Source organism: Novosphingobium arvoryzae (genome assembly GCF_014652615.1).
GTDB classification, from domain to species: domain Bacteria; phylum Pseudomonadota; class Alphaproteobacteria; order Sphingomonadales; family Sphingomonadaceae; genus Novosphingobium; species Novosphingobium arvoryzae.
In genome coordinates, this window is the sequence record NZ_BMZD01000002.1 from 391,252 (window position 1) to 447,135 (window position 55,884).

Below are 55,884 nucleotides of genomic sequence, written 5' to 3' on the forward strand. Positions count from 1 at the left end.
GTCGCAACTTCACCACTCGGACCGGTGCGGAAGGCATCGAAGCGCACCACCACCGCCATTTCGCGCGCGTCATACCCCATGTCGAGCAACCGGCCCGACAGCCGCGTGCCAATCAGCGGCGCGGCCTGATCGTCTTCCAGCACCAGCCGCCCGCCACCACCCGGCAGCGGCTGGGCGCGCAGGGTTTCGGCCAGCAGCCCCCGGAACAACCGTGCCGGGCGTTCCACCCACAGGGCGTCTTTCAGATAGGCGATGCTGGACGCGCTGACCTGCACCGGAACCCGCTGAACCGCCAGTCGCTTGTCGGTATCGGGCTCCATCACCATGATCGCAGTCGCACCGGTGCCGGATGCCACCGCCCCGGCGGGAGCGGACTTTGCCGGAGTGAGGCTCAGCAGCGACGGCGGCGCCTTGCCACCGCCCAGCCCCAGACAGCCCGACAGCACCAGCGCGGCGGCGGTCACCGTGGCAAAGCGCAGCGATTTCACGGTCTGGATCATGGCTTGTATTCCGGCAGCTTGTCTCCGCCCAGCAGCGCGGCGGCGCCCTGATCGTTGACCTTTTCAGTCAGGTCGCGCAGCGCGCGGGTGGTGGCGCGCAGGTCGCGGATCGCCGCTTCGGCCTGCGGCAGGGTGGTTTCGTTCAACTGGCGCGCGGCGGGCCGGGCATCGGCCAGCGTGGCATTCAGCGTATCCGACGTCTTCTCGATCGATTTCAGCGAAGTGCGGAACTGTTGCAGCATCTGCTTGCCCTCGCCATTCAGCGTGGCGTCGGTATTCGCGGCGATCTGTTCAAAGCTCTTGAGCGCAACCTGGGCTTCCAGCAGGGTCTTCTGCAGTTCCACCATCGTGCGCTGCACTTCGGGCGAGGAGTTGGCGAGCTGTCCGGTCAGCCGGTCGGTGTTGGTCAGGATATTCTCGATCGACTGCTGGTTCTTGTCGGAAAAGACCGTGGTCATCCGCTCGGTCAACGTGGCCAGCCGTTCGAGCAGAACCGGCGCGGTATTGAGCAGTTCGCCCAGACCGCCACGTTTGGTGGGGATCACCGGCACGCCCTCCGGCCCGGCTTCGGTCAGCGGCGGCGCACCGCGCACGGCCCCTTCCAGCTGGATGTTCGACACGCCCGTGAACCCGCTCTGGATCGTGGCGGTCGTGCCAAGCAGCACCGGCACATCATCGTTCAGCGAAATCCGCACCCGCACGAAACTGGGGTCCTTCTTCCACAATTCGATGGTCTTGACCTGCCCCACGGGCACGCCCGAAAAGCTCACCGCCGACCCTTTGGACAGGCCATCAACCGACTGCTTGAAGAACACGTCGTATTCCTGCTGGTTCGTCTGCCCCAGCCGGGCGATCCAGATGATGAACGCCGCCAGCACGGCCAGCAGCGCCAGCGTGACAGTGCCCACCCAGATGTGATTGGCCCGTGTTTCCATCGCCCTGCCTTATGCCCCCTGCCCGTTCGACTTGTCGATGGCTTTCGCCCGGTGCTGCGCTTCCGTCGCCGCCCGGCCGCGTGGGCCGTTGAAGTATTCCTGGATCCACGGATGGTCGAGCGCCAGCAATTCCGGGATCGTCCCCACCGCGATCACCTGCTTGTCGGCGATCACCGCCACCCGATCACAGATTTCGTGCAGCGTATCGAGATCGTGGGTGATCAGGAACACCGTCAGCCCCAGCGTATCCTGCAGCTCCTTGGTCAGCGCGTCGAACGCCGCGGCGCCGATCGGGTCGAGCCCGGCGGTCGGCTCATCCAGGAACAGCAGTTCCGGATCGAGCGCCAGCGCCCGCGCGAGGCCCGCGCGCTTGCGCATCCCGCCGGACAATTCCGAGGGATACTTCGCCGCCGCATCGGCCGGCAGGCCCGACAGCATGACCTTGAACCGCGCGATTTCGTGGCGCAATTCGTCACTGATCTCAGGATAGAATTCGCGCAGCGGCACTTCAACGTTTTCCGCCACGGTCAGCGTCGAGAACAGCGCGCCGCCCTGAAACAGCACACCCCAGCGGCTACGGATGTCGATCTCTCCCCCACCATAGGAACCGGCGTGCATGGTCTGGCCCAGCACCTCGATCCGGCCCGCGACTGGCGCCTGCAGGCCGATGATGGAGCGCATCAGCACCGACTTGCCGGTGCCCGATCCGCCCACCACGCCAATGATCTCGCCGCGCCGCACGGTCAGATTCAACCCTTCATGAATCACATGGTCGCCAAAGGCATTGCTCAGCCCTTCAACCACGATCGGGCAATCGCCGGTGTAGTGGAGTTCGCTCATCCCCAGCCAATCTCGGTGAAGAACACCGCGAAGAACGCGTCGAGCACGATCACCGCAAAGATCGCCTGGACCACGGCAACCGTGGTGCGGTGACCCACTTCCTCGGAATTGCCCTTGACCTGCATGCCCTGATAACAGCCGGTCAGCGCAATGATTAGGCCGAATACCGGCCCCTTGATCAGCCCGACCCACAGGTCATGCGTGGGCACCACTTCCTGCACGCGGGTGATGAAGGTCCAGAATGGAATGTCGAGCGTGAGCGTCGAAATCGCCGCGCCGCCGATGATCGACAGCAGCGCGGAATAGAACCCCAGCAACGGCATGACGAGGATGGCTGCCAGCACGCGCGGGATCACCAGCGCTTCCATCGGCGATACGCCGATGGTCCGCATCGCGTCGATTTCCTCGGTCAGCTTCATCGTGCCGATCTGCGCGGCAAAGGACGAACCCGACCGGCCCGCCACCATGATCGCGGTCATCAGGATGCCCAGTTCGCGCAGGGATATCCGCCCGACCAAATTGACGGTCATTTCGCCAAAGCCAAGATCCTGCAACTGCACCGCGCCCTGCTGCGCGATCACGATCCCGACCAGAAAGCTCATCAACCCGACGATCGGCAGCGCGGTGACCCCGACCAGTTCGACCTGCCGGACCACCGCGTTGACGCGCAGGCGCGAGCGGCCAAAGGTGATCGCCCAGGCCGCCACCAGCATGCCGCCCATGAATTCCAGAATGCCCAGCGTGCCCCGGCCCAGCGCGATCATGTAGTTGCCGACAAACGCCGGAACGCGCGTCAGCAGCGGCAATTCCTCAGGCACGATCGCGCCCTCGCCGCGCAGCGGCCGCAGCGCCGCGATCAGCCGCTCGGCCTCTTCGCTGGCGCCGGTGATCTGTGCGGCATTGTCGCGGGCCAGCCGCCAGACGGTCCACGCGCCGGTCGTGTCGATCTCGCGCACGCCGGACAGATCGATCTGCCGGACCGGCCCTTCCAGCTGGCGCAAGCGGGGATCGAGGGTGCCGACCGAGGACACCACCAGCGGCCCGGTCAGCGCGATGGTGAGCGCGCCATCGTCATCCGCTTGGACAGTAAAGTCGGCCTGGTCACGCATCTTATGCGCGGTCATGCGGGAAAATCCGCGCGCCGACAAGCTTGCCCGTGGCGCGGGGCGCACTTGCCACCCGCGCGGGGCGCTGGCAAAGGCCCGGAACGATGACTGACACTGCGCTCGACAAGACTTTCGACCCCGCCGCGATTGAGGCGAAGTGGTATGCCCATTGGGAGCAAGGCGGCCTGTTCCGCCCCGCGCGCCCGGATGCGACGCCCTATACCATCGTCAACCCGCCGCCGAACGTAACCGGCAGCCTGCATATCGGCCACGCGCTGGACAACACGTTGCAGGACGTGATGATCCGGTATGAACGCCTGCGCGGCAAGGATGCGCTGTGGGTGGTCGGCACCGACCATGCGGGCATCGCCACGCAGATGGTGGTCGAACGCCAGCTGGAAGCGAAGCAGGACAAGCGCACCAACTATTCGCGCGAGGATTTCATCGCCAAGGTCTGGGAATGGAAGGCCGAAAGCGGCGGCACGATCACGCGCCAGCTGCGGCGCCTCGGCTGCTCGATGGACTGGAGCCGCGAGCAGTTCACCATGGACCCGCACTTCACCCGCGCCGTGGTGAAGGTGTTCGTGGACCTCTACAACCGGGGCCTGATCTACCGCGACAAGCGGCTGGTGAATTGGGACCCCAAGCTGAAAACCGCGATTTCCGACCTTGAGGTGGAAACCCGCGAGGTCAAGGGCGGCTTCTGGCACTTCAAGTATCCGCTGGCCGATGGCGTCACGCGCGACGACGGGCTGGACTACATCGAGGTGGCGACCACCCGCCCCGAAACGATGCTGGCCGACATGTGCGTGGCCGTTCACCCGGATGATGCGCGCTATCAGTCGGTGATCGGCAAGGACATCGTCCAGCCGCTGACCGGTCGCCGGTTCAAGGTGGTGGCGGATGAGCACGCCGATCCGGAACTGGGCAGCGGCGCGGTGAAGATCACGCCGGGGCATGACTTCAACGACTTCGAAGTGGGCAAGCGCGCCGGGATCAAACCCGCCGACATGCTCAACATGTTCGATGCCGAAGCCAAGGTCGTGCAGACCGCCGACGGGCTGGTCCCCGCCGAATTCGTCGGCCTGGACCGGTTCGACGCGCGCGCGCTGGTGGTCCAGCGGATGAAGGAAGCGGGCTTCCTGATCCCGCACGTCACCAAGGACAAGGACGGCGCCGAAACCGAGCATGACGCCGAACCGCGCACGATCCAGACGCCGTTTGGCGACCGCGGCGGCGTGGTGATCGAACCCTGGCTGACCGACCAGTGGTATGTGAACGCGGCGGAACTTGCCAAGGCCCCGCTCGAAGCCGTGCGCAGCGGCGCGATCGAGATCGTTCCCAAGACCTGGGAAAAGACCTTCTTCAACTGGATGGAAAACATCCAGCCGTGGTGCGTCTCGCGCCAGCTGTGGTGGGGGCATCGGATTCCGGCGTGGTATGGCTCGGACGGTGCAATCCATGTCGCCGAAACCGAGGAAGAAGCACAGGCCAAGGCCGGTCCGGGCGTCACTCTGGAACGCGACAACGACGTGCTCGACACCTGGTTCTCCTCGGCGCTGTGGCCCTTCGCCACGCTGGGCTGGCCGGACGAGAGCGCGCTCGCGGCGCGCCACTATCCCAACGACCTTCTGGTTTCCGGCTTTGACATTCTGTTCTTCTGGGATGCGCGGATGATGATGATGGGGCAGGCGATGACGGGCAAGAACCCGTGGCCGCGCCTCTACCTGCACGGCCTCGTCCGCGCGGCCGATGGGCAGAAGATGTCCAAGTCCAAGGGCAACGTGGTCGATCCGCTGGGCCTGATCGACCAGTACGGCGCGGATGCGCTACGGTTCTTCATGGCGGCGATGGAAAGCCAGGGTCGCGACGTGAAGATGGATGAGAAGCGCGTCGAGGGCTATCGCAACTTCGCGACCAAGCTGTGGAACGCGGCCCGCTTCTGCCAGTCGAACGGGATCGGCGCGAGTGCTTCGATCACCGCCCCGGCGGCGACCAGCGCGGTCAACAAGTGGATCATCGGCGAAGTCGTCGAAACCGTCGCCGCGCTGGATCAGGCGCTGGCGGACCTGCGTTTCGATGCCGCCGCCAACGCGATCTACCACTTCGTCTGGGACCAGTTCTGCGACTGGTACATCGAGCTGATCAAGGGCAACTTCGACGCCGAAACCAAGGCGGTCGCCGGCTGGGTGCTCGACCAGATCCTGGTCATGCTTCACCCGTTCATGCCCTTCGTGACCGAGGAACTGTGGAGCAAGCTGGGCGACCGGGCCGACTATCCGCTGATTACCGCGCAGTGGCCGCAGCCGGGCGCGGCGGTCGATGCGGCGGCAAAGGCCGAAGTCGACTGGCTGATCGCGCTGATCGGCAACCTGCGCACCGCCAAGAACGAACTGGGCATTGCGCCTGGCGCCAAGCTGGACGCGTTCCTGCCCGATCCGTCGGACGCCACGCGCGGCATCATCGCCCGTAATCCGGCCGCAATCGAGCGGCTGGCGCGCCTCAACGGCATCCGGTTCGAAGCGGCCCCTGCCGGGGCAGCGATGCAGGTGGGCGCTGGCGACGCCAACATCATCGTGCCGCTGGAAGGCGTGATCGACATCGCGGCGGAAAAGACCCGCCTCGAAAAGGCGCTGACCGTCGCGCAGAAGGAAGCCAAGAGCCTGGAAGGGCGGCTGTCCAACCCGGCCTTCGTTGAAAAGGCGAAGCCCGAAGCCGTCGAAAAGGCCCGCGCCGACCATGCGATGCATACGGCGGAAGCCGAGCGACTGGCGGCAGCGCTGGCGCGACTGGGGTGAGCCTTACCCTCGCCACGGTCAATCCGGGCGAGCCGGAGATCTTCGCCTCCTTGCAAGGTGAAGGGCCGTCCGCCGGGCGGCCCTGCACGTTCGTGCGCCTGTCGCGTTGCAACCTGTCCTGCACCTGGTGCGACACGGCCTACACCTGGCGGTTCGAGGGCGACAACCGGCCGCACCGCGATGACCTGGCGTTCGAACGCAAGGCCAATCAGGTAGTGCTGGATGAGGCGGACGTTGCCGCACGGATCATGGCGCTGGGGCAGGACCGGCTGGTCATCACCGGCGGCGAACCGCTGCTCCAAGGCGCGGCGTTGGCGCGAATGGTGGCGCTGCTGGAAGGCCACCGAGTGGAAATCGAAACCAACGGCACGGTCGCTCCGCACCCCGCGCTCGATCCGTTGGTGGCGCAATACAATGTGAGTCCGAAACTGAAGCATTCGGGCAATCCCACTGAAATCGCACTGATTCCCGAACGGCTGGCCGCGTGGGCCGCCGATCCGCGCGCGACCTTCAAGTTCGTGATTGCCGATCCGGCGGACCTGGACGAGGTGCTGGCACTGCAAGCCGCCCATGCCATCCCGTCCGAGCGCGTGATGCTGATGCCCGAAGGGACGAGCAGCACGTTCATCCGTGACCGCTCACGCTGGCTGGCGCCGTTGGCGCTGGCGCACGGCATGCGCCTTTCGGACCGGTTGCACATCCATCTTTATGGTGACACGCGCGGTACATGAGCGAACCCGCCGCCCCCTCCGCCCCGTTGCGCGGCGACCTGACGCAGGGGCCGCTGCTGCGCACGTTGATGCTGTTCGCGCTGCCGCAACTGGTCGGCAACGTGCTGCAATCGCTAAACGGATCGATCAACGCGATCTGGGTGGGGCAACTGCTGGGCGACGGCGCGCTGGCGGCCACGGCCAATGCCAACATCATCATGTTCCTGCTGTTCGCGCTGGTGTTCGGGTTCGGCATGGCCGCGACAGTGAAGATCGGGCAGGCCTGGGGGCGCAAGGACATTCCCGGCGCCCGCCGCGCGCTGGGCACCGCGCTGGGACTGACCGGGGGCATAGCGCTGGTTACGACCGTGGGAGGCATGGTCTTTGCGCCGCAATTGCTGGATGTGCTCGCCACACCGGGCGATGCGCGGGGAGAGGCGCTGGCATACTTGCGCGTGGTGTTCATCGCCAACCCGATGGCAACCGTTACCACGATGATCGCGATGGGCCTGCGCGGGGCTGGCGATGCCGCCACGCCGCTGCGCTTCCTGATCCTGACCGTGGTACTGGACGTGATCCTGAACCCGCTGCTGATCCTGGGGTTCGGCCCGATCCCAGCGCTGGGGATCGCCGGGTCCGCCTGGGCAACGGTAATCGCCACGACCATCGGTCTGATCGGCCTGCTGGGGTGGATCTATGCCAAGGACCTGCCACTGCGGCTGCGCGGGACCGAGCTGCGCTGGTTGAAACCGCACCATGCCGAACTGCGTTTCATCCTGGCCAAGGGCCTGCCGATGGGGGCGCAGATGCTGATCATTTCCGGCGCGGGGGTGATCATGATCGGCCTCGTCAACCGCGAAGGGATCGTGATGGCGGCAGCCTATGGCGCGCTGTTGCAGGTGTGGAACTACATCGGGATGCCTGCAATGGCGATCGGCGGGGCGGTCAGCGCGATGGTCGCCCAGCACATCGGCGCGGCGCGGGAAGAACGGGTGGACGCGATCGGCTGGGCCGGCTCGCTGGCCAATCTGGCCATGACCGGCGCGCTGATCGCGGTGCTGGTGCCGTTTGACCGCCCGGTGCTGGAACTGTTCCTCGGCAGCGCCAGCGCGGCCGTGCCGGCGGCGCTGCATATCCAGGACCTGGCGATCTGGACCTACCTGCCCTTTGGCATCACCATCGTGCTGTTCGGCACCCTGCGCGCTTACGGCGTGATCTATGCCCAGCTCGCCGTGCTGCTGGTGTCGATGTATGCCGCGCGGCTGGGGGCCTATTGGCTGCTCTATCCGGTGCTTGGACCGGATGCGCTGTGGTATTCGTTCCTGATCAGCTCGGTCCTGTCGATGCTGCTGACGGTTGCGATCTATTTCTACGCCCCCTGGCGCAAGCGGATGCTGGCGCGGATCGCGAAGTAAATCTTACCGGCCCTGTGCGCGCCAGCGCTGGACCGTGCGCAGGACCATTTCCTCCTCGCCGCCGCTGCTGGACCACAGCTGGCTGATCGACGGGTCCGCGCTGGCTGGACGCTTGGTTTCTTCCAGATCATCAAAGCTGACGCGGATCGGGATCGACACGCCCTCGCCGCAGATGATGCATTCGCGGTTGCGCAGCGCGGGAATGGAATCGAGGAACCCGCGCGCGCCTTCCGGCATGGCTGCTTTCACGAAAGCCTGGTCGCGGTCGTTGTTGAGGCGCATCGAAATGATCGTGCCGCACTGTGACAGCACCCCTTCGGCCAGGTCTGACGGACGCTGGGTAATCAGCCCCAGGCTGACGCCGTACTTGCGGCCCTCCTTGGCGATCCGCCCGAGGATGCGGCCAACCGACGAGCCATCGGCGTTCTTTTCGCTGGGTACATAGCGGTGCGCCTCTTCGCAGACCAGCAGCACCGGCCGGGTCTTTTCATCGCGCGCCCAGATCGCGAAGTCGAACACCATGCGGCTGAGCACGGCCACCACCGTGGACGTGATGTCCGACGGCACGCCCGACACGTCGATGATCGAGATCGGCTTGCCCCGGCTGGGCATGCGGAAAATCTTGGCGATGAAATCCGCCATCGTGTCGCCCACCAGCATGCCGGAAAACATGAACTGATAGCGCGGATCGGCCTTGATCTCGTCGATCTTGTTCTTGATCCGCATGAACGGGGCCGACGACGTCGCCTTGTCCAGCTTGCCCATTTCGGTCTGGATCAGGTTGGTCAGGTCCGACAGCAGATAGGGGATCGGCGAATCGACCGTGATCTTGCCCATGCTTTCCGCCAGCCGGTTCTTTGACCGCGCGGCCAGCAGGCACTTGGCGAGAATGTCGGCGTCTTCCTGCCGCTCGTTGCCGCTGCTGGTCAGGAACACTTCGCAGTGTTCCTCGAAGTTCATGATCCAATAGGGCATCTGCAGGTTCGACACGTCGAAGATCATGCCGGTCTGCTTGAACGCCGCGCCGTATTCGCCGTGCGGGTCGATCATCACGATGTGACCTTCCGGCGCGTGTTCGCAGATCCGGTGCAGGATCAGCGCGGCGCTGGTCGATTTGCCGGTGCCGGTGGAGCCGAGCAGCGCGAAGTGCTTGCCCAGCATGGAGTCGATATACAGCCCGGCGCGAATGTCGCGTGTGGGGAACACGGTGCCAACCTGGATGCTGGTGCGCCCGTCGCTGGCATAGATCTGCTTCAGGTCGCTGCTGGTGGCCGGATAGATCAGGGCGCCGGGAATGGGATAGCGCGTCACACCGCGGCGGAAGCTGTGGATGCGGCCGGTCAGGCGTTCTTCGTCGCCTTCACCCAGAAAATCGATGTTGGCCATGATACCGCCAGGGGTCTTGGAATCCTGACGCTGGGTGCGAACGCTGGCGAGCAACCAGCTCTTGCCGACGCGAATCTTGACCTGGCTGCCGACCTGGCCCGCCAGCGCCACCGAAGGATCGCTGTCGGCCGAGCATTCCTGCAGGCGTTGCAAGTCGAGCGCAATGGCCGAGCCGGAGCCAGCGATTTCCAGAACGATGCCAATGGGTTCGCGGGCATTGTCGAAATCCTGCCCGGCGATGGCGTCTGCCGGGATATCGCCGGCCTGCGCCGGCTGTGCCGCGCCAAATCCACGCTGGCTCATGTCGTTCATACGTCCGTCCATTATCTTTTCCGGCAAGCCGACCCGCTTGCCTGTCAGGACATAGGTTTGGAACGTTAATTTTGGGCTAAATTCGCCCGTAGAACGTTATCAGACCAGCGCGAATAGGCGCCCGGCAAGGAAGCCCATGCCAATCGAGATCGCCACGGCCAGCAATCCGTACAGGAACCCGTAGTTCTCCGCGAACAGTGCTGTCGCCCGTTCGAAGCCCAGCTTCTTGACCTCGACTCGGCTGATCGCGGAGGCGACTACTCGCCCTTTGGAAATGGCAAATGTTTCAGCGGTATAGCCGCCGGTCTGGACACTGGATGGCAAGGCGATCCGCGCCTGATAGAGCACCTGCTCGCTCACCCGCACCCCGCGCGAATCCTCCTTGTAGAGCCCTTCGCGCTGCATCAGATCGACGAGGCCGGCGGAGAACCGCGCCTGCTCGGCCGGGTCATAGGCACCGATCGGGGACAGCTGCAGCCAGGGCAACCCCAGTTCGTAAATCGCCGCCGTCTTGTCATCGACGATTTGCTTGATCGGGCGGGACGAGGCGACGGCGAAGAACGTTGGGGCCGAGCGGAATTCGGTGCTGTCGGCGTTGACCCAGATGCCCGCAATGCGCTGTTTTTCGCGCAGGATGATCGATCGGGTCGGCCCTTTAAGCACGACCACAATATCGTAATCCTGCCCGGCACGGGTGCCATCCGGGGTCAGAATGGCGCCAAACAGCAGCAACTCGGTGCCAGTGAAGCCCTGACGCACCTGGATTTCGTGCTGGGAGACTTCCGGCACCAGGATCGGATCGCGTGCGCCGGTCAGCGCGAAGAATGCCAAGAGGGCGATCAGCACCCTCACAGCGCTTCCACCGTGTAGATTTCATCCGGACGCCAGCCGAGGCCCAGCGCCATCGACAAGGCGATCGCGAGCACCAGTGATGCCAGCACGAACCGCAGCCGTGCGGCGGGCAGCCGCTCGGCCAGCTGCGCGCCGATCTGCGCCCCTGAAACCGACCCGATCAGCAACAGCACCGCCAGCACGATGTCCACCGCCTTTGTCGTCAGCGCGTGCATCATCGTGGTCGCCATCGTCACGAACAGGATCTGGAACAGCGATGTGCCGACCACCACGTTCGCGCTCATCCCGAGGATATAGAGCATCGCCGGAACCAGTACGAACCCGCCGCCGATCCCCATCAGCATCGTCAGCACGCCCGTGAACATCCCCAGCAGCAACGGTGCGAGCGGGGAAATGTAGAGGCCCGAGCGATAGAACCGCCAGCGCAGCGGCAGGCTGGCGACCATCGGGTGGTGCCGCCGCTTGCGCGCGGGCAGCGGCACGCCGGTCTTTTGCGCGCGCAGCGTCTGCCAGCTTTCGCGCGCCATGATCGAACCGATGCCGCCCAGCAGGAGGACATACAGCAGATTGATCACCACATCGATCTGGCCCAGCCGTTGCAGCAGGCTGAACAAACCCGCCCCGATGAGTGTGCCGATGAAGCCGCCCGCAACCAGCACGCCGCCCATCTGGTAATCGACCCCGGCCCGGCGGGAATGCGCGAACACGCCCGAAACGCTGGCTCCGGTGACCTGGCTGGCCGCAGAAGCCGCGGCGACTGTTGGAGGGATGCCGTAAAAGATCATCAGCGGCGTCGTCAGGAACCCGCCGCCGACGCCGAACATGCCGGAAAGGATCCCCGTCAGCGCACCCAGCGCGACGATCACCAGGCCGTTCACCGACAGGTTGGCGATGGGAAGATAGACGTCCATTGTACCGCCTTGGCCTATCCCTTTCCGTGGCCGGAAGGAAGGCCGGGCTTGCCATAAAACTGCGAAAAAGCCCCGCGCGGTCGGATTATTCCGCAACCTCTGTCACAGCGGGAATGGAAACGGATTGCCCAGCCGGCTCCGCCCCGGGCGCGACCGCGCTCAGCCACAGCAATTGATGCTCTTCGGCCTGCCGCAGCCGCTCGAAATCGGGTGCGGCCTGCGGCGCCGTCACGAACGGACGGGGCGCTGCCGGCCGGACCCGGACCACAGAAGTCTCGGCTACGGAGGCAGGCGGAGCGGTTGCGGCCATTGCCGGCGGAGCGACTGGCTCCGGCCCGGCCCGGACGACTGACGACGGTTCGGGCGCTGGCCCGGAGAAGCTATCCTGCAGGACCGCCCGCGCACCGACCCAGGCCGAGAGCAACAGCGCCAGCGCGATCAGGGGTTGCCCCCGGCGCAGGCGATTGGAACGACGCGGCCGGGTCATGCCCGCACCTTGCCCAGTCGCGCCGTGGCCGGGTGGGCCGCGTGGTCGGTCTTGTCCCAAACCACATCACCGCCGCCCAGCGAGCGCAGATAGGCGGCCACCGCGCGCCGCGCCGCCATGATCGCGATCACATTGCCGACCGGCACCCGCACAACAGCGCGCAGCCCCTCGGCCAGGCCGTATTCGCGGGCGGTAAACACCAGCCGCGCCAAAAGCCGCCAGCCCAGACCGGCCAGGCTCAGCACCACCATGACCCGGGCGGGCGCGGACAGGGGCACAAACAAGGCCTGACCGGTCCACGCCTCTCCCAGCAACAGGATGGCATCGATCAGCAGCAGCAGATAAGCCGCCACCAGCACGAGCGCCGTCAACGGACCGCGCCGGTCCCGCAGGGCCATCCACAATTCGACCGGCTTGGTCGACCAGCCCAGCCGCTCCCACCCTTGCAGGGCAATGCCGTGAATCCACCGGGTCTTCTGGCGCACCGCCTGATCGAGCCGGGCGGGAAAATAGCTGGACGTGGCGACCAGATTGCCGTCGGCATCACGCAGTCGCAGGAATGCGCTGCCGCGCCCTTCCGCAGACAAGGTCAGGCCCAGTTCGTAATCCTCGGTCAGGCATTCGGGCGCAAATGGTCCGGCATCGGCTTCACCCGCATCGCGTCGCCGCTCTGCCAACCGTTCCAGCGCCACGCGGGCAAACCCGCAGCCCACCCCCGCCGCCGGCAACGAAGCCCCCAGCGCACTGCGCACAACCAGCGCCTTGGCATGGCTTTCCGTGAACTCGTCGGCATAGTGCCCGGCGACCCAGCGCGATTGCGGCAACAGTCCGGGGCGCACGGGCAGCTGGACGAAATCGACTGCGCTCACTGCGGCATCGATGGCCTGCAGGGCGGCCGGATGGACCATGTCTTCCGCATCGTGCAGCACCACCGCGCGAAACCAGCGCTGTCGGCGCTGTTCATCGTCGCACAGCGCCCGGTATAGCCGGTTCAGGCAGTCAGCCTTGGTGGTGGGGCCTTCGGCGCCGTGCACGACCAGCCGCACGCGCGGATCCCGCGCCGCCGCCGCCATGGCGGCGGCCAGAGTGGCAGGATCGTTGCGATAGCAGCCAACGTAGAGCTGCAGTTCCTGCTGCGGCCACGCCTTGAGCGCGTGGGCAATCGTGGTGCCGATGACGGCCGCTTCGCGAAATGCCGGGATCATGACCGCCACCGGGCCCATCAGCCGATCCACGCCATAACCGGGCGCCAGCCGCACGGTCCGCGTGCGCCGGGTCAGCCGCAGCCACAGGTAGGCCAGGTCCAGACCCAGTTCGTCGAAAAGTCCGATGGTGAACCAGAATGCCGCGAAAACCAGCAACTCGTGCTCGGCCAGCGCCAGCACCTGCAGTGCGCCCAGCAGCCAGCCATCCGCCCCCGTCATTCCCGCGTGCATCCCCGCCAGCCTCGTGCCCGAGCGCCAGCCTAGAACTTATCCACAATGGTTGCAACGCGTTGCGGGCGCGCTGACGCGGGCCCGCCGTTCAGTCCCCGCCCGGATTCGCGCCAGACCGCAAGCGGGACTGCTCGATCAGATGGGCCAACTGGGCCGGAGTGGGTCGCACCGGATTGACTGGCCGCCCTGCCGCGCCGGGCTGCATTGCCCCCTCGGGCAAGGGCGACGGCGGGGCCGCCCCCTCGGCCGGGACCGCCTCGGCCGCTGGTTCGGCAGACTCACCGTCGTCGACCGGGGCGGCCGGCTCGGGCTGGCTGGCGGGCGTCTCCGGGGCCGCTGCCATCACCCGCCGGTCAGTTTGTGCGGCCGGGACATCGGCCGGGTCGGCGCTGCCGAACAAGGCCATGAGCATAGCCAGCCCAACCGCCAGTATCGCGACATTGCGATACAGCGTTCCCGATACGACTGGAGTTTTCGGTGCCCGGCGCATCCGGCCGGATTAGCGCGCAAACGTTAATGGAGCCTCACTGGCCGATCCGGCGGAAGATCATGGGCGGATTGGGATATTCCGGGCAATTGCACAGATCGTGGCTAACGGCTGTAAACCATCTCCGTTCACGGGAATTAATCGCGCGCCGGGCTATCACGGGCTTCGAACCGCACCCCACAGGACCTGTAACCGCGTGACCCTTGCCCCGACGATCATGGCCAAACGGCTGCCCGGCGCCTTGCGCCGGCTGGCTGGCGACCGTGCGGGCAATACGCTGGGGATGATCGCGGCGGGGATGTTTCCGCTGCTGGCACTGGTCGGCGGCGCGATCGACATGGGGCGCGGCTATCTGGCGGAGACCCGGTTGCAGCAGGCCTGCGACGCAGGCGTGCTGGCCGCGCGCAAGAAGCTGGGCAGCGGCGCCGTGGGCTTTGGCGTCGACAACTCCGGGGTGGAGGATGTCGGCCACCGCTTCTTCAACCTCAATTTCCGCGACGGCGCCTATGGCACCGAAAACCGCGATTTCGATGTGACGATCAATCCGGACACCACCATCGACGGCACGGCCACCGTCGAGGTGCCCACCACGATCATGAACCTGTTCGGGTACAGCCGGCTGGACTTGCAGGTATCCTGCGGCGCAAAGCTCGATTCGACCGATACGGACGTCATGCTGGTGCTGGACGTGACCGGATCGATGAACGAGACCAATCCCGGCGATACCAAGCCGCGGATCGAGATCCTGCGCGACGTGATCCTGGACTTCCACACCGAACTGGAAAACAACAAGCAGGAAAATGCCCGCATCCGCTATGGCTTCCTGCCCTATTCCACCAACGTCAACGTCGGCCATCTGCTGAAGGACGAATGGGTCGTCAGCGAATGGACCTACCAGTCGCGGCGGATGCTGGGATCGGGTAATACGTCCGGTTACTATACCTCGTGGACCGCGTCCTCGCCGATTTCGGGGACAGTGAACCGCACCGTGCATGCCACCTATGCCGCCACGCTGTCTGGCGGGGTCTATACCTGCCCGACCGTTCCGGCAAACACGCTCACGTCCAACACCGTGCTGGTTTCCAACACCAGCGCAGCATACGCTGGCCCGCCGGCCGGTACGCAGTACATTTCCACCTACCAGCGTACCCGCAACGGCAACGTCTATTCGGTGTCGCTCTCGGGCACGACCTGCACGGTCAACAAGGAAGCCTATACCAGCTATATCGACACGTATAAGTACTTCCAGACGCCCGCCCTGCAGATCGGCACCAACTGGCAATATGGGCCGGAAAAAGTGAACGTCAGCGGCTGGCGCACGGGGTCGAACGGCTGCATCGAGGAACGCGACACCTATATCATCGACGACTACAGCGCCGTGGACCTGAGCCGCGCGCTCGATCTGAACATCGACCTTGTCCCGACGGCCGGGGACAGCAAGACGCAGTGGCGCCCGCAATACCCCAAGCTGATTTTCGGGCGGGCCAAGAAGTGGGACAACAGCGGCAATTTCGATCTTGCCAGTGCCGCGACCACGGCGGAATACATCGCCCCCTGGGTCGCCAACACGGCCGCCTGCCCCAGCCCGGCACGCGCCCTGGCGGAGATGGATAGCCAGGCCGTGACCGATTACGTCGCCACGCTGAAGGCGGGCGGCAGCACCTATCACGACATCGGCATGATCTGGGGCGCGCGGTTGCTGTCTCCCACCGGTCCGTTCGCGGCGGAAAACGCGAACCCGGCCGATGGCCGCCCGACCAGCCGCAACATCGTGTTTCTGACCGACGGGCAGACCTCGGCACTGGACATCAGCTATTCCAGCTATGGCTTCGAACCGCTCGACCGGCGACGCTGGGCGCCGGGCTCGGCCCTGTCGCTGACCCAGACGATCGAGCAGCGCTTCAGCTTTGCATGTCAGGAAGCCAAGAAGAAGAACATCACTGTCTGGATCGTGGCCTTCGGGACTTCGCTGAACCCGATCATGGAAGAGTGCGCAGGCCCCGGCAAAGCCTTTCAAGCCAACGACAGCGACGAGCTGAACGAGATTTTCAAGAAGATCGCGACCTCCATGAGCGACCTTCGCCTGACGCTGTAGTCGTCCCGTCCGGTTTTGGTTGCAACGCCGCGTCAGTTGGGCGAATCCAGCGGATATGACTGCCCGCCGCCATCCGTTTTCGCCTCTCGCCACCCTTGCCACCCGCCTGTTCGGCGGTGAGGCAGGCGCCGGCATCCTGCTGATTGTTGTCGCGATTGCCGCAATGATCGCGGCCAATTCGCCGCTGGCGCACGGCTATCACGCGCTGTTCCACGCCACCTTGCCGTGGACACCGGTGCCCAAGCTGAACACGCTGCATCTGTGGATCAACGATGCCCTGATGGCGATGTTCTTCTTTGTCGTCGGGCTGGAAATCAAGCGCGAGGTGATCGACGGCGAATTGTCCTCGCCCGCGCGCCGCCGGCTGCCGGTGCTGGCCGCTGCCGCCGGCATGGCCGTGCCCGCGCTGGTCTATCTGTTGGTGGCCGGGGGCGAACCCGGCCTGGCCAACGGCTGGGCGATCCCGGCGGCGACCGACATCGCTTTTGCACTGGGCGTGCTGGGCCTGCTGGGCAAGCGCGCGCCTGCCTCGCTGCGCCTCTTTCTGCTGACGGTCGCCATTGTCGACGACCTCGGCGCGGTGGCGATCATCGCGTTCTTCTATACCGCCGGGCTGAAGCTGGTCTGGCTGGGCTGGGCGGCAGCCGCGCTGGCGGCGCTGGTGGTGCTCAATCGTGCGGGCGTGACGCGGGGCTGGCCCTATATGCTGGTGGGCGGTCTGCTGTGGTACGCAGTGCTGCATTCCGGCGTCCACGCCACGGTCGCGGGCGTGCTGGCGGCGCTCTGCGTGCCGATGAAGCTGGATGCACACGGAGACAGCCTGCTGCTGCGCATGGAGCATGCACTGGCCCCGATCAGCGCCTATTTCATCGTGCCCCTGTTCGGCTTTGCCAACGCGGGCGTCGCGCTGGCGGGACTGGGCATCGAGGACATGCTGGCCCCGCTGCCCATCGGCGTTGCGCTGGGGCTGTTCGTGGGCAAGCAGGTCGGCATCCTTGGCGCGATCGTGCTGGCCGACCGCCTGGGCCTCGCCCATCGCCCCGAAGGCGCAAGCTGGCGCCAGCTGTGGGGCATGGCCCTGCTTTGCGGGATCGGCTTCACCATGAGCCTGTTCATCGGCCAGCTGGCTTTCCCCGCCAGCCCGCTGCTGGTGGAGGAAGCCAAGCTGGGCGTGCTGGCCGGGTCGTTGCTGTCCGCGCTGCTGGGTTTTCTGGTGCTGCGCACCGCACCCCAGCCCTTGGACCGGCCCCCCGGCCAGCGCGACGGGTAAGCGCGGCTTACCAGGTGCCGGTATTGGGCATGCTGGCCCACGGCTCCTGCGGCGGCAGATGGCCGTCCTGCAGCAGTTCGACCGAGATCCCGTCCGGCGATTTGACGAACGCCATATGCCCGTCGCGCGGCGGGCGGTGGATGATATGCCCGGCCGCCGCCAGCGCCGCGCAGGTTTCGTAGATGTTGTCCACCCGGTAGGCCAGGTGGCCGAAGTTGCGTCCGCCCGTATAGGTTTCGGCCGAACCATCCTCGGCCGGCCAGTTATAGGTCAGCTCCACCTCGGCCAGCCCTTCCTGCCCCGGCGCTGCCAGGAAAATCAGGGTAAAGCGGCCCTGCTCGCTGGAAAAGCGGCGGACTTCCTCCAGCCCGATCAGGTTGAAGAAGGCGATGGTCGCGTCCGGATCGGTGACGCGGATCATCGTGTGGAGAAATTTGGTCATCGGTTCACCCAACGGTTTGTCGACAGAAAAGAACGGTTCATCGTCCAGCAAGCTGGCAAGGCGCAAATCTGCGCTGCCAACAGGGAGAATCCCCATGCCCGACTCTAGCCTCGATACCCCCGCCCCCGCCACCGCATTCTGGCAGGACGGACAGACCCGCCGCTATCTCGCCACCGCCGGGGTGCTGGCCGTGGGCCTGATCGCGGGCGGATACCTGCTGGGCAACGGGCTGGTCCGGGCCAAGGATGCCGACCGCGCCGTCACCGTGCGCGGTCTGGCAGAGCGGGACGTTACCGCCGACCTTGCTACCTGGACCCTGTCGTTCAGTTCCACCGCGACCGACCTTGCCACCGCGCAGGCCAGCGCCGACCGCGATGGCGCGGCGATCCGCGCGTTCTTCAAGCAGGCCGGCTTTCCCGCCGCGGACCTGCAACCGACCGGGGTGAACGTATCGCAATACACCGATAACGGCGTGCCGCGCTTTACCGTGCGCCAGCGCTTTGCCCTGCGCACCACCGACATCCAGCGCGCGCAGGCCGCCGCCAAGCGCCAGTTCGATCTGGTCCGCCAGGGCGTGGTGCTGGAGGATGGATCGGGCATCAATTACAGCTTCACCCGCCTCAACGCGATCAAGCCGGAAATGATCGCGGCGGCCACCAAGGACGCGCGCGCTTCGGCCGAGCAGTTTGCCAAGGACAGCGGTACCAGCGTCGGCAGCATCCGCAGCGCGACCCAGGGTTACTTCTCGGTCATGGACCGCGACGCAACCAGCGGGGACGATAGCGGCGGCGGCAGCTGGGGCATGGCCGACACTCCGTTCAAGAAGGTCCGCGTAGTCACCACCGTCCAGTTCTCATTGGATTGATGGCCCCCGCCAGAACGAGCACGGCCCCAACGAGCACGGCCCGCCCCGGAACACCGGGACGGGCCGCAGTCTTGCGCAATCTTTCGCGGCAGCGGCTTAGAACGAAGCCTTCAGCGTCGCCACGACCGCGTCGTTGGAGAAGCCGTCGATCGACGCGCCTTCAACGCCAACATAGCTCACGCCCAGCGAGAGCGCCGGGGTGATCTGGTAAGCCGCGCCGACCGAGTAGTCGAGCCCGCCGGAAGTGCTGACGCCGGTCAGCAGCTTGGGCGACAGCGCGCCATCGGTGTAGCCCAGGTGCGCCGAAACCGACAGCGGGGTTTCGGGAACGGCCAGGCTCCAGTCGGTGTAGAGATACAGGTTGTCGTCACCGCCCAGCGAATCCTGCTTCCAGGCATAGGCCACGCCGACCTTCGCAGTCGCCGGACCCAGCGAGCCGCTGATCGAGGCATAGGGTTCGAACACGTTGGCATCGCCGACGTTTCCGTTCGGGTAGACGTAGTACAGCAGGCCGACATCGGCGGTCACGCCCGACGCGATCTCGCCGGTCCAGCCAGCATAGACGTCCAGTTCGGCGTTGCCGTAAACGGGGGAATCTTCAAGGCTCGAAGCCCAGGCACCGGCGTAGAAACCGCTGGAGTGGTTGACGTTGACCGAACCCTGCACCGCGAAATCGCCGCCGCTGAGCGACAGGCCGCGGAAACGGTAGTCCGTGACAAGGGCAACGCTGCCGGTCACCGTCACATCGCTGGGCGGATCGGTTTCGTCGGCCAGAGCGGGAGTGGCGGCCAATGCGCAGCCGGCGAGAAGAGTAGCGGCGAAAAGGCCGCGGACGGACGTGAGCATGGCAATCTTCCTTACGATTGTTTGGTGCTTCGTCCCACCTGCATCCACCGCGTCGACCCTCGTTTTCGGGGCCAATCACCGCGGACACCCGATCCTGAACATCTTTTTGCTGCACCGCACAAGAGGAAAAGCGCACAAAGATTGCGCAAAAGCCGCACAGTGTGGTTTTATGGCAACGCAGCAAGGCCGCGGTGCAGTTGACATTGTTCGTTAATCCGGCGGCCGCTATAGCGCGCCTCACACCCCCGGAAGGTCCAATGTTCTCCAAGCTTCGCAGCCTCTTCGCCGGATCAGCGCCAGCCCCGCGCGCCGCCCTGCCGGAAGGAACGCGCGCCTATGCCGTGGGCGACATTCATGGCTGTGCCGACCTGTTCGCCGCGCTGGCCGAGGCAATCGATGCCGACGATGCGGCGCGCAGCGCGGCGCAGACCACCGTGGTGCTGCTGGGTGACCTGATCGACCGTGGACCGGACAGCGCGGGCGTGGTGGAGCGCGCCCGCCAATGGCAGGCCGCGCGCGCCGTCCGCATCCTGATGGGCAACCACGAGGAGATGTTCCTCGACAGCCTGGAAAAGCCTGAAGTGCTGCGCCACTTCCTGCGCTATGGCGGCAAGGAAACGGTGCTGAGCTATGGCGTGAACGAAGACGCATATCACGCCGCCGACCTGGCTGAAACGCAGGCCCTGATGCGCGGCGCCATTCCGGCGGATCACATCGATTTCATCCGCGGCTTCGAAGATACCATCGTGCTGGGCGATTATGCGTTCGTCCATGCCGGGATCATGCCGGACGTCCCGCTCGACCAGCAGCGGGTCGGCGACCTGCGCTGGATCCGCCAGCCGTTCCTTGACCATCCCGGCAGCCACGGCGCGGTGGTGGTTCATGGCCACACCATTTTCAAAAAGCCGGACATCCTGCATAACCGCATCGGCATCGACACCGGCGCTTACGAAACCGGCGTGCTGACCGCGCTCGGCCTCGAAGGGGAAACCCGCTGGCTGATCGAGGCTCGGGCGGAAGACGGCGCGATCCGCGTCTCGCAAAGGAGTATTTCATGAAAATTGCCATGGTTGGGTCCGGCTATGTCGGGCTGGTTTCCGGGGCCTGCTTTGCCGACTTCGGTCACGAAGTGGTCTGCATCGACAAGGACCCGGCCAAGATCGACAGCCTCAAGGCCGGGATCATGCCGATCTATGAGCCTGGCCTGGCCGAACTGGTCGCGTCCAACGTCAAGGCCGGGCGGCTGACCTTCACCACCGATCTGCCCGCCGGGATCGATGGCGCGGGCGCGATCTTCATCGCGGTGGGCACCCCCAGCCGCCGCGGCGATGGGCACGCGGACCTGTCCTATGTCTATGCGGTGGCGCAGGAAATCGGTGAGCACCTCCAGCAGCCGGCCGTGATCGTCACCAAGTCCACTGTCCCGGTCGGCACCGGCGACGAGGTGGAGCGGATTCTGGCCGAAGCCAATCCCGGCGTGAAGTTCGCGGTGGCCTCCAATCCGGAATTCCTGCGCGAAGGCGCCGCGATCACCGATTTCAAGCGGCCCGACCGGATCGTCGTCGGCACCGAGGACGAATGGGCGCGCGGCGTGATGAACGAGGTCTATCGGCCGCTGTTCCTCAACAAGGCACCGATCCTGTTCACCTCGCGCCGCTCGTCGGAACTGATCAAGTATGCCGCCAACGCGTTCCTGGCGGTCAAGATCACCTTCATCAACGAGATGGCGGACCTGTGCGAAAAGGTCGGCGCGGATGTGCAGGACGTATCGCGCGGGATCGGCATGGACGGGCGGATCGGGTCCAAGTTCCTCCACGCCGGACCGGGCTATGGCGGCTCGTGCTTCCCCAAGGACACGCTGGCCTTGCTCAAGACGGCCGAGGATTACGAAGCCCCGACCCGGATCGTCGAGGCGGTGGTCAAGGTCAACGACGCGCGCAAGCGGGCGATGGGCCGCAAGGTGATCGAGGCACTGGGCGGCATGGACGCGGCGCGCGGCAAGCAGGTTGCGCTGCTGGGCCTGACCTTCAAGCCCAACACCGACGACATGCGCGATGCCCCGTCGATCGCGATTGCCCAGGCGCTGGACGACGCGGGCGTGAAAGTTACCGCCTATGACCCCGAAGGGATGGGCCATGCCGCCCCGCTGATGGCCCACGTGACCATGCGGGACAGCGCATACAGCGCGATCGAAGGCGCCGACGCGGTGGTGATCGTGACCGAGTGGGACGCATTCCGCGCGCTCGATCTGGACCGGGTCAAGCGACTGGCCAAGGCCCCGGTGCTGGTCGACCTGCGCAACATCTACGACCCGGTCGAAGTGCGCGCCAAGGGCTTCCACTACACCAGCATCGGCCGACCCTGAGGCCCGGTGCCTCCCCGTTTTTGCCAAAGGCACAAACGAGGAGGATCAGGCGCTTGTCGTCAGGCCGGTCAGTTCGCCAGGGGGCCTGTAAGCCGGGTTCTGTAGCGCGGACGGTATGCCACGGGGCACCGTATCCGCACTGGCAGCCATTCCTCTAGGCCAGGCATTGCTGCCAGGCTCAAGCAACCAACCCGGGCGGTCGATGCGAAACCCATCTGCCACGGGTCCGAAAACCCGTGGCGTGCCGCCCCTATTCGGTCTTGCTCCGAGTGGGGTTTGCCATGCCGCTGCTGTTACCAGCCGCGCGGTGCGCTCTTACCGCACCCTTTCACCCTTACCTGCAAGCAGGCGGTCTGCTCTCTGTGGCACTTTCCCTGAAGTTGCCTTCGGCGGGCGTTACCCGCCACCCTTGTTTCGTGGAGCCCGGACTTTCCTCGGCATAGCAAGCTATGACGCGGCTGCCCGGCCCCCTGGCGAAGCGCCTACCTAGTCTTTCCGGTGTCGCGATCCAACAACAATCCGAACAGGATCGCCGAACATTCGCCGTCGACCACCCCGTCGATCCGGTGCGGGCGCCAGCGCCGCTGGAACGCGCGGCAGGCGGCGGCCGTGTCCGAGATGTCATAGCCGAAGCGTTCCAGCGCCAGAAAGAACGCGCCGTCGTTCTCATAGGGGCTGGGCACCAGCAGGCGCGGTCGGCGCAGTGCCAGGCGATGCGCGCCCAGCAATTCCCAGTCGAACAGCTCACCGGGGTCTTCCTTGCGCGAGGGCGCGATATCGGAATGGCCGACCACGTTGGCGCGCGGGATGTCGTGGCGCTCCACCATGTCGGCCAGCAGCGGCAGCAGCGCCGCCATCTGCGCGTCGGGGAACGGGCGATAGCCAAACTCGTGGCCGGGATTGACCAGCTCTATCCCGATGCTGGCCGAATTGACATCGGTGATCCCGCGCCAGAACGACTTGCCCGCGTGCCACGCGCGCCGGTCTTCGCGCACCAGGCGGTGGACGGTCCCGTCTTCCTCGATGCAGTAATGCGCCGATACTTCGGCGGCGGGGTCGCACAGCCGCTCCAGCGCGGCTTCGGCGGTTTCCATGCCGGTATAGTGCAGCACCACCATCGAAATCGGCAGCTGCCGCTGGTTCCAGTTGGGCGATGGCGTTTCGCTGTGGATCAGTTCCGACATGGCCGCGCGACCTTATGCTTCAGGCAGCACTGCCCCCATGACCAGCGCCTCGTCGCTCAGCGCGAACTGCACTCCGCCGCCATGCGTACTGGCCAGCTGGTGGATCATCCACGCCGGCGCGGTGCGGCTGGTCAACCCATCCGGGCTGAGCGAACCGTCCAGCGCCTTGCCGATTTCCGGGTCGAACGCGATCTTCGCGCCCGCCGCGCGGACCACGATCTCGCTCGCCCCGTCGCGGCTTTCCGCGCCGATATCCAGCGTACCGCCGCGCACCAGCGCGTCCATGCCGATCATCGAGAGGTTGAGCAGCACTTTCACCGCCGGCTTGGGCAGGCTGGCCGTGCCCAGCGCCCAGTTGACCGAAATGCGGGCGTTGTTGCTGACCAGCGCATCGACCAGCGCGCGCGGTTCATCGATCAGCACGGTTTCGCCAAAGCCCCCGGCCGCGCCGAACGCCAAGCGGAAGAACTTCAGCTTGTCGGCACTGATCCGGGCGCTCTGTTCCAGCAGCTCGAAACAGCGCTTGCGCATTTCGGGGTCTTTTTCCTCGGCTAGCAGTTCCAGCCCGTTCGACAGCGCCCCCACCGGGCTGAGCATGTCGTGGCACAGCCGCGAACACAGCAGGGCGGCAAGGTCGAGCGAAGGATTGGTCATGGGCAGGCAGACTTCCGCAGCAGGGGGATAAGGGATGGTCAGCGCTCTCTTACCCTGCCGCGACTCGCAGGGGAAGCGGTTCGAACCCGGATTGTGCATCGCGCCAAAAGCGCACTTCGCCCGCCGCCACAATCGCCCAGACCCGCCCGTCCCCGCTGGCCGCCGCGCGGTCGGTCGCGGAGGGTTCGGCCCGGCCGGTGGGATGCGAATGGTAATAGCCCAGCACGGCCAGACCACCCGCCCGCGCGGCGCGGTGCGTGGCAATCAGTGCGGCGGGGTCGATCTCGAAATGGCGTTCGGGCCGGGGATGGACATTGGCAGCCGGCACCGCGGCCAGAATTGCGCCATCCTCGCGCCCCAGCAGCAACCCGCAGCACTCCTGCGGATGGGCGCGTGTCGCTTCTTCGCGCAGTGTGGCCAAAACGCCACTTGTCACCGTGATTGCCATCCCCAAGTTCCTAGCAATGAACGGGGGAGATTCCATCATTTCCGGCGTGATCGCCAGCGGCGGCCAGCGGCTCGACAAGGCGCTGGCCGATGCCAGCGGGCTGTCGCGTGAGCGGGTCAAGGCGCTGCTCGGCGAAGGCCGCGTGACGCTCGCGGGCAAGGTCGCGGCGCAGGCCTCGGCCAAGCCGGCCGAAGGCACCCCCTTCGCCATTACCGTCCCCGCTGCGATCCCGGCAGAGGCGCAGGCGCAGGATATCGCGCTGACCATCGCTTACGAGGACGAGCACCTGATCGTGGTGGACAAGCCCGCCGGGCTGGTCGTCCACCCCGCCGCCGGGAACCTTGATGGCACGCTGGTCAACGCGCTGCTGCACCATTGCCGGGGGCAACTGTCGGGCATCGGCGGGGTCGCACGCCCCGGCATCGTCCACCGGATCGACAAGGACACCTCCGGGCTGCTGGTCGTCGCCAAGACCGACGCCGCGCATGAAGGACTGGCCGCGCAATTTGCCGATCATTCGATCGAGCGCGCCTACCTCGCCATCGTCGGCGGCCTGCCCACGCCGGTTGCCGGCACGATTCGCGGCGCGATTGCCCGCTCCAGCCACGACCGCAAGAAGATGGCGCTGGTGGAAGATGGCCGGGGCAAGCACGCCGTCACCCACTACAAGCTGCTCGAACGCCTGGATTCCGCCGCGCTGGTGGAATGCCGGCTGGAAACCGGGCGCACCCACCAGGTGCGCGTTCACATGGCGTCAATCGGTCATCCGCTATTGGGCGACCCGGTTTATGGACGCACACCTTCACGGCTTCGGCCGCTGCTCAACCAGCTTCACTTTCACCGACAGGCCCTGCACGCTGCCGTGCTGGGCTTTATCCATCCCGTCACGGGGGCCGCGATTCGCCTTGAAAGCACGCTGCCCGCCGACATGGCGGGGCTGTTGGTCGAATTGAGGACACCAAGCTGACGCTTTGGTGTAGATAGAAAGCCTGTGTGGCCGCCGCCGGGGGATGCCTCTAAAGGGTCCTGCAATGGGTGGGCCGACGTTGAAAGGACGAATGAGTCTTATGCCCGAACGCAATCGCAACCTGCCCGCCAGCAGCGGCACGACGATGCCCAGCCTGGGCGGTGAGCAGAGCCTCAACCGCTACCTCACCGAGATCAAGAAGTTCCCGGTGCTGACGGCCGAGCAGGAATACATGCTCGCCAAGCGCTATCAGGAACACCAGGACCCGGAAGCGGCCAAGCAGCTGGTGACTAGCCACCTGCGGCTCGTGGCGAAGATCGCGATGGGCTATCGCGGCTATGGCCTGCCCGTGTCGGAACTGATTTCCGAAGGCAACATCGGCCTGATGCAGGGCGTCAAGAAATTCGAACCCGACCGGGGCTTCCGCCTGGCGACTTACGCCATGTGGTGGATCAAGGCCTCGATGCAGGAATTCATCCTGCGCAGCTGGTCGCTGGTCAAGATGGGCACGACCGCCGCGCAGAAGAAGCTGTTCTTCAACCTGCGCCGGATGAAGAAGAACCTCGACGCTTACGAGGATTCCGATCTTCACCCCGATGACGTGAAGGCCATTGCCACCAAGCTGGGCGTGTCAGAGACCGAAGTGGTCAACATGAACCGCCGCATGATGATGGGCGGCGATGCCAGCCTCAACGTCTCGTTCAACGAGGACGGCGAAGGCCAGTGGCAGGACATGCTGCAGGACGATCGCCCGCTGCAGGACGAAATGGTCGCCGAAGGGCAGGAAGCGGGCATGCGCCACGCCCTGCTGGTCGAAGCGATGGCCAGCCTGAACGAGCGCGAACGCCACATTCTGACCCAGCGCCGCCTGATCGACGAACCGCAGACGCTGGAAGAGCTGAGCCAGGAATACAACGTCAGCCGCGAACGCGTGCGCCAGATCGAAGTGCGCGCCTTCGAAAAGCTGCAGAAGGCCATGCTGCGCATCGCGGACGACCGCCGCCTGCTGCCCGCGGCCTGATCCCGCCTGTTCCCAAGCGCCCGCCGCGCCTGGCAAGGTGCGGCGGGCATCGGCCGTTCGGGAATTGAGCATTCCAGAATCGTGTTCTATGGCCATCCTATCCGCTCCCCAGGAAAGCCGTCCGTTCGTGGAAGACCAGATCGCCAGCCCCGCTCCCATCGCCACCGCGCGCGCCGCGCGTGAACCCCTGCGTGAGGGGCGCACCAGCCGGTCCGACAACATCAAGCTGGCCGGTCTGGAAGGCATTGTCGGGCTGCACCTGGGCATCGGCCATTCGCTGCTGGTCCAGCGGCTGGACCCCAAGCTGAAGGCGCTGGGGCTGACGGCCAAGCAGGTCACGATCATGTGGCTGGTCGAAGCGAACCCCGCCATCACCCAGATCGAAATCGGCCGGTTCCTGGCGATCGAGCGGTCCACCATCCACCAGTTCACCCGCAGCCTGGTGAAAAACGGCATGATCCGCGTGGTGCAGAGCGAAACCGACGGCCGCTCCAGCCGGATCGAACTGACCGACAAGGGCCGCGACAGTCTGGCCCGCGCGCGCAAGGTGATCATCGCCCACGAGGCGGAAAACACCGCACAGCTGACCCCCATCGAACGCCGCCTGCTGCTGGACCTGCTGTTCAAGCTGGGCGGGGCGATGACCTCTGGCTAGGCCGGGAATGCGGCGCTTGTTCAAGCCATCCCGGCCCCGCAGCGATTCCGGCATGGCCTATCGCCTCGGCTGGATCCTGGGCCGCGCGATTGTCTGGTTCCTGGCCATCAGCGTCGGTCTGACCGTGGTCTACAAACGGGTGCCGGTGCCGATCACCATCACGATGATCGCGGACCCCAATGGCTTCACCAAGGACTGGGAACCGCTCAGCCGGATCGACCGCAACATGGTGGCCGCCGTGATCGCGGGCGAAGACGCCAAGTTCTGTTCGCACAATGGCTTCGACGCCGAGGCGATCGAACAGGCGATGGAGCGCAACGCCAAGGGCGGCCGCCTGCGCGGCGGGTCCACCATTAGCCAGCAGACCGCCAAGAACGTGTTCCTGTGGCAGGGCACCGGCTGGACGCGCTATGCCCGAAAGGGGCTGGAAGTTTGGTTCACGTTTCTGATCGAGCACATCTGGGGCAAGCGCCGGATCATGGAAGTGTACCTCAACGTCGCGGAAACCGGGATCGGCACGTATGGCGTCGAGGCCGGGGCGCAGCGCTATTACAACAAGAGCGCCGCTCGCCTCAGCCGGGTTGAAGCCGCCCGCATCGCCGCCGCTTTGCCCGCGCCGAAGCGCCGTGCGGTGACCGGCGCCACCGGCTTCACCCGCCGCCACGGCAATGCCATTGCCGCGCGCAGCAGCGTGGTCCGCAACGAAGCGCTGGACGCCTGCGTTTACGAGTAATCGTCAAACGGCAGCGTTGCTCAGCTTAATCGCCACCAGCACCAGCCACAGCGCCAGCATCAGGCCGAACACAGCCCATTCGGCCCGCTTGCTGCGCGGGGCATAGGCTTCGAGTGCGCGGCGCTCCTCCAAGAAGCGTTCCGCGGCACCGCTCCGCAGTTCCGCCAGCCGCCGGGCATGGTTCCGGCGGCGGCGTTGATGCAGCACAGGCCCGGCGATGACTATCGCCAGATAAGCCAGCAAGAATATCCAGGAATCAGACATTTACCTAGCGTAGGCTCGGTCTCTAAGCGCAGCAAGCGCCCAAACAAAAAGGGGCGGCACCGCAGTGCCACCCCTTCGTGTTGGGTTGGTTCCAATCCGGGTGGGATCAGAACTTGAACACCACCGTGCCGCTGACCGTGCGCGGGGCGCCGATCTGGACGAAGCCCGGCGAACCATAGGACGACACGCCCGTGGTGCGGTTGAAGGTGTTCGACTGCACCAGACCGCCGCCGAAGCCGCCGACGTAGAAGCTGTCGGTCAGGTTGTAGACGTTCAGCTGCAGATAGGTCTGGTCGTTCAGGCCCAGCCCTTCGAGGCTGAGGCGCATGTCGAGGTTGACCAGCCAGTAGGCCGGAGCCGTCGCGCCATAGATCTGGCCGGTAGCGGCCTGCTGCGCGGCGGTCAGCGCCGGGGTTGCACCCGTGCTGGTCTTGGCGCCCAGCGGCACGAACGAGCCCTGGAAGGTGGCTTCGTTGGTGTCATAGACATAACGCTCGCCGGTCCGCTTGGCGGTGATGCCCAGCTCGACCGGGCCGACGCGGCCACGCACGGTGCCACCCCAGCTGTACTTCGGCGCGCCCGCTTCACGCTTGCCGGCGGTCGGCGCGTAGATCGGGGTGCCATCGGTGTTTTCGCCGATCGCGATGTTGTCGCGGATTTCCGACTTCATCACGCTGCCGAAAGCATAGAACGTCAGGAAATCGACCGGCTGGTAGGCGACGTAGCCGTCCAGACCGTACTTCTTCACGTTGCCCAGGTTACGGTACACGTTCTGGTCCAGCACCGGATCATAGGCGCTGGCGAGGCGGTTGCGGAACTGGTTGTAGTAGCCCGAGATCGACGCCTGGACCTTGCCCGAGCGATACCGCACGCCGAGGTCGAAGTTGTCGGTGGTTTCCGGCTTCGGCTTGGTCCCGGCGGTGCCCGGCGCGAAGAAGAACGCGTTGTAGAGGCTGTCCGTGCCCGGAACCGACAGACCTTGCGAGAAGTTGGCGAACACGCTGACGTTGTCGATCACGTCATAGGTGAAGCCAACGTTCGGCAGGACCTTGCTGAAGTTGAACACGCGCTGCTGCGGACCGGCAGCAGCCGGGTTCAGCGTGGCATAGGCCGAATTCAGCGCGCTGTTGGTGCCGAAGCAGTCCACGAAACCGCCCGCCGAGGTGGTGAAGCAGTTCTGGTTCAGGTCGCGGCGGAAGAACGGCGCGCGCACGCCCGCGGTCACGGTCAGGCGGTTGTCGAAGAATTCACCGCGATATTCGCCCGAAACCTGGTGCAGGACGGCATACGACAGACGGTCGCGCTTCTGCAGGACGGTGCCGGTGCTGTCCTTCAGGCCTTCGTTGACCGGGAACACGTCCAGCGGCTCGCCGGTGTAGGCCACGGCGCCGACTTCACCCGTCTGGCGGTGACGCGCACGGTCGAACGTGTAGGTCAGACGCAGGGTGTTGGATTCGTCCATTTCATAGCGCAGACCGGCAATCACGCCGATGCGGTGCGTCTGGGTCTGGCTGGGGGCGATCACGGTGACGCTGTCCAGCATGTCGCCGTCGCCGTTGACGTCACGACCGAAGTAGGGACGACCGCCGATGTAGCCGGTGACGCAGCTGTTGTTGGCGCTGGTCGGCGTGGTGCGGCAAGCGGCGAGGTTGGCGGTGCCGCCGGCCGGGTTGATGTCGCGCAGGCCTTCTTCGCCGGTCACGGTGCCGCCGCCGTTGGCCTTCACGTACTGATAGCTCGGCTCGACGTTGAGCACGAGGTTGTCAGCCAGCGTCAGGCGCAGCTGGGCGCGGACGTTGCCGGTGTTCGACGGGTTGTAGCGACGGTCGAATTCCGTGCCGCAGGTGCTGGCCGCATCAGCCGTGCCGTTGACCCCGGCCGGGATCATGCAGGGCGCGTTGATGGTGTAGAAGCGTTCCAGCTTGGTGATCGGGAAACGGTTGCCCGACAGCGGACCGGCGACGCGCAGGGTCTGGTTCGCGATGCTCTGCGTGGTATCGGTGCGCAGCGGCAGCGAGCCGAAGAAGTTGTTGCGGTTCTGGTTGTAGTGGCCCGACAGCGAGAAGAAGTCGTCGCCGCCCAGCGGCTGATAGATCTTCGCGTTGTACTGCTGCTTGTTGACCTTGCCGTAGTTGTTGAACGGGTTGTCGTTGGTCGCACGGCTGGCCGAAACCCAGGCGCGCAGGCCGCTTTCGGTCAGGTCGCCGGTTTCGATCTTCGCGAACAGGCGCATGAAGTCGAACTCGCCCGCCGAACCCGAGAGCATCACGCCCATGTCGTGGTCGGGCTTCTTGGAGCGCAGGTTGACGGTGCCGCCGACGGCCGAAGCGGTGGGGCTGTCAACGTCGGTGGTGCCCAGGTTGACGTTGACCTGCTCGATCAGTTCCGGGTCGATCTGCTGGTTCGAATAGATCGCATAGTTGCCCGAATCGTTCAGCGGCACGCCGTCGAAGGTCAGGCTGATGCGGTCGGACGAGAAGCCGCGGATCGAGAGCGTGCCGCCCGACGAACCGTAGGCATCGTTGTTCTGGAAGCTGACGCCGGGGATCTGGTTGATCGTGTCCAGAATGGTCTGGCCCGGATTCTGACGCTGGATGTTCTCGGCGGTCAGGACAGCCTTGGCCTTCGACGTGTCGGGAGCCGAAACCCCGCCCACTTCCTGAGTGCCGCTGCGCGTGCCGGTGACGATGATTTCCTTTTCGAAATCGACCGAACCGACCGACTGGGCGAACGCCGGGGTGGCAAGAGCGGCAACACCGATGGCAAGGCCACTGGTGGCTGCAGTCAGGGCAAAGTTGAGGCGCATGACGAGGTAAATCCCTGTTATGGAACACTGAAACTGGCAGGACAGCCGCACGGCGAATCGCCGTTCAGCGCGAACTGGCGACGCTCATACAAGCGCAGCGGGGCGGCTAGACACCCCTATTGTTACAGGTTTGTGACCGCCGCGGCCGCTCGACCGGCCCTGCCGCACCGCTCACGAAACGACATTTCAAGCATGGCCCGCCAAGCGAAATGATCGTTCTCAATCGAGGCGAAACTCGCACTTTTTCACCGCCGGTCGGTAGTTACACTGGCGACGATTCTTGCTGCACTGCGGCATTTGTGCAACGCTGGCCGCGAAAGGGCGGATTTTGGGCGCAAACCACCATCATCACGGGCACGGACATGCTCATGCGCACGGTCACGCGCATGGGCATGGGCATGGGCATGGGCACCACCCTGCCCCCGGTAGCCACGGCGCGGCCTTCGCGATTGCGGTAACGCTGAACGCCGCCTTCGTGGTGGCCGAAGTGGTCGCGGGCTATCTCAGCGGATCGACCGCGCTGCTGGCCGACGCGGGGCACAACCTGGGTGATGTGCTGTCGCTGCTGCTGGCCTGGGGGGCGAGCGCGCTGGCGGCGCGGCCGGCGTCCGATCGCTATACCTACGGGTTCAAGAACACCTCGATCCTGGCGGCCATCGCCAACGCGGCGCTGCTGTGGTTTGCGCTGGGGGCGGTGCTGGTCGAAACCGTGCGCCGCCTGTTCGATCCCCAGCCCGTGCAAGGCGGGATGATGATGATCGTCGCAGCGGTGGGTATTGCGATCAACCTGGGATCGGCGCTGCTGTTTATGCGCGGCAGCAAGGGCGATCTCAACTTGCGCGCGGCGTTCCTGCACCTGCTGGCGGATGCGGTGGTATCGGCCAGCGTGGTGCTGGCGGGGCTGGCGATCCTGCTGACCGGGCTGACGTGGATCGATCCGGTCGCCAGCCTGATCATCACCATCGGGCTGGGCTGGAGCAGCTGGGACCTGCTGCGCGACGCGATCCGGATGGGGCTGCTGGCCGTGCCGCGCCACATCGACGACGCCGCAGTCCGCGCGTTCCTGCAATCGCGCCCCGGAGTCAGCGCGATCCACGATCTGCACATCTGGCCGATGAGCACGACCGAGACGGCGCTGACCGCCCACCTGGTAATGCCCGGCGGCCATCCCGGCGATGCGTTCCTGCGCGAACTGGCGGAGGCGCTGGCCCATGAACACCGGATCGATCACGCGACGGTGCAGATCGAATGCAATGCAGACGATTGCGCATTGATCCACCATCCACCACATTAGCGGCTGGTTCACACAAGGATTTCGTGATGCGTTCAAGTTCATGGCTGGCCGCTGGACTGGCCATTTCCGCAATTGCCGCCCCCGTTCTGGCCCAGGATGACCTCAAGCCGCAGTTCCAAGCCCGCTATGTTGAACTGCGCGGCGCACTGCAGGCCGGCGATCTGGCAGCGGCCAGGGCGATCCTCGCGCCCGGATACGAGCTGACCGACATTCGCGGCGAGGTGCAGAGCGCCGACGCCATGCTGGAACGCGCGGGCCGGATGCCCGGTGGCGCATCGACCAAGGTCAGTTCCGAAGTGCTTTCGGCCAGCATCAACGGCCCGCTGGCCACCGTCGAGCAGAAACTGAACGCCGGCATGACCCGCCCCGGCAGCAATGCGGCGATGGAACTGGAAGTAACCTCGACCGACACCTGGGTGCGGCAGGGCGAGACCTGGCTGCTGTGGCGCAGCAAGCAGACCGAAATGGTCGTGAAGCGCGACGGCGAAGTGATGTTCAGCCAGAAAAACTGAACCCCGCGCCACTCGGACGCGGGGTCAGCCTGTAATCATGGCAGTGGCAGTGGTAGGGGCAGGGGCGGCGTCAGGCCGCCTCTTCCTTGGCCTTGAGCACGCGCACCGGCTCCTTGCGGCCTTCGACCACGTCCTTGTCGACCACCACTTCGGCGATGTCCTGTTCGGTCGGGATGTCGAACATCGTGTCGAGCAGCAGCCCTTCGACGATCGAGCGCAGGCCGCGCGCGCCCGTCTTGCGTTCGATGGCCTTCTTGGCGATCGCTTCCAGCGCGTCGTCGGTGAAGGTCAGCGTCACGTCTTCCAGCTCGAACAGCTTGGCATACTGCTTGACCAGCGCGTTCTTCGGCTCGCGCAGGATCTGCACCAACGCCTCGATGTCGAGGTCTTCCAGCGTGGCGATCACCGGCAGGCGGCCGACAAATTCGGGGATAAGGCCGAACTTCAGCAGGTCTTCCGGCTCCGCCTTCTGCAGCAGTTCGCCAACCTTGCGCTTTTCCGGATCGGCCACGTGCGCGCCGAACCCGATCGAACGCTTTTGCAGGCGGTCGGCAATGATCTTTTCCAGCCCCGCGAACGCGCCGCCGCAGATGAACAGGATGTTGGTCGTGTCCACCTGCAGGAATTCCTGCTGCGGATGCTTGCGCCCGCCCTGCGGTGGCACGCTGGCCGTGGTCCCTTCCATCAGCTTGAGCAGCGCCTGCTGCACGCCTTCACCCGAAACGTCACGGGTGATGCTGGGATTTTCGGCCTTGCGGCTGATCTTGTCGATTTCGTCGATGTAGACGATGCCGTGCTGGGCCTTCTCGACGTTGTAGTCGCTGGCCTGCAGCAGCTTGAGGATGATGTTTTCCACGTCCTCGCCCACGTAACCGGCTTCGGTCAGCGTGGTGGCGTCGGCCATGGTGAAAGGCACGTCGAAGGTCTTGGCCAGCGTCTGCGCGAGCAGCGTCTTGCCGCAGCCGGTCGGCCCGACGAGCAGGATGTTCGACTTCGACAGTTCCACGTCGCCACCCTTGCCGCTGTGGCGGAGGCGCTTGTAGTGGTTGTGCACGGCGACCGAGAGCACGCGCTTCGCGCGGTCCTGCCCGATCACGTAATCGTTCAGCGTCTCGAAGATGTCCTTCGGGCTGGGGACGCCGCCGTCCTTCTTGCCGGCGATGCCCGCCTTGGTCTCTTCGCGGATGATGTCGTTGCACAGTTCAACGCATTCATCGCAGATGAACACGGTCGGCCCGGCAATCAGCTTGCGCACTTCGTGCTGCGACTTGCCGCAGAAGCTGCAATACAGCGTGCTCTTGGCGTCGGATCCGGTCAATTTCGTCATGCGCTTTCCTAATGTCCCTCGCCCGCAAGGGACTCGCCGGGAGTGTAACCCGGCCCGTTCAATTATCAATCCTGCGCCATAGCGCGTGTCATATTGCCGTCACCTGAAGCGGCAGGGTGGACGAATCCTTACCCGGCCCGGGCCCTTACCCCGCCGCATCAGGCGCGGAAACCCTTATTCCGGCGCGCCGCCCGTGCCAGACTGGACGCCCACGGCATCGCTGTCAGGGCGAGCTTCGAACACCTTGTCGACCAGGCCGAATTCCATCGCTTCCTTCGCGTCGAGCCAGTTGTCGCGGTCCACCGCGGCTTCGATCTCTTCCAGCGGCTTGCCGGTATACTTGGCGTACAGCTCGTTCAGGCGCTTGCGCAGGCGCAGGATTTCGCGGGCCTGGATCTCGATGTCGCTGGCCATGCCGCGCGCGCCGCCCGACGGCTGGTGGATCATGATCCGCGCCTGCGGCAGCGCGATGCGCATGCCCGGTTCGCCTGCAGCAAGCAGGAAGCTGCCCATCGAGCAGGCCTGGCCGATGCACACGGTCGACACGCGCGGGCGGATGTACTGCATCGTGTCATGGATCGCGAGGCCCGCCGTGACGACGCCGCCCGGCGAGTTGATGTACATCGAGATGTCCTTGCTCGGGTTCTCCGATTCCAGGAACAGCAGCTGCGCGACGATGACCGAGGCCATGTGATCCTCGACCTCGCCGGTGACGAAGATGATCCGTTCGCGCAGCAGGCGCGAATAGATGTCGAAGCTGCGTTCGCCGCGGCTGGACTGTTCCACCACCATCGGGATGAGCGCGCCGGTGACGGGATCGCGGGTGAACTTGCCTTGGGCGCTGGACAAACCGAACAGATCGATCATGGGTTTCCTCGTTGATTGGCCTGCCTATGTCGGCCCTGTTGCGCCGATGTTCAAGGGCATTAACCCACTGCCCGCCCCGCTGGTGGCGCGTTTTCCGCCACGGCGTGCAAGGAATTGTTGCAGGATTGGTGGTATTCCCCGCCGTCATGCCCGCCCATCGCCCTTTTGACTGGTCCGCACTGCGCAGCGGTGCACCACTCGATTCCCGCGCGGTGCCGCTGGCCAGCGCGGCGCTGGCGTGGCTGGTGGCGGCCGGGTTCATGGCGGCGCTGGCCTGGGCCTGCCTGGTGCGCGGGCCGTGGTATGATGAATTCTACACCTGGCACGTCACCCGCCCGGATCGGGGGTTCTGGGAAAGCCTGCGCGGCAGCTGGCTGGCCGACAACCACCCCCCGCTCTACTACGCGCTGACCTGGCCGCTGCGCCAGCTGGGCGGGACGATCGAGGTACACCGCCTCGCCAGCCTGGGCGTAACGGCGGCGGCATTGGCCGCTGGCTGGGCGCTGCTGCACGGACAGCCCCGGCTGTGGCTGACAGGGGCGGTGTTCCTGCTGGTGCTGGCAGGGCACGAGGGCGCCTTGCGCGCGGGAAGCGAGCTGCGGTCCTATTTCCTCTCCTACGCCGCCTGCGCCGTGCTGGTGCTGGCATTGGTGGCCGGCTGGCTGGAGCAGGGCCTGCCGCGCCGGGGGCAGCGGATCGCGCTGTGGCTGGCGCTGGGGGTCGCGTTCAACACCCATATCGTCACCAGCCTGATCGCAGGCGCGCTGGTGCTGCCGTTCCTGCTGGCGGCCTGGCTGCGCGGCAACCGGCCGCTGGCACGGACGCTGGCCCTGCCCGCGCTGGCCGCCGGGTCGGCCCTGCTGGCCACCAGCGCCGTGCAAGTGCCGCGCTGGAACCGGCAGACCGCGCAGTTCTGGATTCCGGCGGGGCTCGATGCGGCGCGCTGGTCATTCGAATATGCCGCGCGGCGCACGCTGGTGGCGAACTGGACCGTCACGCTGGCCGGAGCGGCCGGTGCATTGGCCATGCTGGTCCGCGCGGTGCGCCAGCGGCGGCTGGAACGACGGGCCGAGGCTGCACTGCTGCTGATCGCCGGCACCGTGCTGGCCGCGGCGATCCTGCTGGGCCTGCACACGCTGCGTCCCATCGTGATCGAACGCTATCTCATCGGCCTGGTCCCCGCGCTGGCGATGCTGCTGGCGCTTGCCCTTGCCGCGCTGGCCGACAGGTTGCCGCCGCGCATCGCGGTGCTGCTGCTGGTGCTGGCCGCAGTGAATGCCGCTGTTAGCGTGACCGAATCCGCACACCGCGCCGCCGCGCGGCAGAGCTGGTCCGGCACCGCCGCGCTGATTGCTCAGGTGCAGCGGGCCTGCCCAGCCACTGCCGTCCACATCGACCCGGACCACTGGAACAGCTGGACCATGTCCTTTCCCCCGGCCGACAACCGCCCCGCGTTCTTTGCTGCCTATGCCTTGATGGCGCAGCGCGGCGGCTTCACGCTGGAACCGCTGGCCTCGCGCCGGATAGCCGCCGACTGCCCGACGCTGTTCTGGGCAGAGCATGACACCCTGCGCAGCTTTGATCCCGCCCGGATCACCGCGCACCTCAGCCCGCAGGGCTTTGCCCTGGACGGGGTTTGGCAATACCGGATCGACCACGGCTGGGTGGCGTCCAATCGCCCGCTCGACAGCGCGCTGACGGCAAACTAGCCTGCGGCCCCAAACAGGGGGTCTTGATGCGTTACCATGTCTTGCCGTTGATCGCCGCGCTGGCAGGCTGCGCTTCGTTGCCGGTCGTGCCGCAGGCGGACCTGTCCACGCCGACCGGGCAGGTTTCCGCCTATCTCCAGCGGATCGAGGCGGTGGACGATGCCGGGCCAAGGATCGGCGCCGTCATCGCGATCAATCCCGATGCGCTGAAGCAAGCGCAAATCGCGCAAGGGATGGCCGGACCGCTGGCGGGCAAGGCCGTGCTGATCAAGGACAACATCGAAACTGCCGATCCCATGCCAACAACCGCCGGATCGCTGGCGCTGAAGGACAACGTGACCGGCCGCGACGCCCCGCTGGTCGCCCGGCTGCGGGAGCGGGGCGTGGTCATCCTGGGCAAGACCAACTTGTCCGAATGGGCCAATATCCGCTCCCCCAATTCGCAATCCGGGTGGAACGCGGTTGGCGGGCAGACCCGCAATCCCCACGCAATTGACCGCAACCCCTGCGGCTCGTCCAGCGGCAGCGGCGCTGCGATTGCAGCAGGCATGGCCTGGGCGGCAATCGGCACCGAAACCGATGGATCGATCACCTGCCCCGCCAGCGTCAACGGCATCGTCGGGTTCAAGCCCACCGTCGGCCTGATCAGCCGCACCCACATCGTGCCGATCAGCCACAGCCAGGACACGCCCGGACCGATGACCGCAACGGTCAGGGACGCCGCCTTGCTGACCACCGCGATGGCGGGATCGGACCCGCTGGACCCCGCCACGGCCCGCGCCGATCTTCATGCGGAAGACTTCACCGCCGGGATCGACACCGCCAGCCTCGCCGGTGTGCGGATCGGGGTGCTGCGCAAGCAGGCCGGAACCGACGCGCGGGTGCTGGCAGTGTTCGATGCTGCGCTGGCGGACATGAAAGCCGCCGGGGTCGTGCTGGTCGAAGTGCCGTTCGATTGGGACAACGCCCTGTTCCGCGACGAAGGACTGGTGCTTTACTACGAGCTCAAGCACGATCTCACCGCCTACCTCGCCGGTCTGCCCGGCAACCCGCCCGTGCGCAGCCTGGCCGATGTGATCGCGTTCAACACGGCCAACGCCGCAACCGAACTGCGCTGGTTCGGGCAAGAAACGTTCGAGCGCGCGGACAAGCTGACCGACCGCGCCGCTTATGAAAAGGCGCGCGAAAATTCGCTGCGGCTGGCGGGCCGGGACGGGATCGACAAGCTGCTGGCCGCCCACAACGTGACGCTGCTGGTCGCGCCCACAGAAGGCCCGGCCTGGCCGATCGACTATGTCACCCGCGCCAGCGCCTTGCCGGGTGTCGGCGCGGGCTCGCTCGCCGCGGTGGCCGGCTATCCGCACCTCTCGGTGCCGATGGGGGCCGTCGAAGGCATGCCCGTAGGCCTGTCGATCATGGGCGCGCAGTGGCAGGACAAGGCCGTGCTCCACGCCGGAGCCGCCTATGAACGCGCCCGCACCGCCGCGATTCCGGTCGCAACGCTCAAGCGGTGGGGCGAATGAGCGCGATGCAGGTTCCCGCCGGCACGGTCCTGTTCCGCCCGGACGCTGAATGCACCGGGTTCGTCGTGGTGCATCGCGGTTCGGTCAAAGTCTCGCTCACCGCCGAAAATGGCCGCGAAATCGTGCTCTACCGCGTCCGTCCGGGTGGAATTTGCCTCCAGACCTTCGGCTGCCTGGTCAACGGCAGCCGCTATTCGGCCGAAGGAGTGGCCGAAACCGATCTGGAACTGGAAGTGATCCCGGTTGGCGAATTCCGCCGCCGCGTGGCGGAGGACGCCCCGTTCCGCGAGCAGCTGTTTTCCGCCGTCGCCGCCCGCTTTGCCGATCTGGAACGGCTGGTGGAAGACGTCGCGCTGTCCAGCGTGGCCGAACGCCTTGCCCGCGCGCTGCTACGGCTGGCCGGGGACGGCCCAGTGATCGATGCCACGCATGAAGCGCTGGCGACGGAAATCGGTTCGGCCCGCGCGGTCGTCAGCCGCCAGCTTGGCGCGTTCCAGCGCGATGGGCTGATCGAGATCACCCGCGGCCACATCACCCTGCGCAACCGCGCCGACCTGCAAGCGCTGGCCCATTTGGCCGAATAGAATTTTTCCGCCCGCAGAAATTTTTCGCCCTGTGTGACTATGTCACCGACGCGCCCTACCCGCGCGTGCCACACCATGCCTGTCGCAATTCAAGAGGGGTAGGTTTGATGGCTCGCAACGAAGGTTCACTCGACCGCGCAGTGCGGATTTTCCTGGGTATTTTCCTGATCGGCATGGCGCTGTCCGGCGTCACCGCATGGGGCTGGCTCGGGGTGGTCCCGCTGCTGACCGGGCTGGTCGGCGTGTGCCCGGCCTATTCCATCTTCGGCATCAACACCTGCAAGGTGCGCTGATCGGGGTCCGCTGAACCCGGAGGGTTTGCCTGGGTCGCACCGGTAAAGCAGAACGGCCTGGCGCAGGTTAACCCGCGCCAGGCCGTTCCTTGTTGCAGTGGGCCGGAGGGCCCGAAGCTTACTTCTTGGCAGCGGCCTTCTTGGCCGGAGCCTTCTTGGCCGGGGCGGCTTCCGCTTCGCCTTCCGCCTTGGCAGCAGCCTTCTTCGGCGCGGCCTTCTTGGCGGGCTTGGCTTCTTCGGCGGCTTCCTCGGCACCAGCGGCTTCGGCCTTGTCGGCCTTCTTCTTGGCCGGAGCCTTCTTGGCGGGCTTGGCCGGAGCGGCAGCAGCGCCTTCCTCAGCCTCGATCGCGGCCTGCAGTTCCTCGCGGGTCACTTCACGCTCGGTCACTTCGGCCTTGTCGAACAGGAAGTCGACGACCTTGTCCTCATACAGCGGCGCGCGCAGCTGGGCGGCGGCAAGCGGGTCCTGTTGGATGTATTCGACGAAGCGCTGACGGTCTTCCGGGCGATACTGCTGCGCGGCCTGCGCCAGCAGCATCTGCATTTCCTGCGCGGTCACTTCCACGCCGTTGGCCTGGCCGATTTCCGACAGCAGCAGGCCCAAGCGGACGCGGCGCACGGCGATCGCGCGGTAATCGTCCTTCTCGGCTTCGATTTCCTTCAGCGCGGTTTCGGTGTCTTCCTCGTTCTGCGCTTCCTGCAGCAGCTGCTGCCAGATCTGGCCGAATTCGGCTTCGACCATGCTCGGCGGCACGTCAAAGTCATGACCGGCGGCCAGCACGTCGAGCAGCTGGCGCTTCATCTGGGTGCGGGTCAGGCCGGCAGTTTCCTGCTCCAGCTGGCCGCGCAGCAGGCCCTTGAGCTGCTCCATGCTTTCCAGGCCGAGGTTCTTGGCGAAATCGTCGTCCAGCTTGGCTTCGCCGGCAACCTTCACCGCCTTGACGGTGATGTCGAAGGTGGCGTCCTTGCCCTTCAGGTTCTCAGCCGGATAGTCGGCCGGGAAGGTCACGGTGATGACCTTTTCCTCACCGGCCTTCACGCCGACCAGCTGCTCTTCGAAGCCGGGGATGAAGCGGCCAGCGCCCAGTTCCAGCGCGGTATCCTGCGCCGAACCGCCTTCGAATTCCACGCCGTCCAGCTTGCCGACGAAGTCGATCACGACCTGATCGCCGTTCTCGGCCTTCTTGCCCTTCTTGGCGTCGACGAAGTTCTTCATGCCCGAAGCGAGGCGCTCCAGCTGCTCGTCCACTTCGGCGTCGGCAACGGCGACGGTCAGCTTTTCCAGCTTCAGGCCTTCGAGCGAGGGGGCTTCGATCGTCGGCAGCACTTCCAGGCTGACGGTCAGCTCGGCGTCCTTGCCTTCCTCATAGCCTTCACCCAGCGCGACCTGCGGCTGGGTAGCCGGGCGCAGCTTGTGATCGGCGACCAGCTTGTCCATTGCTTCGCGGATCGAGGTGTTCAGCGCTTCCTGGTGGATCGCCGGGCCGTGCATCTTCTTGACCAGGTTCGCCGGAACCTTGCCGGGGCGGAAGCCGGGCATGCGAACCTGCGGCGCGATCTTGGTCACTTCGCCTTCGATCCGGGCAGCGATGGACGTCGCCGTGATCGTTACCGTGTAGGCGCGCTTCAAACCCTCGTTAGTGGTCTCGACAATCTGCATGACAATAGAAGCCTTCTCAATCACATCCGTCCCGCCGGGATTGGCCGGGTGAACTGGTGCGGGCGAAGGGACTCGAACCCCCACATCTTACGATACTGGTACCTAAAACCAGCGCGTCTACCAGTTCCGCCACGCCCGCAGCCGACGAGAGCCCAAAACACCGGCCGCACGCATACGGCAGGAAAATCCGGAATCAAGCGCCGCCCCTTAGTGGCAAGGTGACCAAAGGGCAAGCGCGCAAGGCGCCTATCGCGACAGCCCGGCCACAAGAGCCGCCCGCTGCCACCAGGAGAGCCGCGCGACTGTCCCGCCGTGGGCCAGCGGCACCGGGCATTCCAGGCAATAGGCCTGCGCGCCCCGCGCTCCCAGCAGACGGGTCAGCTGCCCCGCCGCCTGGGCGAACTGCACCTGCTGGCGCTCTGCCGCCAGCCCGGCGAAATCGCGCGCCACGCTGCGCGCATCGGCCTCGTCCTCGCCGCCGCCCAGCCGTTCAAGCAGGGAGGCATAGGGGTTGCCCTCGGTCCCGTAATGCCTGGTGTGCCATTCGGTCAGCTTGGCCTGCGCGGCCACCCATGCGGTCGCATCGTCCAACCCGCCAAAGGCATCGACCAGCCCGTTCTGGCGCGCCGTGCCGCCATCCCATACCCGGCCCTGCGCCAGCGCGTCGACCTGTTCCACGCTCTTGCCGCGTGCCTTGCCGACCAGGGTGAGGAAGCGGGTATAGTTGCTCTCGATATTGGCCTGGAGCATCTGGTCCACTTCTGGCGTCAGGCCCGACAGCAGGTCCGGCTGCCCCGACAGCGGCGTGGTGCGCACGCCATCACCCTTCACGCCATATTCGGCCAGCGCCCGCTCGAACGTCGGCAGGATCGCGAAGATGCCGATGGAGCCCGTGATCGTGCCCGGTTCGGCAAACACGCGCTGCGCCGGGGTCGACACCCAGTAGCCGCCGCTGGCCGCAACATTGGCCATCGACACTGCCACCGGCTTGCCCTTGGCCTTGAAGCGTTCGACCGCGGTGCGGATCTGTTCGGACGCGAGAACCGATCCGCCCGGCGAATCGACCCGCAGCACCAGCCCGGCCGGATCGTCCGCCGCCGCTTCGTCGATCAGCGCCGCAATCCGTTCGCCGCCCGCCGTGCCGGGGCCGGCATCGCCATCGACGATCTCGCCCGCCACGGTAACCACAGCCACGGCCTTGCCCTTGTCCTCCACCGGGTGCGCCGCCAGCAGCGCCGCGGGGCGGGTGTGGGCATAAGTGCCGGGCAACTCGTCCAGCGGGTCCTTGCCCGCGATTTCGCGCACGCGCTCGCCAAAGGCCACGGCATCGCCCAGCTTGTCGACCAGCCCGGCGGCGAGCGCCGCCTTGGCCGCATCGCCGCCCGATGCCTTCATCCAGCCGACCGGATCAGCCGTAACCCGCGCGATATCCGCCTTGGGCCGGGCCTTCTTCACGTCGGCCTGCCAGGCGTCCCAGATCGCGGCATAGATCGCGCGGCGCGCCTCTTTCGACGGTTCGGAGGCGCTGCCCAGCAGGTACGGCTCGACCGCGTCCTTGAACGTGCCGACCCGGTAGACGTGCGTGTTGATCTTCAGCTTTTCGAGCAGCGGGCCGAAGTAGAGGTTGTTGCCCCCCGGCCCCATCACGAACGCGCCGCCCAGCGGATCGACCCAAACCTCGCTGGCGTGCGCGGCCAGCATCACGCCATCATCGGTATAGCCCACCGCCCAGGCCAGCACCGGCTTTTTCGCCGCGCGGACGCTGTCCAGCGCCTCGCCCAGTTCCTGCATGTGGATCAGCCCGCCGCCGGAAAAGCCCGACAGGTCCAGCACCACCGCCTTGATCCGGTCATCCGTGGCGGCCAGCCGGATCGCCCGGACCAGATCGCGCGCACGGTATTCCTTGATCGGCGCTTCGCTGGACAGCAGCGTTTCGAACGGGTCCTGCACGCTGGGCTCTTCCACCACCACGCCGTCCAGATCAAGCAGCAAGGCCCCTTCCTGCACCCGCCCGGCACTGGGCCGTGCGGTCAACGCGCCATACAGCGCGAAAAAGAACAGCAGCATCAGCAACAGGACCAACGCGTCCTTGATCGCGACAAGCAGGTGCCAGACCTTGCGGGCGAAAACCATCCGGGTTCCTTGGGTTTGCGTTTCGCTTGCCATAGCAGCGCTGCGCGCGATGGCGAGTCCGGCATCGACCAAGCGCAATTGTCCACCGGCAAAGGGATATCGGCGCTTGAGCCGGACCGCGGGTGAGTCTAAGGCACCGTCTTCAATGACATCGCCAGATACCAGCCGTTCGGACCGCTATCCAGCCGGTTCCGCCGCCTTCCCGCACCGTGACCTGACGGGGCTGGCAGGACTCGCCCCGTGGGAGATCCTCTACCTGCTCGACGAAGCGCAGCAGTGGGTCGAGCTCAACCGCCAGTCGCACAAGCGCATGGACCGGCTGAAGGGGCTGACGATCATCAACGCCTTCTTCGAAAACTCCACCCGCACGCTGCTGTCGTTCGAGATCGCCGGCAAGCGGCTGGGCGCCGACGTGGTCAACATGCACGCCGCGCAGTCCAGTGTGAAGAAGGGCGAAACGCTGATCGACACGGCGATGACGCTGAACGCGATGCACGCCGACGCGATCGTGATCCGGCACCAGTCATCGGGCGCGGTGCGGCTGATCGCGGACAAGGTAGACTGCCCGGTGCTGAACGCGGGCGACGGCCAGCACGAACACCCCACGCAAGGTTTGCTGGACGCGCTGACGATCCGCACCGAAAAGGGCGAGATCGCCGGGCTGAAGATCGTGATCTGCGGCGATATCCTGCACAGCCGGGTCGCGCGGTCCAACATCCACTGCCTGACCACGCTGGGCGCCGATGTGCGCGTCTGCGCCCCGCCCGCGCTGATGCCCGCCGATATCGAGGCGCTGAAAGTGACCCCCTATCACGATTTCGATGCCGCGCTGGCAGGCACTGACGTGGTGATGATGCTGCGCCTGCAGCAGGAACGGATGGAAGGTCAGTTCATCCCCTCCCCCCGCGAATACCGCCACCTCTACGGCCTCTCGCTCGATCGGCTGGCCAAGGCCAAGCCCGATGCGATGGTCATGCATCCCGGCCCGATGAACCGGGGGATCGAGATCGACAGCACGGTGGCCGATCTGGCGGGCCGTTCGCACATCACCCGGCAGGTCGAAATGGGGGTCGCCATCCGCATGGCCTGCCTGGACGTGCTGACCCGCAAGGCGCGCGGGCTGGAGGGCTGGGCATGAGCACGCCGAACCCCATCACGTTCACCAACGGCCGGATCGTCTCGGCCAGCGGCGAACCTGTCCCCGGCGGCCTGCGCTGCGCGGACGGGCGAATCGTCGCGCTGGGCGATGTCACGCCCGAACCCGGCGACACCGTCATCAACGCCAAGGGCGCGCTGATCGCGCCGGGGCTGGTCGATCTGGGCGTGTTCGCCATCGACAAACCCGCGTTCCACTTTGGCGGGATCACCCGCGCGGCGCTGATGCCGGACCAGAACCCGCCGCTCGACCGGCCATCGAGCGTCCGTTACGCCGCGCAATCGGGCAAGCCCGACCTGTGGGTCCACCCGCTGGCCGCCGCGACGCGCGGACTGGAAGGGCGGGAACTGGCCGAACTGGCCTTGATGCGCGACGCCGGGGCCAGGGCCGTAGCAACCGGGCGGCGCTGGATCGCGGATTCGGGCACGATGCACCGGCTGCTGTCCTATTGCGCGATGCTGGGGCTGACCGTGATCGCTCATGCCGAGGACGGCGGGCTGACCGGCCATGCCGTGGCCACCGCTGGCGAAATGGCGACACGGCTGGGCCTGCCCTCTGCCCCGGCCGAGGCCGAGGCGCTGGCGATTGCCCGCGACCTGACGTTGGCGGGCATGACCGGCGCGCGGCTCCATTTCCGGCAAGTCACCACCGCGCGGGGCCTCGCGCTGATCCGTGCGGCCAAAGCGCGCGGTTTACCAGTGACGGCAGGCGTAACCCCGGCGCACTTCATGCTGTCAGACGTCGCCATCGGCGATTTCCGCACCTTCACCCGCCTGTCCCCCCCGCTGCGCAGCGAGGCCGACCGGCAGGCCGTGCGCGCCGCGCTGGCCGATGGCACGATTGACGTAATCGCATCGGGCCACGATCCGCGCGGTCCCGAAGACAAGCGCCTGCCCTTCGCCGATGCCGAACCCGGCATGGCAGGCGCGGAAACGCTGTTGCCACTGACGCTGGGGCTGGTACGCGACGGCGTGATCGACACCGCCCGCGCCTTTGCGCTGATCGCCGCCAACCCGGCGCGGCTGCTGGGCGTCAACGCCGGGCAACTGGTGGCGGGGGCCGAAGCCGATATTGCCCTGATCGATGCGGACCGCCCGTGGGTGGTCGATTCGGACAAGATGGCGGCAGCCGCAGGCAACACCCCGTTCGACAAGCAGGGCGTGCAAGGCCGTGTGACCGCGCTGTACAAGGGCGGCAATCCGGTCGGTTAGCGCCCGGTCGGTTAGCACAACGCAAAACCCCCGCCGCGATGCGACGGGGGCTTTGGTAGTCCAGAGCGATCCGATCAGTGGCGGCGGGCCATCGCCGGGCCGCTGGGATTCTTGGCCGGAGCCGGTGCGACCTTCTTGGGCGCAGGCTTGGCGCGGGCCAGCATCGGCGCAGGCGCCTTGCCGACAGCCGCCGGGCGGGTCGAATAGGCAAAGCACACCCCGCCGCGCGACTTGACCGCCGAGCACATTCCCTGCGCGCCGCTGGAGTCCAGACCGGCAGCGGCAACGCGCCAGTAATCGCGGCCCTTCACCTTGGCGGGCGTAATCACCATGCGGAAGTTCTTCAGTTCCGGGTTCTTCGCAGCGTAATAGCCCCAGGCACGGCGCGCGCCCTGCGGGCTTTTGAAGCTGCCCAGCTGAACCGCGTGCGCGCCGCCGGTGGCAGCGGCCATGCGATAGGCCGGAACTGCCCTGGGCGCAGTCTTGGCCGCAGCCATCGTGCGCGGTGCGGGCTTGGCCTTGTAGCGCGCCGGCAGAGCCTGAACGACCGGGGTCGACACAAACGTTACCCCCGCCTGCTGGACCACCGCCGGGGCGGGAGCGGCATAAACCGGGGCATCGGCCACCGACTCGGGAGCGGCATCGACCGGCGCATAGCTGGCCAGCTCGGTCGCTGCAGCGGGCGACACGTCCGCCACTGCGGGCAGTTCGACCGGCGCAGCGGCATAGGCCGGAACAGGAGCAGGCGCGGCAGCAGCAACCAGCGGCGCGGCGCTGCGTTCGGCGGCAAGTTGTTCTGCGGTAGCGCTGTTGACCAGCGCCAGTGCGGCCGGCTGGCCCGGATCGGCGCGCAGCGGCGCGCTGAGCAGTGCCGCGATACGCAGCTTGTGATCTTCCGGCTTGGCCTTCATCGCCCAGTCCGAAATACGGCCGTCGACCAGATTGGCCGGGACATCCTGCGCCACCATCGTGCGCGCTTCGCGCCAGCGGCCATCCAGAGCATAGGCATAGGCCAGGTTCTGGCGCAGCTTCACGGTGTTTTCACCGCCGCGCAGCGCATCGGCCAGCACGGCCACGCCGCGCGTCGATTCGCCTGCCAGCGCCAGGGCCAGACCCAGATCGCTGGCCGGAATGGCATCACGCCAGTCATCCAGGATCGCCACCGCAGCGCGGGCATTGCCCGCTGCGATGTTGGCCAGCGACAGCGCCAGCGCGGTCTTGCCGCTGTTGTCGCCCAGCTTCATCGCGTCATCCAGCGTGGTCACCGCCGATTCGAAGCGCCCGGCGCGCAAGTAAGCCTGACCCAGCAGCGCCCGGTACGACGGCTCGCGCGGGTTGCCCGCAACGGCGGTTTCGGCCAGCGAGATCGCCTTGTCGATCTGCCCCTTGCCCAGCGCCACTTGCGCGGCGGCCAGCGATTTGTCCGGGCTGGGCTTGGCCACCACCGCGCCGGAAAACGATCCGCTGGCAATGGCGATTGCGGCAACGGCACCAACGATGCCCAGCGGCAGGGCGGTGCGGCGGATGCGATTGGCAGTCATGGGAAGTGTCCCCTTTCGTCCAGTATGCGTTAGCGGCGCTGTTGCTTGGCCAGTTGAGCGGCCAGCGCGGAAATATCGGGCAATTCGTCAAGCAGGCGGTCGAGCGCGTCGGTCACCAGTTGCTGCGCACTGCGATTGCGGACCGCGCAGGCCAGCCGCAGCTTCAGATGGCGTTCGGCATCGACCCGCAGCGTGAAAGCGGCGCGGCGGCCATCGGCCAGCGCGGACCGGCGCGGCTTGGCCACGCGGCGCGTCACTTCACGCTGCTGGCGGACCACTTCGGGCACCACCGGCGCGGGGATCGGCGCATCAGGCACGATCGCGACGATTTCGGCGTCGACCGGAGCGGCCACGGGCTGCGCGATGGCGGCGGGCGGTTCGTCATGGCCCATGTCGTTCCAGCCCAGATCGTCCAGCTGCCGGGCAACGGCATCCTGGGTCAGCGGGCCAAGTTGCGGACGCATCGCCGGGCGCGCTGCACCCTTGCGGGCGAGCAGGCTGGGGCTCAGCGAGGCGAAGGCTTTCGGTTCGGTCATGCCCCCCGGCACCCCGATCAAGAGCCGGCCACGCGGCGGCCGAAACCACCTGCGGGACGGTGCGAACCCGGAACCATCGTCACGCTGGTCGGCGCGGCGAACACGGTGCGGCGGAAATTCTTTTCAAGCCGGTCCGAAATATAGCTCCACAGCGCCGTAACTTCGGCGGCGCTGCGGCCGTTGGGATCGACTTCCATCACCGTGCGGCCATCGATCATCGAGGCGGCAAAATCGGTGCGATGATGCAACGTGATCGGGGCGACCGTGCCGTGCTGCGACAGCGCGACGGCGGCTTCGGACGTGATCTTGGCCTTGGGCGTGGCGGCGTTGACCACAAAGATCAGCGGCTTGCCCGCGCGTTCGCACAGATCGACCGTGGCCCCCACAGCGCGCAAGTCATGCGGGCTGGGCCGGGTCGGCACGACGATCAGTTCGGCGACCGAAATCACGCTCTGGATCGCCATGGTGATCGCGGGCGGTGTATCGATGACGGCCAGCTTGAAGCCCTGCTGGCGCAACACCGCCAGATCTGCCGCCAGCCGGGCCACGGTGGTCTGGGCAAAGGCGGGGTATTCCGCCTCGCGCTCGTTCCACCAGTCAGCCAGCGAACCCTGCGGGTCGATGTCGATCAGGACGACCGGCCCGGCGCCAGCGCGCTGGGCCTGCACGGCGAGGTGTCCGGACAAGGTCGTCTTGCCCGATCCGCCCTTTTGCGATGCCAATGCGAGTACGCGCAAAACCAAATCCCCCTAGACTGCGGCAATTCCAATTCGACTTGCCGAGAGGGATCGCAGATCGTTCCTAATTTAGAGTTAATGGCGCCACCGCCGCAGCGGGAAGACGTTCAGGCACAACGATAAAACCTCTGTTAACCCGTTCTTTGCTATGCCAGTTAACCTTGAAGCGAGGCGGAACGTGGCATCTGGACCGTGCCGCGCCGCCACAGAGGTTAAGCGCCAGGGCCCGCGACGGGCGCCAGATACGGGAATTCCGGTATGAACCGCAGTGTTGCATGGGGTGTGCTGCTGGCCGCTGGCGGGGCGATTCTTTCGCCGGCCGCGCTGGCCGATACCAAGGCCGGCGTCGATGCCTGGACGCGCGGTGACTATGCCGCGGCCGTGAAGGAATGGCAGGGCGATGCCGCGCGCGGCGATGCCGACGCGCAGTTCAACCTGGGCCAGGCCTATAAACTGGGGCGCGGGGTGCAGCAGGACCTGACCCGGGCAGAAGAGCTGTTCGGCAAGGCCGCCGCCGCCGGGCACATGCAGGCATCGGACAACTATGGCCTGCTGATGTTCCAGCGGGGCGCGCGCAAGCAGGCGCTGCCGTTCATCCGCGCGGCCGCCGATCGCGGCGATCCGCGTTCGCAATACCTGCTCGGCATCGGTCACTTCAATGGCGATATCGTGCCCAAGGACTGGGTCCGCGCCTATGCGCTGGTCAGCCTGGCCCAGCAGTCCGGGCTGGAACAGGCCAGCACCGCGCTGGTGCAGATGGATCAGCACGTGCCGCTCGCCCAGCGCCAGCAGGCCGTGCTCATGTCTGCCGAGCTGCAAAGCCAGGCCGATGCCACCCGCGCGCGTCAGCTGGCTTCTGCCGACCTTGGCAATTCCCTGCCCGGCGCCGCCTATGCGCCGCCGCCTGCCCCCAGCGCCGTGGCGGCCAGCGATGCCGTGGCCGATGCCGCGCGCGTCGCGGGAACGGACAGCCCGGCCACGGCGGGCGCGGATTATGCCCGCCCGGCCACTCCGCCACCCGCCGCCGCGCCCCGGCCCACTGCCCCCCGCCCGGCGGCCACCGCCCCCGCCGTGGCCAGCGCCCCGCCAGCGCCCCAATCCGCACCGCTCCGGCCGGCACCGCCCCGCCCCGCCACCGCCACGGGCGGACCGTGGCGCATCCAGCTGGGCGCGTTCGGACAAGCGGCCAATGCCGATGCCCTGTGGGCGCGCCTGCGCCAGCGGCCCGAGCTGGCCGGTCACCCCCGCATCAACGTGGCAGCCGGCCCCGTGACCAAGCTGCAGGCCGGTGGGTTCGCCAGCGAAGCGGAGGCCCGTGCGGCCTGCACAAAGCTGGTCGCGGGCGGGTTCACCTGCATTCCGGCCCGGAACTGACGCCCGATTGCTATTGCGATCAATTCGCATTATACAGACGCGACTCCACGGGAGAGCCGCGATGTTCATCTGCGTCTGCAATGCCATTCGTGACACCGAACTGCGCCACGCCGCGCGCCAGCATCCGGGCGATGCCGATGCGGTCTATGCCTGCCTGGGCAAGACCCCGCAGTGCGGCCAATGCCTCGACGAAGCGGCGGAAATCCTGATCGAGGAACGCGAACGCGCCGCGTGCGGGCAACTCGCGCCGGCCTGATCCCGCCCTTGCTCTTCCCGGTGGGCAGGCCCATATTCGGGTCATAGCCGATCACAGGAGCTTTCCATGAAGGGCGACCCGCAGGTCATCGAATTCCTCAACAAGGCGCTGCAGAACGAGCTGACCGCCGTCAACCAGTACTGGCTGCACTACCGCATGCTCGACAACTGGGGCGTGACCAAGCTGGCCGCGCATGAGCGCCACGAATCGATCGACGAGATGAAGCATGCCGACCAGCTGGCGGCGCGCATCCTGTTCCTGGGCGGGTTGCCCAATTTCCAGTCGATGGGCCGCCTGCGGATCGGCGAGACGGTCGAGGAGATCCTGAAGGCCGACCTGGCGCTGGAGCACGATGCCCTGCCCCTGCTGAAAGAGGCGATCGCCCATTGCGAGGCGGTGCGCGACTTTGTCAGCCGCGACCTGTTCGGCGCGATCCTCGCCAGCGAGGAAGAGCACGTCGACATGCTGGAAACCCAGTTCGAGATGATCGAACGGATGGGCCTGCAGAACTACATCCAGCTGAACAGCGCCCCGCCGGAGGACTGATCCGGCCTACTTCTTGGTGGCGTAGGGGTTCTTCGCGGTCCGCAGCGTCAGGCGCACTGGCACGGCATCGAACCCCAGTTCGCGGCGGATGCCGTTGACCAGATAGCGCTGGTAGCTGGTCGGCAATTCATCCAGCCGGGTACCGAACAGCACGAAGCCGGGCGGGCGGGTCTTGGCCTGGGTGATGTAGCGCAGCTTGATCCGCTTGCCGCCAGGCGCGGGCGGCGGGTTCTTGGCCAGCGCATCGTCAAACCAGCGGTTCAGCGCCGAAGTCGGCACACGCTTCGACCAGGCGGCGCGCAAATCAAACGCCGCCTTGATCAGATCGTCCAGCCCCTTGCCGGTGCGGGCCGATACGGCCAGCAGCGGCAGCCCGCGCACTTGCGCCAACCCTTCGTCCAGCGCGGCGCGCACCCCGTTGTAGAGGCCCGAGGCGTTTTCCGCGACGTCCCACTTGTTGATCGCGATGATCAACGCCCGGCCTTCTTCGAGCACCATCGAGGCGATCTTGAGGTCCTGGTGTTCCAGCCCGCGCGTGGCATCCAGCAGCAGCACGACCACTTCGGCAAAGTCGATCGCGTGGCGCGCATCGGCCACGGCCAGCTTTTCCAGCTTGTCGGTCACTTGCGCCTTCTTGCGCATCCCGGCCGTGTCGATCAGCCGCACGGGGCGTTGCTCGCCCGATGCGGGATCGGTCCAGGTCCAGTCGACCGCGATCGAATCGCGCGTGATGCCCGCTTCCGGCCCGGTCAGCAGCCGGTCCTCGCGCAGCATGGCATTGATCAGGGTGGACTTGCCGGCGTTCGGCCGCCCGACGATGGCCAGCTTGAGCGGCGCCGACAGGTCATGCTCTTCGCCGTCCTCGTCCGTTTCAAACGGCTCGAATTCGGGCTGCTTGTCGTCGAGATGCGGCAGCAGCGCCTCGAACAGATCGGCCATGCCCTGCCCGTGTTCAGCCGACAGCGGCACCGGATCGCCAAAGCCCAGCGCATAGGATTCGAACAACCCGTGATCGCCCGCCTTGCCTTCGGCCTTGTTGGCCACCAGCACCACAGGCACGGTGGACTGGTGCAGGTAACGGGCAATTTCCTCGTCCAGCGGGGTCAGTCCGGCGCGCGCGTCGATCACGAACAGCGCTACGTCCGCCCCCTGCAGCGCGGCTTCGGTCTGTTGGCGCATCCGGCCCGGCAGGCTGGCTTCGTCCTCGTCCTCCCACCCGGCGGTGTCGACGATGGTGAAATCGAGGCCCAGCAGATGCGCCTCGCCAAAGCGGCGATCGCGGGTAACCCCCGGCTGATCGTCCACCAGGGCGAGCCGCTTGCCCACGAGGCGGTTGAACAGCGTGGATTTGCCCACATTCGGGCGACCAATGATGATGACTTGCGGCAATGCCATGCGCCGCACCTGACCGCACCGGCAACAATTTGCAAGGTTTTGCAGCATCGGCGGCAAAAGGTTGCAGGTTTATTTACCAAACCCCGCAGGTTGCCCCTAACCTTGCCCTGCCATTACCGTTGGCATGAGGGAAAGATTTCTGATTGCGACCGGACTGGCGATTGCCGCGCTTTCAGCGCCGGTCGCCGCCGTATCGGTGGGGTTCGACGACAGCCGGGTCGTATCGGGTGGGGGCAGCAGCGAGCTACCGCCCTACCTGCAATGCGTGCCTTATGCGCGGCAGGTGTCGGGGATCATGATCTTCGGCGATGCGCATACCTGGTGGGACCAGGCCGATGGCCGCTATGCGCGCGGATACAAGCCGAAAGTGGGCGCGGTCATGGCGTTTCGCCCGCATGGCAATTCGCGGCTGGGCCATGTCGCCGCTGTCAGCAAAATCGTCGATTCGCGCACCTTGCTGGTCCGCCACGCCAACTGGAGCCCGATCAACGGGCGGCGCGGGCAGATCGAGGATGACGTGAAGGTGGTGGACGTCTCGCCCGAGAACGACTGGTCGGCCGTGCGCGTGTGGTATGCGCCGCTGGGCCAGCTGGGCGGCACGCACTGGCCGGTCGAAGGATTCATCTATCCCGGCAAGGCGAAGAAGTCTGAACGCCTGCCGGTGCGCAACATAACGATTGCCGCCGCGCCCCGCGGCAGCGATCCGATTGCAGACATCATCCGCCAGAAACTGGGGTTCTGACGTCCCGCCGGGCAGGCCCGGCGGGCGAGACATCAGTCCATCAGGCCTTGGCGACCGGGGCGCCCTCGCCCAGGTCTTCGTACCAGGCTTCGACCGGGCCGTTCAGCTTGATGGTCAGCGGCTGGCCCTTGCGGTCCATCGTCTTGCCCGCCTGCACCCGCACCCAGCCCTCGGAAATGCAGTATTCCTCGACATTGGTGCGGACCACGCCCTTGAAGCGGATGCCAACGCCGCGCTGCAGCTTGTCGGCATCGAAATATTCGCTGCGCGGGTTGATCGCCAGGCGGTCGGGCGGGAGATCGGGGCCGGTCGATGCGGCCGATGCTTCAGGGGGAGTGGTTTCTTCGGTCATGAAAAGCGCCTCTAGATGTTGATCGGCGCTTGTCAATTCGCGCGAGCCTGTCTAAGGGCGCGCTTCGCGAACGGAAGTGGGCGCGTAGCTCAGCGGTAGAGCACACCCTTCACACGGGTGGGGTCACAGGTTCAATCCCTGTCGCGCCCACCACTTCCTTCCCCCGACATGGTTGAAAGCTGGTGCCCAAGCGGGCATAGGCCGCGCCATGCATGATATTCGCCAGATCCGGGACAATCCCGCCGCTTTCGACGCCGCCCTCGCCCGCCGCGGGGTAGAGCCGGTATCCGCTGCGATCCTTGCGCTCGACACCCGCCGCCGCGCGGTGGCCACGCAGATGCAGGAAGCGCAGAGCCGCCGCAACGACGCCTCCAAGGCCATCGGCGCGGCGATGGGGCGCGGCGACAAAGATGAGGCGGAACGGCTGAAAGCCGAAGTCGCGGCGCTGAAGGACACCCTGCCCGCGCTGGAAGCAGAAGACCGCGAGTTGCTGGCCCAGCTGAACGAAGAGCTGGCCCGCCACCCCAACCTGCCCGACGCCGCCGTGCCGGATGGCGAGGACGAGGGCGCCAACGTCGAGGTCAGCCGCTGGGGCACGCCGCGCACCTTTGATTTCACCCCGCAGGAACACGCCGACATCGGCCCGACGCTGGGGCTGGACTTTGAAACGGGCGCCAAGATTTCCGGCGCGCGCTTCACCTTCCTGCGCGGCCAGATGGCGCGCCTGCAACGCGCGCTGGGGCAGTTCATGCTGGATCACCAGACCAACGTGAACGGTCATGCCGAATGCGCGACGCCGCTGCTGGTCAAGAGCGAAGCGCTGTTCGGCACCGGCCAGCTGCCCAAGTTCGCCGAGGACAATTTCCGCACCACGGATGATCGCTGGCTGATCCCCACCGCCGAAGTCAGCCTGACCAATTCCGTGCGCGAACAGATCCTGGCCGAGGCGGAGCTGCCGCTGCGGATGACCGCGCTGACCCCGTGCTTCCGCAGCGAAGCGGGCGCGGCGGGCAAGGATACGCGCGGCTATATCCGCCAGCACCAGTTCGAGAAGGTGGAACTCGTCACCATCTGCAAGCCGGAGGATTCCGAGGCCGAGCACGAGCGGATGACGGCGGCGGCCGAATCGATCCTGCAGGCGCTGGATCTGCCCTATCGCAAGATGATCCTCTGCGCTGGCGACATGGGCTTCACCGCGCGCAAGACCTATGACCTTGAAGTCTGGCTGCCGGGGCAAGGCGCCTACCGCGAGATTTCGTCCTGTTCCAACTGCGGCGATTTCCAGGCCCGGCGCATGAATGCGCGCTATCGCCCCGAAGGCGCGAAGGGGACGGAATTCGTCCACACGCTCAACGGCTCGGGCCTCGCCGTGGGCCGCACGCTGGTGGCGGTGCTGGAGAACTATCAGAACGCCGACGGATCGGTCAGCGTGCCCGCCGCGCTGCGCCCTTACATGGGCGGGATCGACACGCTGGTGCCCCTCTGACATGAAAGCCGCCTGATGCGCATTCTCCTGACCAATGACGACGGCATTTTCGCTCCCGGACTGGAAGTGCTGGAGCGGATCGCGGCGCGCTTTTCGGATGACATCTGGATCTGCGCCCCGGCCGAGGAACAGTCCGGCGCTGGCCATTCGCTCACCCTGTCGCGCCCGGTGCGGCTGCGCCAGCACGATGCCCGGCGCTTTTCCGTCTCCGGCACCCCCACGGACTCGGTGATGATGGCGCTGCGCGAGGTCATGCCCGGCGCGCCCGACCTGATCCTGTCGGGCGTCAACCGCGGTGCGAACCTGGGCGATGACGTAACCTATTCCGGCACCGTTTCCGCCGCGATCGAAGGCGCGCTGGCAGGCATCCGCTCGATCGCGCTGAGCCAGGTCTACGAGAAGGAAGGCATGGGCGACACCGTGCCGTTCGCCGCCGCCGACGCCTGGGGCGCGAAAGTGATCGAGCCGCTGCTGGGCGTGCCCTTTGCCCCGCGCACGCTGGTCAATGTCAACTTCCCCCCGCTGGCGGCCGACGAGGTCAAGGGCATTCGCGTGGTTCGGCAGGGATTTCATGACTATGCGCGCGGATCGGTGGTTGAAGGAACCGATCCAAGGGGATACCGTTACTTCTGGTTCGGCCTGCACGGGATTGAGCACACCCCCGGTCACGCCACCGATCTTGAAGCGATCCAGGATGGCTATGTGTCTGTAACCCCGCTGCAACTGGACCTGACGCACGACGCATCGCTGGCCGCGATGGCAGAGCGGTTCGCCTGATGCGCCGCGCGGCGCTCCTCGCCGGGGTCGTCGCGCTGTGGCTGGGCGCGCCGGTTCTCGCGCAGTCTGCGGCAGAGAAGCGGGCGGACGATCCCAGGACCGCCACCGAATATGTTGTGAAGCCGGGCGAAACGCTGGGCGGCATCGCCAACCGGGTCGAAGTGCCGCGCATCCTGATTATCGAGGCGAACGGCCTGAAGGCGCCCTATCTGGTGCGCGTCGGGCAAAAGCTGGTGATCCCGCGCCGCCGCACCCACACGGTCAAGGACGGCGAAACCGGCTTTGCCATCGCGCTGGACTATGGCGTGCCGTGGTCCGCGATTGCCGCCGCCAACGGGCTTGACCCCAAGGCCGCGGTCAAGGCCGGGCAGAAGCTGGCGATCCCGACGATTGCCAAGGTCGCGGCCGCCACCGTGCCGGCCCCCGCCCCGACCGCCAGCGCCGCCCCTTCGCCCGAACCCACCGCCAGCGCCGCGCCCGCCGCCAAGCTGCCGCCCGATACCAAGGCTCCGCGCTTCGTCTGGCCCCACTCGGGCAAGGTCCGGCGCGACTTTTCCCCGCGCGGCAAATCCGGCTGGCACGACGGGATCGACCTCACCGCCGACAAGGGCGACGCCGTGCGCGCCGCCGCCGCGGGCAAGGTGATCTTTGCCGGACAAGGGCCTAAAGAATACGGTCTGACGGTGATCATCCACCACACCGGCCGCTGGACCACGACCTATTCGTTCCTCGACAAGGTGACGGTGAAGGACGGCGAAGCGGTCAAACAGGGTGAACGCATCGGGCTGGCCGGGGATACGGGCCTCGCCACTTCTCCGCAGGTTCATTTCGAAGTGCGCCGCAACCGCGTGGCGCTGGATCCGGTGGACTACCTGCCCGCGCGATGAGCCGCCGATCCCGTCCCCGCTTCGTGCCGTTCCGCCCGCTGCGGCGGCAGATCCGGATGCCGGTCTGGGCCGATGTCGGCCTGCGGCTGGCGGCGGCCTTCGGCCTCGTGTTCCTGGTGGTGATGATCCACTGGCTGGACCGTGACGGCCTGAAAGACGGGCACGATGGCCACATCACGTTTCTGGATGTCGTCTA

General features: G+C 66.3%; 53 protein-coding genes, 2 tRNA genes and 1 other RNA gene (2 of these 56 cut by a window edge). 29 read left to right on the forward strand and 27 right to left on the reverse strand.

Features of this window, described 5'->3' with window-relative positions; translation table 11 throughout:
* The 4 genes in view from IE113_RS05195 to IE113_RS05210 are tightly spaced (at most 9 nt apart) and all read right to left on the reverse strand, a layout consistent with a single transcriptional unit that may run on beyond the window.
* Positions 1-500 carry the 5' portion of an ABC-type transport auxiliary lipoprotein family protein gene (locus IE113_RS05195; protein WP_189539354.1) on the reverse strand. Its footprint begins 118 nt before the window's first position, so 500 of the gene's 618 nt are visible here — the first part of the coding sequence; it begins with the start codon at positions 498-500; its stop codon lies beyond the left edge, outside the window.
* The gene (locus IE113_RS05200; protein ID WP_189539355.1) at positions 497-1,435 is read right to left on the reverse strand and encodes an MlaD family protein; all 939 of its coding nucleotides are present in this window, start codon (positions 1,433-1,435) and stop codon (positions 497-499) included. The genes IE113_RS05195 and IE113_RS05200 overlap by 4 nt, the downstream gene beginning before the upstream one ends.
* A gap of 9 nt (positions 1,436-1,444) precedes the next feature.
* Positions 1,445-2,275 carry an ABC transporter ATP-binding protein gene (locus tag IE113_RS05205; RefSeq protein ID WP_189539356.1) on the reverse strand — a complete coding sequence of 277 codons (831 nt, stop codon included), beginning with the start codon at positions 2,273-2,275 and terminating at the stop codon, positions 1,445-1,447.
* Positions 2,272-3,384: an ABC transporter permease gene (locus IE113_RS05210; protein ID WP_189539661.1), complete on the reverse strand. Its 1,113-nt coding sequence runs from the start codon at positions 3,382-3,384 to the stop codon at positions 2,272-2,274. Before IE113_RS05210 ends, IE113_RS05205 begins: the two co-directional genes overlap by 4 nt.
* Before the next feature lie 101 nt (positions 3,385-3,485).
* On the opposite strand from IE113_RS05210, the gene IE113_RS05215 reads away from it, so the two are divergent.
* From IE113_RS05215 to IE113_RS05225, 3 genes are read left to right on the forward strand one after another with little or no spacing between them, the layout of a single operon-like run.
* A complete protein-coding gene (locus IE113_RS05215; protein ID WP_189539357.1) occupies positions 3,486-6,179 on the forward strand; it encodes a valine--tRNA ligase in 2,694 nt (897 codons plus the stop codon).
* Entirely contained in the window at positions 6,176-6,910 is a 735-nt protein-coding gene (locus IE113_RS05220) for a 7-carboxy-7-deazaguanine synthase QueE (RefSeq protein WP_189539358.1), read from the forward strand. The genes IE113_RS05215 and IE113_RS05220 overlap by 4 nt, the downstream gene beginning before the upstream one ends.
* Positions 6,907-8,304 (forward strand): MATE family efflux transporter, encoded by a 1,398-nt coding sequence (locus IE113_RS05225; RefSeq protein ID WP_189539359.1) that lies wholly within the window; start codon positions 6,907-6,909, stop codon positions 8,302-8,304. The genes IE113_RS05220 and IE113_RS05225 overlap by 4 nt, the downstream gene beginning before the upstream one ends.
* A 3-nt stretch (positions 8,305-8,307) precedes the next feature.
* Here the strand turns inward: IE113_RS05225 and IE113_RS05230 are convergent, their stop codons facing one another.
* The 5 genes from IE113_RS05230 to IE113_RS05250 all read right to left on the reverse strand — a co-directional run bounded on the left by IE113_RS05230 (position 8,308) and on the right by IE113_RS05250 (position 13,676).
* Positions 8,308-10,002 carry an ATP-binding protein gene (locus IE113_RS05230; RefSeq protein ID WP_189539663.1) on the reverse strand — a complete coding sequence of 565 codons (1,695 nt, stop codon included), beginning with the start codon at positions 10,000-10,002 and terminating at the stop codon, positions 8,308-8,310.
* A gap of 99 nt (positions 10,003-10,101) precedes the next feature.
* Positions 10,102-10,854 (reverse strand): TIGR02186 family protein, encoded by a 753-nt coding sequence (locus IE113_RS05235; protein WP_189539360.1) that lies wholly within the window; start codon positions 10,852-10,854, stop codon positions 10,102-10,104.
* Positions 10,851-11,765 carry a sulfite exporter TauE/SafE family protein gene (locus IE113_RS05240; protein ID WP_189539361.1) on the reverse strand — a complete coding sequence of 305 codons (915 nt, stop codon included), beginning with the start codon at positions 11,763-11,765 and terminating at the stop codon, positions 10,851-10,853. The genes IE113_RS05235 and IE113_RS05240 overlap by 4 nt, the downstream gene beginning before the upstream one ends.
* 85 nt (positions 11,766-11,850) lie before the next feature.
* A complete protein-coding gene (locus IE113_RS05245) occupies positions 11,851-12,252 on the reverse strand; it encodes a hypothetical protein (RefSeq protein WP_189539362.1) in 402 nt (133 codons plus the stop codon).
* The gene (locus tag IE113_RS05250) at positions 12,249-13,676 is read right to left on the reverse strand and encodes a glycosyl transferase family protein (protein WP_189539363.1); all 1,428 of its coding nucleotides are present in this window, start codon (positions 13,674-13,676) and stop codon (positions 12,249-12,251) included. Before IE113_RS05250 ends, IE113_RS05245 begins: the two co-directional genes overlap by 4 nt.
* 695 nt (positions 13,677-14,371) lie before the next feature.
* Here IE113_RS05250 and IE113_RS05255 point away from each other — a divergent pair.
* Together IE113_RS05255 and nhaA are read left to right on the forward strand one after the other, a co-directional pair.
* Positions 14,372-16,270: a VWA domain-containing protein gene (locus IE113_RS05255; RefSeq protein ID WP_189539364.1), complete on the forward strand. Its 1,899-nt coding sequence runs from the start codon at positions 14,372-14,374 to the stop codon at positions 16,268-16,270.
* Between the two features lie 55 nt (positions 16,271-16,325).
* On the forward strand, positions 16,326-17,540 hold the full coding sequence (nhaA, locus tag IE113_RS05260; RefSeq protein ID WP_189539365.1) for a Na+/H+ antiporter NhaA: 1,215 nt from the start codon (positions 16,326-16,328) through the stop codon (positions 17,538-17,540).
* 7 nt (positions 17,541-17,547) lie between these two features.
* Here nhaA and IE113_RS05265 read toward each other — a convergent pair whose 3' ends face one another.
* Positions 17,548-17,982 carry a VOC family protein gene (locus IE113_RS05265; protein WP_189539366.1) on the reverse strand — a complete coding sequence of 145 codons (435 nt, stop codon included), beginning with the start codon at positions 17,980-17,982 and terminating at the stop codon, positions 17,548-17,550.
* 94 nt (positions 17,983-18,076) lie between these two features.
* On the opposite strand from IE113_RS05265, the gene IE113_RS05270 reads away from it, so the two are divergent.
* Positions 18,077-18,847, forward strand: a complete 771-nt coding sequence (locus IE113_RS05270; protein WP_189539367.1) for an SIMPL domain-containing protein — start codon at positions 18,077-18,079, stop codon at positions 18,845-18,847.
* Positions 18,848-18,943: 96 nt separating this feature from the next.
* On the opposite strand, the gene IE113_RS05275 is transcribed toward IE113_RS05270, so the two are convergent.
* Positions 18,944-19,693, reverse strand: a complete 750-nt coding sequence (locus tag IE113_RS05275) for a TorF family putative porin (RefSeq protein WP_189539368.1) — start codon at positions 19,691-19,693, stop codon at positions 18,944-18,946.
* A gap of 257 nt (positions 19,694-19,950) precedes the next feature.
* Here IE113_RS05275 and IE113_RS05280 point away from each other — a divergent pair, with 257 nt between their 5' ends.
* Both IE113_RS05280 and IE113_RS05285 read left to right on the forward strand, forming a co-directional pair.
* On the forward strand, positions 19,951-20,751 hold the full coding sequence (locus IE113_RS05280) for a metallophosphoesterase (RefSeq protein WP_189539369.1): 801 nt from the start codon (positions 19,951-19,953) through the stop codon (positions 20,749-20,751).
* Entirely contained in the window at positions 20,748-22,058 is a 1,311-nt protein-coding gene (locus IE113_RS05285; protein ID WP_189539370.1) for a UDP-glucose dehydrogenase family protein, read from the forward strand. The genes IE113_RS05280 and IE113_RS05285 overlap by 4 nt, the downstream gene beginning before the upstream one ends.
* A gap of 72 nt (positions 22,059-22,130) precedes the next feature.
* Here the strand turns inward: IE113_RS05285 and rnpB are convergent.
* The 4 genes from rnpB to IE113_RS05305 all read right to left on the reverse strand — a co-directional run bounded on the left by rnpB (position 22,131) and on the right by IE113_RS05305 (position 24,332).
* Positions 22,131-22,532, reverse strand: an RNA gene (gene rnpB / locus IE113_RS05290) — RNase P RNA component class A.
* Between the two features lie 8 nt (positions 22,533-22,540).
* Entirely contained in the window at positions 22,541-23,242 is a 702-nt protein-coding gene (locus IE113_RS05295) for an N-acetylmuramoyl-L-alanine amidase (RefSeq protein WP_189539371.1), read from the reverse strand.
* Between the two features lie 12 nt (positions 23,243-23,254).
* Positions 23,255-23,896, reverse strand: a complete 642-nt coding sequence (locus tag IE113_RS05300) for a histidine phosphotransferase family protein (protein ID WP_189539372.1) — start codon at positions 23,894-23,896, stop codon at positions 23,255-23,257.
* Between the two features lie 49 nt (positions 23,897-23,945).
* The gene (locus IE113_RS05305; protein ID WP_373297840.1) at positions 23,946-24,332 is read right to left on the reverse strand and encodes a M67 family metallopeptidase; all 387 of its coding nucleotides are present in this window, start codon (positions 24,330-24,332) and stop codon (positions 23,946-23,948) included.
* A 28-nt stretch (positions 24,333-24,360) separates the two neighbouring features.
* On the opposite strand from IE113_RS05305, the gene IE113_RS05310 reads away from it, so the two are divergent.
* From IE113_RS05310 to mtgA, 4 genes are all read left to right on the forward strand, one after another.
* Positions 24,361-25,311 (forward strand): RluA family pseudouridine synthase, encoded by a 951-nt coding sequence (locus IE113_RS05310; protein ID WP_189539374.1) that lies wholly within the window; start codon positions 24,361-24,363, stop codon positions 25,309-25,311.
* Positions 25,312-25,411: 100 nt separating this feature from the next.
* The gene (gene rpoH, locus IE113_RS05315; RefSeq protein WP_189539375.1) at positions 25,412-26,332 is read left to right on the forward strand and encodes an RNA polymerase sigma factor RpoH; all 921 of its coding nucleotides are present in this window, start codon (positions 25,412-25,414) and stop codon (positions 26,330-26,332) included.
* A gap of 88 nt (positions 26,333-26,420) precedes the next feature.
* Positions 26,421-26,987: a MarR family winged helix-turn-helix transcriptional regulator gene (locus tag IE113_RS05320; RefSeq protein WP_189539376.1), complete on the forward strand. Its 567-nt coding sequence runs from the start codon at positions 26,421-26,423 to the stop codon at positions 26,985-26,987.
* Between the two features lie 52 nt (positions 26,988-27,039).
* Positions 27,040-27,720 (forward strand): monofunctional biosynthetic peptidoglycan transglycosylase, encoded by a 681-nt coding sequence (gene mtgA, locus IE113_RS05325; RefSeq protein ID WP_189539377.1) that lies wholly within the window; start codon positions 27,040-27,042, stop codon positions 27,718-27,720.
* A 3-nt stretch (positions 27,721-27,723) separates the two neighbouring features.
* Here the strand turns inward: mtgA and IE113_RS05330 are convergent, their stop codons facing one another.
* Both IE113_RS05330 and IE113_RS05335 read right to left on the reverse strand, forming a co-directional pair.
* Entirely contained in the window at positions 27,724-27,984 is a 261-nt protein-coding gene (locus tag IE113_RS05330) for a hypothetical protein (protein ID WP_189539378.1), read from the reverse strand.
* Positions 27,985-28,090: 106 nt separating this feature from the next.
* Positions 28,091-30,790: a TonB-dependent receptor gene (locus IE113_RS05335; protein ID WP_189539379.1), complete on the reverse strand. Its 2,700-nt coding sequence runs from the start codon at positions 30,788-30,790 to the stop codon at positions 28,091-28,093.
* 328 nt (positions 30,791-31,118) lie between these two features.
* Here IE113_RS05335 and IE113_RS05340 point away from each other — a divergent pair, with 328 nt between their 5' ends.
* Together IE113_RS05340 and IE113_RS05345 are read left to right on the forward strand one after the other, a co-directional pair.
* On the forward strand, positions 31,119-32,084 hold the full coding sequence (locus IE113_RS05340) for a cation diffusion facilitator family transporter (RefSeq protein ID WP_373297841.1): 966 nt from the start codon (positions 31,119-31,121) through the stop codon (positions 32,082-32,084).
* A 26-nt stretch (positions 32,085-32,110) separates the two neighbouring features.
* Positions 32,111-32,596 (forward strand): nuclear transport factor 2 family protein, encoded by a 486-nt coding sequence (locus IE113_RS05345; RefSeq protein WP_189539380.1) that lies wholly within the window; start codon positions 32,111-32,113, stop codon positions 32,594-32,596.
* A 70-nt stretch (positions 32,597-32,666) separates the two neighbouring features.
* Here IE113_RS05345 and clpX read toward each other — a convergent pair whose 3' ends face one another.
* On the reverse strand, positions 32,667-33,923 hold the full coding sequence (gene clpX, locus IE113_RS05350; RefSeq protein ID WP_189539381.1) for an ATP-dependent Clp protease ATP-binding subunit ClpX: 1,257 nt from the start codon (positions 33,921-33,923) through the stop codon (positions 32,667-32,669).
* A gap of 174 nt (positions 33,924-34,097) precedes the next feature.
* On the reverse strand, positions 34,098-34,790 hold the full coding sequence (gene clpP / locus IE113_RS05355) for an ATP-dependent Clp endopeptidase proteolytic subunit ClpP (RefSeq protein ID WP_189539382.1): 693 nt from the start codon (positions 34,788-34,790) through the stop codon (positions 34,098-34,100).
* Positions 34,791-34,915: 125 nt separating this feature from the next.
* Between clpP and IE113_RS05360 the strand changes: the two genes are divergently transcribed.
* The 4 genes from IE113_RS05360 to IE113_RS05375 all read left to right on the forward strand — a co-directional run bounded on the left by IE113_RS05360 (position 34,916) and on the right by IE113_RS05375 (position 38,899).
* Positions 34,916-36,499, forward strand: coding sequence for a glycosyltransferase family protein (locus IE113_RS05360; RefSeq protein ID WP_189539383.1), 1,584 nt, complete (start codon positions 34,916-34,918; stop codon positions 36,497-36,499).
* Between the two features lie 26 nt (positions 36,500-36,525).
* Positions 36,526-38,022 carry an amidase gene (locus IE113_RS05365; protein ID WP_189539384.1) on the forward strand — a complete coding sequence of 499 codons (1,497 nt, stop codon included), beginning with the start codon at positions 36,526-36,528 and terminating at the stop codon, positions 38,020-38,022.
* On the forward strand, positions 38,019-38,606 hold the full coding sequence (locus IE113_RS05370) for a Crp/Fnr family transcriptional regulator (protein ID WP_189539385.1): 588 nt from the start codon (positions 38,019-38,021) through the stop codon (positions 38,604-38,606). The genes IE113_RS05365 and IE113_RS05370 overlap by 4 nt, the downstream gene beginning before the upstream one ends.
* Before the next feature lie 107 nt (positions 38,607-38,713).
* Positions 38,714-38,899: a YgaP family membrane protein gene (locus IE113_RS05375; RefSeq protein WP_189539386.1), complete on the forward strand. Its 186-nt coding sequence runs from the start codon at positions 38,714-38,716 to the stop codon at positions 38,897-38,899.
* A 118-nt stretch (positions 38,900-39,017) separates the two neighbouring features.
* Here the strand turns inward: IE113_RS05375 and tig are convergent, their stop codons facing one another.
* From tig to sppA, 3 genes are all read right to left on the reverse strand, one after another.
* Complete coding sequence (gene tig / locus IE113_RS05380) at positions 39,018-40,559, reverse strand: trigger factor (protein ID WP_189539387.1); 1,542 nt, start codon at positions 40,557-40,559, stop codon at positions 39,018-39,020.
* 54 nt (positions 40,560-40,613) lie between these two features.
* A tRNA-Leu gene (locus tag IE113_RS05385) sits at positions 40,614-40,698 on the reverse strand.
* Between the two features lie 107 nt (positions 40,699-40,805).
* Entirely contained in the window at positions 40,806-42,692 is a 1,887-nt protein-coding gene (gene sppA / locus IE113_RS05390; protein ID WP_189539388.1) for a signal peptide peptidase SppA, read from the reverse strand.
* 145 nt (positions 42,693-42,837) lie between these two features.
* Here sppA and IE113_RS05395 point away from each other — a divergent pair, with 145 nt between their 5' ends.
* On the forward strand, positions 42,838-43,830 hold the full coding sequence (locus tag IE113_RS05395; protein WP_189539389.1) for an aspartate carbamoyltransferase catalytic subunit: 993 nt from the start codon (positions 42,838-42,840) through the stop codon (positions 43,828-43,830).
* Positions 43,827-45,059 carry a dihydroorotase gene (locus IE113_RS05400; RefSeq protein ID WP_189539390.1) on the forward strand — a complete coding sequence of 411 codons (1,233 nt, stop codon included), beginning with the start codon at positions 43,827-43,829 and terminating at the stop codon, positions 45,057-45,059. Before IE113_RS05395 ends, IE113_RS05400 begins: the two co-directional genes overlap by 4 nt.
* A gap of 74 nt (positions 45,060-45,133) precedes the next feature.
* Here the strand turns inward: IE113_RS05400 and IE113_RS05405 are convergent, their stop codons facing one another.
* The 3 genes from IE113_RS05405 to IE113_RS05415 are packed head-to-tail and all read right to left on the reverse strand — an operon-like array spanning position 45,134 to position 47,873.
* Positions 45,134-46,600: an SPOR domain-containing protein gene (locus IE113_RS05405; protein ID WP_189539391.1), complete on the reverse strand. Its 1,467-nt coding sequence runs from the start codon at positions 46,598-46,600 to the stop codon at positions 45,134-45,136.
* Positions 46,601-46,629: 29 nt separating this feature from the next.
* The gene (locus tag IE113_RS05410) at positions 46,630-47,136 is read right to left on the reverse strand and encodes a hypothetical protein (RefSeq protein ID WP_189539392.1); all 507 of its coding nucleotides are present in this window, start codon (positions 47,134-47,136) and stop codon (positions 46,630-46,632) included.
* A gap of 17 nt (positions 47,137-47,153) precedes the next feature.
* Positions 47,154-47,873, reverse strand: coding sequence for an AAA family ATPase (locus IE113_RS05415; protein ID WP_189539393.1), 720 nt, complete (start codon positions 47,871-47,873; stop codon positions 47,154-47,156).
* Positions 47,874-48,131: 258 nt separating this feature from the next.
* Between IE113_RS05415 and IE113_RS05420 the strand changes: the two genes are divergently transcribed.
* From IE113_RS05420 to bfr, 3 genes are all read left to right on the forward strand, one after another.
* Positions 48,132-49,247, forward strand: coding sequence for an SPOR domain-containing protein (locus IE113_RS05420; protein ID WP_189539394.1), 1,116 nt, complete (start codon positions 48,132-48,134; stop codon positions 49,245-49,247).
* Between the two features lie 61 nt (positions 49,248-49,308).
* The gene (locus IE113_RS05425) at positions 49,309-49,503 is read left to right on the forward strand and encodes a (2Fe-2S)-binding protein (protein WP_189539395.1); all 195 of its coding nucleotides are present in this window, start codon (positions 49,309-49,311) and stop codon (positions 49,501-49,503) included.
* 66 nt (positions 49,504-49,569) lie between these two features.
* Positions 49,570-50,049, forward strand: a complete 480-nt coding sequence (bfr, locus tag IE113_RS05430) for a bacterioferritin (RefSeq protein WP_189539396.1) — start codon at positions 49,570-49,572, stop codon at positions 50,047-50,049.
* Between the two features lie 6 nt (positions 50,050-50,055).
* On the opposite strand, the gene der is transcribed toward bfr, so the two are convergent.
* A complete protein-coding gene (gene der, locus IE113_RS05435) occupies positions 50,056-51,444 on the reverse strand; it encodes a ribosome biogenesis GTPase Der (protein ID WP_189539397.1) in 1,389 nt (462 codons plus the stop codon).
* Positions 51,445-51,568: 124 nt separating this feature from the next.
* On the opposite strand from der, the gene IE113_RS05440 reads away from it, so the two are divergent.
* Positions 51,569-52,186, forward strand: coding sequence for a CHAP domain-containing protein (locus IE113_RS05440; protein ID WP_189539398.1), 618 nt, complete (start codon positions 51,569-51,571; stop codon positions 52,184-52,186).
* Positions 52,187-52,226: 40 nt separating this feature from the next.
* Here the strand turns inward: IE113_RS05440 and IE113_RS05445 are convergent, their stop codons facing one another.
* A complete protein-coding gene (locus tag IE113_RS05445) occupies positions 52,227-52,538 on the reverse strand; it encodes a DUF3297 family protein (protein ID WP_189539399.1) in 312 nt (103 codons plus the stop codon).
* A 78-nt stretch (positions 52,539-52,616) separates the two neighbouring features.
* On the opposite strand from IE113_RS05445, the gene IE113_RS05450 reads away from it, so the two are divergent.
* The 5 genes from IE113_RS05450 to IE113_RS05470 all read left to right on the forward strand — a co-directional run.
* Positions 52,617-52,691: transfer RNA gene (locus IE113_RS05450), tRNA-Val, on the forward strand.
* Between the two features lie 55 nt (positions 52,692-52,746).
* Positions 52,747-54,024, forward strand: a complete 1,278-nt coding sequence (gene serS, locus IE113_RS05455; protein ID WP_189539400.1) for a serine--tRNA ligase — start codon at positions 52,747-52,749, stop codon at positions 54,022-54,024.
* 15 nt (positions 54,025-54,039) lie between these two features.
* Positions 54,040-54,801: a 5'/3'-nucleotidase SurE gene (gene surE / locus IE113_RS05460; RefSeq protein ID WP_189539401.1), complete on the forward strand. Its 762-nt coding sequence runs from the start codon at positions 54,040-54,042 to the stop codon at positions 54,799-54,801.
* Complete coding sequence (locus IE113_RS05465) at positions 54,801-55,688, forward strand: M23 family metallopeptidase (protein ID WP_189539402.1); 888 nt, start codon at positions 54,801-54,803, stop codon at positions 55,686-55,688. Before surE ends, IE113_RS05465 begins: the two co-directional genes overlap by 1 nt.
* A protein-coding gene (locus tag IE113_RS05470) for a potassium channel family protein (protein WP_189539403.1) crosses the window boundary here: on the forward strand, positions 55,685-55,884 show its 5' end (the start). 835 nt of this gene lie beyond the right edge of the window; the window shows 200 of its 1,035 coding nt (coding positions 1-200); its start codon is at positions 55,685-55,687; the stop codon falls past the right edge of the window. The genes IE113_RS05465 and IE113_RS05470 overlap by 4 nt, the downstream gene beginning before the upstream one ends.

Coding starts and splice junctions, on each gene's coding strand:
- IE113_RS05200 (WP_189539355.1), bottom strand. CDS start 1,435: ATGGAAACACGGGCCAATCACATCTGGGTGGGCACTGTCACGCTGGCG.
- IE113_RS05205 (WP_189539356.1), bottom strand. CDS start 2,275: ATGAGCGAACTCCACTACACCGGCGATTGCCCGATCGTGGTTGAAGGG.
- IE113_RS05210 (WP_189539661.1), bottom strand. CDS start 3,384: ATGCGTGACCAGGCCGACTTTACTGTCCAAGCGGATGACGATGGCGCG.
- IE113_RS05215 (WP_189539357.1), top strand. CDS start 3,486: ATGACTGACACTGCGCTCGACAAGACTTTCGACCCCGCCGCGATTGAG.
- IE113_RS05225 (WP_189539359.1), top strand. CDS start 6,907: ATGAGCGAACCCGCCGCCCCCTCCGCCCCGTTGCGCGGCGACCTGACG.
- IE113_RS05230 (WP_189539663.1), bottom strand. CDS start 10,002: ATGAACGACATGAGCCAGCGTGGATTTGGCGCGGCACAGCCGGCGCAG.
- IE113_RS05240 (WP_189539361.1), bottom strand. CDS start 11,765: ATGGACGTCTATCTTCCCATCGCCAACCTGTCGGTGAACGGCCTGGTG.
- IE113_RS05245 (WP_189539362.1), bottom strand. CDS start 12,252: ATGACCCGGCCGCGTCGTTCCAATCGCCTGCGCCGGGGGCAACCCCTG.
- IE113_RS05250 (WP_189539363.1), bottom strand. CDS start 13,676: ATGACGGGGGCGGATGGCTGGCTGCTGGGCGCACTGCAGGTGCTGGCG.
- nhaA (WP_189539365.1), top strand. CDS start 16,326: ATGACTGCCCGCCGCCATCCGTTTTCGCCTCTCGCCACCCTTGCCACC.
- IE113_RS05265 (WP_189539366.1), bottom strand. CDS start 17,982: ATGACCAAATTTCTCCACACGATGATCCGCGTCACCGATCCGGACGCG.
- IE113_RS05270 (WP_189539367.1), top strand. CDS start 18,077: ATGCCCGACTCTAGCCTCGATACCCCCGCCCCCGCCACCGCATTCTGG.
- IE113_RS05275 (WP_189539368.1), bottom strand. CDS start 19,693: ATGCTCACGTCCGTCCGCGGCCTTTTCGCCGCTACTCTTCTCGCCGGC.
- IE113_RS05280 (WP_189539369.1), top strand. CDS start 19,951: ATGTTCTCCAAGCTTCGCAGCCTCTTCGCCGGATCAGCGCCAGCCCCG.
- IE113_RS05285 (WP_189539370.1), top strand. CDS start 20,748: ATGAAAATTGCCATGGTTGGGTCCGGCTATGTCGGGCTGGTTTCCGGG.
- IE113_RS05295 (WP_189539371.1), bottom strand. CDS start 23,242: ATGTCGGAACTGATCCACAGCGAAACGCCATCGCCCAACTGGAACCAG.
- IE113_RS05300 (WP_189539372.1), bottom strand. CDS start 23,896: ATGACCAATCCTTCGCTCGACCTTGCCGCCCTGCTGTGTTCGCGGCTG.
- IE113_RS05310 (WP_189539374.1), top strand. CDS start 24,361: ATGAACGGGGGAGATTCCATCATTTCCGGCGTGATCGCCAGCGGCGGC.
- rpoH (WP_189539375.1), top strand. CDS start 25,412: ATGCCCGAACGCAATCGCAACCTGCCCGCCAGCAGCGGCACGACGATG.
- IE113_RS05320 (WP_189539376.1), top strand. CDS start 26,421: ATGGCCATCCTATCCGCTCCCCAGGAAAGCCGTCCGTTCGTGGAAGAC.
- mtgA (WP_189539377.1), top strand. CDS start 27,040: ATGGCCTATCGCCTCGGCTGGATCCTGGGCCGCGCGATTGTCTGGTTC.
- IE113_RS05330 (WP_189539378.1), bottom strand. CDS start 27,984: ATGTCTGATTCCTGGATATTCTTGCTGGCTTATCTGGCGATAGTCATC.
- IE113_RS05335 (WP_189539379.1), bottom strand. CDS start 30,790: ATGCGCCTCAACTTTGCCCTGACTGCAGCCACCAGTGGCCTTGCCATC.
- IE113_RS05345 (WP_189539380.1), top strand. CDS start 32,111: ATGCGTTCAAGTTCATGGCTGGCCGCTGGACTGGCCATTTCCGCAATT.
- clpX (WP_189539381.1), bottom strand. CDS start 33,923: ATGACGAAATTGACCGGATCCGACGCCAAGAGCACGCTGTATTGCAGC.
- clpP (WP_189539382.1), bottom strand. CDS start 34,790: ATGATCGATCTGTTCGGTTTGTCCAGCGCCCAAGGCAAGTTCACCCGC.
- IE113_RS05365 (WP_189539384.1), top strand. CDS start 36,526: ATGCGTTACCATGTCTTGCCGTTGATCGCCGCGCTGGCAGGCTGCGCT.
- IE113_RS05370 (WP_189539385.1), top strand. CDS start 38,019: ATGAGCGCGATGCAGGTTCCCGCCGGCACGGTCCTGTTCCGCCCGGAC.
- IE113_RS05375 (WP_189539386.1), top strand. CDS start 38,714: ATGGCTCGCAACGAAGGTTCACTCGACCGCGCAGTGCGGATTTTCCTG.
- tig (WP_189539387.1), bottom strand. CDS start 40,559: ATGCAGATTGTCGAGACCACTAACGAGGGTTTGAAGCGCGCCTACACG.
- sppA (WP_189539388.1), bottom strand. CDS start 42,692: ATGGTTTTCGCCCGCAAGGTCTGGCACCTGCTTGTCGCGATCAAGGAC.
- IE113_RS05395 (WP_189539389.1), top strand. CDS start 42,838: ATGACATCGCCAGATACCAGCCGTTCGGACCGCTATCCAGCCGGTTCC.
- IE113_RS05400 (WP_189539390.1), top strand. CDS start 43,827: ATGAGCACGCCGAACCCCATCACGTTCACCAACGGCCGGATCGTCTCG.
- IE113_RS05405 (WP_189539391.1), bottom strand. CDS start 46,600: ATGACTGCCAATCGCATCCGCCGCACCGCCCTGCCGCTGGGCATCGTT.
- IE113_RS05410 (WP_189539392.1), bottom strand. CDS start 47,136: ATGACCGAACCGAAAGCCTTCGCCTCGCTGAGCCCCAGCCTGCTCGCC.
- IE113_RS05420 (WP_189539394.1), top strand. CDS start 48,132: ATGAACCGCAGTGTTGCATGGGGTGTGCTGCTGGCCGCTGGCGGGGCG.
- IE113_RS05425 (WP_189539395.1), top strand. CDS start 49,309: ATGTTCATCTGCGTCTGCAATGCCATTCGTGACACCGAACTGCGCCAC.
- bfr (WP_189539396.1), top strand. CDS start 49,570: ATGAAGGGCGACCCGCAGGTCATCGAATTCCTCAACAAGGCGCTGCAG.
- der (WP_189539397.1), bottom strand. CDS start 51,444: ATGGCATTGCCGCAAGTCATCATCATTGGTCGCCCGAATGTGGGCAAA.
- IE113_RS05440 (WP_189539398.1), top strand. CDS start 51,569: ATGAGGGAAAGATTTCTGATTGCGACCGGACTGGCGATTGCCGCGCTT.
- IE113_RS05445 (WP_189539399.1), bottom strand. CDS start 52,538: ATGACCGAAGAAACCACTCCCCCTGAAGCATCGGCCGCATCGACCGGC.
- serS (WP_189539400.1), top strand. CDS start 52,747: ATGCATGATATTCGCCAGATCCGGGACAATCCCGCCGCTTTCGACGCC.
- surE (WP_189539401.1), top strand. CDS start 54,040: ATGCGCATTCTCCTGACCAATGACGACGGCATTTTCGCTCCCGGACTG.
- IE113_RS05465 (WP_189539402.1), top strand. CDS start 54,801: ATGCGCCGCGCGGCGCTCCTCGCCGGGGTCGTCGCGCTGTGGCTGGGC.